Source organism: Comamonas granuli NBRC 101663 (assembly GCF_000739995.1).
Classification (GTDB): domain Bacteria; phylum Pseudomonadota; class Gammaproteobacteria; order Burkholderiales; family Burkholderiaceae_C; genus Simplicispira; species Simplicispira granuli.
Map to the genome: position 1 here is coordinate 1 of NZ_BBJX01000020.1, position 43,784 is coordinate 43,784.

Below are 43,784 nucleotides of genomic sequence, written 5' to 3' on the forward strand. Positions count from 1 at the left end.
CAGGGGCTGCATCGCCCCCGCCGCTCAAGCCTTCACTTCGACCACCTGTTCGAAGCCGCCGAAGATCATGCGTTTGCCGTCGAAGGGCATGGGAGGGTTGCCGGGTGTGCCCGGATCCATGCGCGGGTCTTCCATCATTTTCTTCATGCCTGCGTCGCGCGTGGCCTTGTCCGGCCATTCGACCCACGAAAAGGCCACCGTCTCCTCGGCCGTGGCCTGGACTGCGCGGCGGAAGTCGGTGACTTTGCCGTCGGGGACGTCGTCGCCCCAACCTTCGATCACACGGAGTGCGCCCAGCTCGATAAACATCGCGTCGAAATGGCGCGCGTGCTCGATGAACTTCTGCTTGTTGGCAATGGGGACCGCAATGACAAAACCATCGATGTACGACATGTCTTCACTCCTGTTAAGTTGACCGGTCGGCGCGCCCGCCTGGGTGCGCCGCGTGCCCCAGCAGCGAACGACGGGAAACCAAGTCGACACGGCATGCCTGGCAGAATGCCCGCCCGGTTCAGCCGCCGCGGCGCCCTTAGCGTAGACGCTTTGGCCTCACAGGTCACGCGGGAGCAACCAGGGCGGCTCCTTTACAACAGTGCCCGCTCCGAGCCGGCAGCATGCGCCGAAATGCCGACCATGGAACATGGAGGCGTGTGCGGGCCTACATGCCTGACCAGCAACTGCGATAGCGTGCGTTCGACCCTGCGAGGCGCGGACAGCCGCCACGAGGTTGACGGAGGCGACCTGCCGCCCACCAGGCAGGATGACCGCAGCGCCCTCGACACCGGTCATTGCATCTGCCGAGTTACCAGGTGAGCCGATGCCTGTTTCAAGCCACGCTCCGTGAACCCGGCTCCGGCCTGCGAACGACGGGACCCGCTGCAAATCAGCCATGGTGGCTGGCTGCACGAACTGCGGCAACGGATCGAAACCAGCCCAAAGTCACCGCACTATGGGCACTCAAGTTGAACCGGCGCTGCGCTCCCCGTCCCGCCGCAGGTCATCAAGCCGTCATCCCACCCTGCTGCAATGCCGTGCAGGAAACCTCCCCCCTGCCCCATGATGCTGTTCAAGACCGACAAAGCCCGCCTCGAACTGCAGCCCGGCATGCGCACGCTGAGCCTGCGCGAACGTTCGCTGCTGCTGCTGGCAGATGGCAAGCCCCTGCACGAGCTGCAGGCCATGTACCACGGCCAGGGCCGGCAGATCGTCGATGAACTGGTGCACGCGGGCTACCTCAGCCTGCCGGAGCCCCAGGCGCATGGCGCTGGCTGGCGCGCCACCGCGTCGCCCATGGTGCCGGCGCCGCATGATCCGCTGCGCTCGCTGGCGGGTGCACGCATGTACCTGTTCGACATGTGCGAGCACATGCTCGCGCGGCGCAACCCGCAGCTGGCCGAGCAGTACCGTGCGGCGCTGCGCGGCGCGCGCGACCGCTGGAGCATGCTGGACGTGGGCGAGGCGCTGCTGGAGGAAGTGGGCTACCTGGCCGGCGCACAGCAGGCGGCGGCCATCCGCGAGCGCCTGGCGCAGTTGCTGCCCGAAGAAGCTGCGCCCGCTGCGCCCGGCCCGCGCTCTGCGCGCGTCACGCCGCAGCCAGCCGCCACAGCGATGTGACCTCGGCCGCGCGCGCGGCGTGCAGCGCGTCGCTGGCGTCCTGCGCCTTGCCATGGCGCGGGCGCATGTCTTCGCGGCCCAGCACGCGCAGCCCGGCCGCAGCGATCCAACCCAGCAGTTCGTCGCGCGTGCGCAGGCCCAGGTGTTCTGCCAGGTCGGACAGCAGCAGCCAGCCTTCGCCGCCGGGCTCCAGGTGCTCGCGCAGCCCGGCCAGAAAGCCCTTGAGCATGCGGCTGCCCTCGTCGTACACGGCCTGCTCGACGGCCGAGCTGGGCCGCGCGGGCAGCCAGGGCGGATTGCAGACCACGAGCGGCGCGCGGCCGGGGGGGAACAGGTCGGCCTCCAGCAGTTCGACCCGGCCCTGCAGGCCCAGGCGCTGGAAATTGTCCTGCGCGCAGGCCAGGGCACGCGGCGCCAGTTCGGTGGCGACCACGCGGCGCACGCCGCGGCGCGCCAACACGGCGGCGAGCACGCCGGTGCCGGTGCCGATATCGAAGGCCAGCTCCTTGGACGGCAGCGGCGCCTGCGCCACGAGGTCGATGTATTCGCCGCGCACGGGCGAGAACACGCCGTAGTGCGGGTGGATGCGGTGGTGCGGGCCTGCGCCCAGGGCGGGGATTTCCACGCCCTTCTTGCGCCACTCGTGCGCGCCGACGATGCCCAGCAGCTCGCGCAGCGACACCACGCTGGCCTCGCCCGTCGCCGGGCCCCAGGCCTCGGTGCAGGCGGCGCGCCAGTCGGGCGCGCGGCGCAGGGCGATGCTGTAGTCGCCTTCCACCGGAATCAGCAGCGCCCCCAGGGTGCGCGCGCGCTGTGCCTGCGCCTGGCGGTGCAGGTGGAACTGCTCGGCCGGGGTGGCGGCGGCGCGCTTTTGCGCGGCCTTGGCCGCCGCCTTGGCGGGCTTGCGGTCGGCGCGGCGCATGAGGGCCTGCAGCAGGTGGCGCGCGTTCTGGAAGTCGCCGCGCCACAGCAGGCCCGTGCCTTCGCAGGCCAGGCGGTAGGCGGTGTCGGCCGCCAGGGTGTCGTCGGCCAGCACCACGCGGCGCGGCGCCGCGGCGCCGTTCTCGGAACGCCAGCGCGCGCTGCGCGGCCCGCCCGGTTCGCTCCACTCGATCATGGCCGTCATTTCAGTTCCCCTTGGCGCCACACGCCACCCGCGACGCAGGAATTGGCACGGCCCCAGCCAGCAGCCGCCGTGCAAGGGCCGCCCCGCCGCGCTGGCGGCGTCCCCCTGCCCGCAGCGCACAGCGCTGCGAAAGCGGGGGAAAGGAGCGTAGCGACATAGGGGGGGTGTTTCTCAGTTCAACGGCCGCTGCAGGCGCACTTCCTCGATCTTCACGCCGCCGATCACCGCGGTCTTGGCCGTGGTCATCTCGCGCTTGAAGCCGGCGAGCTCGTGAAAGCGCAGTGCGCGCTCGTTGCGCAGCGGCACCCAGGCGGTGACGTTGGTGCAGCCTTCTTCCTGCAGGCCATCGCGCGCCGCGTCCCACAGGGCCAGGCCCACCCCTTTGCTCCAGTGGGTCGGGGCAGCGTAGATGGCCCAGATTTCGCCGGTGGTGGGGCGGGACTTTTCGTCGCGCGAGCGGTCGAAGCCGACGAAGCCGACGATCTTGTCGTCCTCGACGGCGACCTGGACCTGCGGTTCGCAGTACTCGATGGCTTCGCGCCAGTAGGCCTGGCGCTTTTCGACGGAAAAGGACTTCAACTGCTCGTCGGGCACCAGGCCTTTGTAGGCGGCCTGTGCGGCTGCGGTGTGGATCTGGGCGATGGCTTTGGCATCGCGGAGCGTGGCGGGACGAACCTGAATACTGGACATGGGGAAACCGGCCGGTGACGGCCTGCGAAAACGAACAACGAAAACGAAGGGGAGCGGCATTTTCGCCGAAACCGGCAATACCCCTGCAGCAGGGTCTTGCCGCGCGGGCTGCACAAGGGGCAGCGGCCGCGCGCACGGTCGGCTCACAGCCAGCGGCGCAGCAGGCCCATCACCTGGTCAAAGCGCGCGCCGTAGGGCGGGTAGAACAACGAGCCCATGGCCCAGCGCGACTGCACGAGCACGGACTTCTGGTGGCAAAAGCGCAGAAAGCCGTGCTCGCCATGGTAGGCGCCCCAGCCGCTGTCGCCCACGCCGCCAAAGGGCAGGCCGTCGTGCGCGATGTGCATGAGCGTGTCGTTCACCGTCACGCCGCCGCTGACGGTGCGCGCCAGCACGCTGTCGCGCACGCCGTTGTCGGTGCCGAACCAGTAGAGCGCCAGCGGACGCAGCCCGGCGTTGATATGGGCGATGGCATCGTCGAGCCGCTCGTAGGTAACCACGGGCAGCACGGGGCCGAAGATTTCCTCCTGCATCAGCTGCATGGCCGAGGTGGCGCCGAACACCAACACGGGCGCCATCTGGCGGCTGGTGGCGCCGTCCTGCACGGCGGCGCCAGGGGCGGGCACGGCACCGGGGGCCGGGTCCATGCTTTGCACCTCGGCGCCCAGGGTCTGGGCCTGCTGCAGCATGGTGCGCAGGCGCGCCAGGTGGCGCGGGCTGATGATGGAGGCGTAGTCGGGGTTGCCCGCGATGCGCGGGAACAGGCGCGCCACGGCGGCGCGGAAGGTCTCGGCGAACGCCGCCTCCTGGCCGCGCGGCAGCAGCACGTAGTCGGGGGCGATGCAGGTCTGGCCGGCGTTGAGCAGCTTGCCGTGCGCGATCTTGAGCGCGGCGTCCTGCAGGTCGCAACTGGCGTCGATGATGCAGGGCGACTTGCCGCCCAGCTCCAGCGTGGTAGGCGTGAGGTTGGCGGCGGCCGCCTGCGCCACCTTGCGCCCCACGGCGGTGGAGCCGGTGAACACCAGGTGGTCGAAGGGCAGCGCGCAGAAGGCGCTGGCCACGGCCGCGTCGCCCTGCACCACGCAGACTTCCTCGGGGCTGAAGAACTGGGCCAGCAGCTGCGCCAGCTGCGCGGCGGTGTGCGGCGTGAGCTCGCTGGGCTTGATCATCACGCGGTTACCGGCGGCCAGTGCCGTGATGGCGGGCGCCAGGGCGAGCTGCACGGGGTAGTTCCAGGGCGAGACCACGCCCACCACGCCCAGGGGCTGGCGCTGGATCATGGCGCTGGCGGGCTGCAGGTAGATGGGCGTGCGCACTTTCTGCGGCCGCATCCAGCGCGCCAGGTGGCGCAACGTGTGGCCGATGAGCGTGCGCAGCACGAACATGTCCGCCACCTCGGTCAGGCGCTGCGAGCGCACGCCGAAGTCGGCCTGCACGGCCGCCGCCAGCGTGGGCCCGTGCTCGTCCAGGAGCTTGCGCATGCGCAGGAGGCGCTCGCGGCGCACCAGCAGGGGCACATCCACCTGGGCGCGGCTGGCCTGGTACTGTGCGTCGAACAGGGCTTGGAGGTCGGCGTGGTTCATGCGCGCATCATAGGGCGGCGGCTCCGGCCCGTCGCGGGATTAGAGACCTCCATCTACCGGGCCGTGGCCTGCCACAAGCCGCCCGCGGCGGCTAACATGCGGCCAGCACACACCCTCGCCCATGCCCGTACCACCCGCCCCCGAACTATTGGAGCTTCTGCAACTGGCATTCCATGTCGCGCCGGTGGGCATGTGCGTGACGCGCAACCGCGCCATCGAGCTGTGCAACGAGGAGTTCGCGCGCATGTTCGGGCACGAGCTGCACGCGCTGATCGGGCAGTCGCTGGCGCTGCTCTACCCCAGCGAGGAGGAATACCACCACACCGGCGAGGCGGGCCTGCCGGCCATGCGCAGCACCGGCATGTACAGCGACCAGCGCATCATGCGCCGGCGCGATGGCAGCCTGTTCTGGTGTCATGTCAGCGGACGCACGCTGGACCGGGACGACCCCTATGCCCGCGCGGTGTGGATGTTCGAGGACCTGTCGAGCCAGCGCCCGCTGACCACGCCGCTGACCCCGCGCGAGCGCGAGATCGCCCGGCAACTGCTGGGCGGCGGCACGAGCAAGCAGATTGCGCGGGTGCTGGGCATCAGCCCGCGCACCGTCGAGGCCCACCGTGCGCGGCTGATGCGCAAGATCGGGGCGGCCACGCAGGGTGAGCTGGTAGCGCGGCTGGTGGGGGCGCTGTAGACCACGGCCTGCCGCAGGCCAGGGCAGGCGCTGTGGCGGGTGTGTACCTGCACTGCCGACGCTGCAGGCGGCCAGGGGTGTCTGCGCTCGCAGAACGGCCCCAAGGGTTGGTCCGCTGGTGTTTTTACGCTATGGCCGGCGCGCGAAGGCAGCGCTATCTTTCGGGTTCTCCCTGAACAGACGGAGCACCCCTTGTCGCCGCAGCACCCCCACATCATTGGCTGGAGCCACCTGCCCTTCGGCAAATTCGACGACCTGAGCCTGGAGGCCATGGTGGGCCGCGCCACCAGCGAGGCATTGCAGCACGCCGGCATCGAGGCCAGCGAGGTCGATGCCGTGTTCATCGGCTTTGGCGGCATGGGCTTTGTGCCCGAGAACTTCATCAGTTCCTACCCGCTGCAGGCCGAACCCGGCCTGCGCTGGGCCCCGGCCACGCGCGTGGAGAACGCCTGCGCCACCGGCACCGCCGCGCTCTACCAGGGCATGGCCGCCATCGAGAGCGGGCGCGCGCGCACGGTGCTGGTCGTCGGCGCCGAGAAGATGACCGGCGTGAGCGGCGAGGCCGTGACCCAGGCACTGGCCAACGCCAGCTACGTGCCCGAAGAGGCCAGTGCGGGCCTGACCTTCCCGGGTATCTTCGCGCGCTTTGCGCAGGCCTACTTCGAGCGCCATGGCGACCACAGCGCCACGCTGGCGCGCATTGCCGCCAAGAACCACGCCAACGGCGCACGCAACCCGCTGGCCCACCTGCGCCGCGACTTCGGCTTCGAGTTCTGCAACACGGTGTCGGACAAGAACCCGATGGTGGCCGCGCCGCTGCGCAAGACCGACTGCTCGCTGGTGTCCGACGGGGCCGCTGCGCTGGTGCTGCGCGCTGCCGACCAGACCGGCAGCGCCCGCCAGGCCGTGCGTTTTCGCGCCACGGCGCAGGTCAACGACTACCTGCCGATAGCGCGCCGCAACTTCCTGGAGTTTGAAGGCCCGCGCCGTGCCTGGCAGCAGGCGTTGCAGCGCGCCGGCGCGGCGCTGTCCGACCTGAGCCTGGCCGAAGTGCACGACTGCTTCACCATTGCCGAGCTGCTGACCTACGAGGCCATGGGCCTGGCCGCCCCTGGCCAGGGCGCGCGCCTGCTGGAGGACGGCACCGTGATGGCCGACGGCCGTCTGCCGATCAACCCCTCGGGCGGGCTCAAGGCCAAGGGCCACCCGATTGGCGCCACCGGCGTGTCGATGCACGTGATGGCCTGCATGCAGCTGACCCACACCGCCGGCGGCATCCAGGTGCCCGGCGCCGATCTGGTGGGCGTGTTCAACATGGGCGGATCGGCCGTGGTCAGCTGCGTGTCCATCCTGGAGGCTGCGCGATGAACCTGGCTTGTGCGCTGCAGCGCGTCGCGCTGAAAGACCCGGCGCGCCCTGCCCTGTTCCACGGCAAGGCCCTGCTGTACGACTACGGCACGCTGGCCGAGCGCGTGGCCTGCCTGGCTGGCGGCCTGCGCGCCGGTGGTCTGCAGCCGGGCGAGCGGGTGGTGCTGTTCCTGCGCAACCACCCGGCCTACGTGGAGCTGCTCTACGCCTGCTGGTGGGCCGGGCTGGTGGTGGTGCCCATCAACGCCAAGCTGCATGTGCGCGAGGCGCAGTGGATCGTCGAGCACTCGGGCGCGCGCCAGGCCTTTGTGAGCGCCGATGTGGGTGCCGACCTGCGCGCCCCGGATGGCACGGTCGATGTGGACCAGGCCGCCTACGCCGGCCTGCTGCAGGCCGCGCCGCTGCCGCTGACCGAACGCGCCGCCACCGATGGCGCCTGGCTGTTCTACACCAGCGGCACCACTGGCCGGCCCAAGGGTGTGGTGCTGACGCACCGCAACCTGCAGACCATGGCACTGTGCTACTTCACCGATGTGGACGCCGTCAGCCCCGACGACACCCTCGCCTACGCCGCGCCCATGTCGCACGGCGGCGGGCTGTACTGCATTCCCTACGTGATCGCCGGGGCGCGCCATGTGGTGCCGGCCTCGGGCGGCTTCGATGCGCCCGAGCTGTTTGCGCTGTCGCACAGCCTGGGGCGGCTGTGCCTGTTTGCCGCGCCCACCATGGTCAAGCGCCTGGTGGACCATGCCGAGGCCAGCGGCGCCAGCGCCGCTGGCTTTCGCACCATCGTCTACGGCGGCGCGCCCATGTACGCCGCCGACATCCAGCGCGCGCTGCGCGCCATGGGCCCCTGCTTTGCGCAGATTTACGGCCAGGGCGAGAGCCCGATGACCATCACCGCGCTGGGCCGTGCCGACCTGGCCGACACCGGCCACCCGCGCCACGCGGAGCGCCTGGTCTCGGTCGGCGTGCGCCAGACCGCCGTAGAGGTGCGCGTGGCCGGCCCCGACGGCGCGCCGCTGCCGCCCGGCGCGGTCGGCGAGGTGCTGGTGCGCGGCGACACCGTGATGGCCGGCTACTGGCAGGACGAAGCCGCCACCGCCGCCGCGCTGCGCGATGGCTGGCTGTGGACCGGCGACATGGGCACGCTGGACGCCGACGGCTACCTCACGCTCAAGGACCGCAGCAAGGACGTGGTCATCAGCGGTGGCTCCAACATCTACCCGCGCGAGGTCGAGGAGGTGCTGCTGCTGCACCCGGCCGTGGCCGAGGTCTCGGTCATCGGCGCGCCCGACCCCGAGTGGGGCGAGGTGGTGGTGGCCTTCGTGGCGCCGCGCCCCGGACAGAGCGTGGACAGCGCCGCCCTCGATGCCCTGTGCCTGGACCACATCGCCCGCTTCAAGCGGCCCAAGCGCTATTGCTTTGTGCCCGCTCTGCCCAAAAACCACTACGGCAAGGTGCTCAAGACCGTCTTGCGCGAACAACTCAAGGCGCACCCATGACGGACATACGCCCCTCGCCGAGCGCCCGCGTGCTGGAGCGGCCTGGCCTGGGCCGGGCAGCGCCGCAGACGCAAGGCTTTTTCAGCCTTCAGGGCCCCTCTGCGGCGGTTTGATCTGCACGTCGGTGACGTCCTCTGCGCCGGGCAGCGGGCGCAGGTGGGCCGGCGTATCGGAGCGGGCTTCGGCGTCCGCCCCGGGGCGGCGCGCGCCGCTCCAGCGGCTGCTGGAACGGTACACCGTGGTCCACGCCGTGCGCGGATCGATGCGTGCCGACCAGGGCGCGGCCGGGCGCCCGGTCAGACGCGCCCACAGCCGGCGCAGCCCCCACACCAGGGCCAGCACCAGGGCTGCCGCAAGCAGGCTCAGGAAGAACACCAGGCCCGCAGCCAGCAGCAGGAGCCGCACCAAAAAGCGGATCAAACCCGCAAGCACATCGTTCAAGCAACCTCCAATTTCTGAATAAAAAAGACTTCCAGCGCTTATCCATCAAGCGCTGGAAGCTATTTTATTCATAGCAAAATCACACCGTGGGCGCCGCGTGGAAGCGGAACACCCCGGGTTCGAGCACCGGGTCCACGCCCACCGCGATGGTGCTCTTGGGCGGAAAGCGCCCTTCGAGCAGCAGCTTGGACAGCGGGTTCTCGATGCGCTGCTGGATGGCGCGCTTGAGCGGGCGTGCGCCAAACACCGGGTCGAAGCCAACCTTGGCCAGCTCGGCCAGCGCGGCGGGCGAGACGTCCAGCGTCAGGTCCATCTTCGCCAGGCGCGACTGCAGCAACTGGAGCTGGATGCGCGCGATGGCCTCGATGTGTGCCGCGTCGAGCGCGTGGAACACCACGGTCTCGTCGATGCGGTTGAGGAACTCGGGGCGGAAGTGGTTCTTCAGCTCGCCCCACACGGCCTCCTTGATGTCGTCCGAGTCCTGCCCCACCATGGCCTGGATCAGGTGCGAGCCGATGTTGCTCGTCATCACGATCACGGTGTTCTTGAAGTCCACGGTGCGGCCCTGGCCGTCGGTCAGGCGGCCATCGTCCAGCACCTGCAAGAGCACGTTGAACACGTCCGGGTGGGCCTTCTCCACCTCGTCGAGCAGCAGCACGGAATACGGCTTGCGGCGCACGGCTTCCGTCAGGTAGCCGCCCTCTTCGTAGCCCACGTAGCCGGGTGGCGCGCCGATGAGGCGGGCCACGGAATGCTTCTCCATGAACTCGCTCATGTCGATGCGGATCAGGTGCTCCTCGCTGTCGAACAAAAAGCCCGCCAGCGCCTTGCACAGCTCGGTCTTGCCCACGCCCGTGGGGCCGAGGAACAGGAACGAGCCCGTGGGGCGGTTCGGGTCCGACAGGCCCGAGCGCGAGCGCCGGATGGCGTTGGCCACGGCGGCGATCGCCTCGTTCTGGCCCACCACGCGCTCGTGCAGCTTGCCTTCCATCTGCAAGAGCTTGTCCTTCTCGCCCTGCATCATCTTGGCCACGGGGATGCCCGTGGCGCGGCTCACCACCTCGGCGATTTCCTCGGCGCCGACCTGCGTGCGCAGCAGGCGGTTGGGCGTGCCATTCTGGCCCTCTTCCTGGGCCTGGGCTTCCTTGAGCTGGCGCTCCAACTCGGGCAGCTTGCCGTATTGCAGCTCGGCCACCTTGTTGAAGTCGCCCTTGCGCTTCCATTCCTCGATCTGCAGCTTGACCTGCTCGACCTGCTCGCGCACCTGCTGGCTGCCCTGGGCCTGGGCCTTCTCGGCGGTCCAGATGTCCTCCAGGTCGGCGATTTCCTTCTGCAGCGAGGTGATTTCCTCCTCGATCAGCGCCAGGCGCTTCTGCGAGGCCTCGTCCTTTTCCTTCTTCACGGCCTCGCGCTCGATCTGCAACTGGATCAGGCGGCGGTCGAGCTTGTCCATGACCTCGGGCTTGGAGTCGATCTCGATCTTGATCTTGGACGCGGCCTCGTCGATCAGGTCGATGGCCTTGTCGGGCAGGAAGCGGTCGGTGATGTAGCGGTGGGAGAGCTCGGCCGCGGCCACGATGGCCGGGTCGGTGATCTCCACGCCGTGGTGCACCTCGTACTTTTCCTGCAGGCCGCGCAGGATGGCGATGGTCGCCTCCACCGTGGGCTCGCCCACGAGGATCTTCTGGAAGCGGCGCTCCAGCGCGGCGTCCTTCTCGATGTACTTGCGGTATTCGTCGAGCGTGGTCGCGCCCACGCAGTGCAGCTCGCCGCGCGCCAGGGCGGGCTTGAGCATGTTGCCGGCGTCCATGGCGCCCTCGGCCTTGCCCGCGCCCACCATGGTGTGCAACTCGTCGATGAAGACGATGGTCTGGCCCTCGTCCTTGGCCAGCTCGTTGAGCACGGTCTTGAGGCGTTCCTCGAACTCGCCCCGGAACTTGGCGCCGGCCAGCAGCGCCGCCATGTCGAGCGAGAGCACGCGCTTGCCCTTGAGCGATTCGGGCACCTCGCCGGCCACGATGCGTTGGGCCAGCCCTTCGACGATGGCGGTCTTGCCCACGCCGGGTTCGCCGATGAGCACGGGGTTGTTCTTGGTGCGGCGCTGCAGCACCTGGATGGCGCGGCGGATCTCGTCGTCGCGGCCGATCACCGGGTCGAGCTTGCCCAGGCGCGCGCGCTCGGTCAGGTCGATGCAGTATTTCTTCAGCGCCTCGCGCTGGCCCTCGCCCTCGGCGCTGTCCATCTTGGCGCCGCCGCGCACGGCCTCGATGGCCGCCTCCAGGCTCTTGCGCGTGAGGCCGTTCTCCTTGGCGATGCGCGCGGCCTCGCCCTTGCTGTCGGTCAGCGCCAGCAGGAACAGCTCACTGGCGATGAACTGGTCGCCGCGCTTGATGGCTTCCTTCTCGGTGGCCTGCAGCACGCGGGCCAACTCCGGCCCGCCCTGCACCTGCTCGTGGCCCTGCACCTGCGGCAGGCGCTTGACGGCCGCCTCGGCCGCGGCCAGCAGGCCCGGCACGTTGGCGCCGGCGCGCTCGAGCAGCGCGCGCGGGCCGTCCTCCTGGCGCAGCATGGCCACCAGCAGGTGGACGGGTTCGATGTAGGCGTGGTCATTGCCCAGCGCGAGCGACTGGGCGTCGCCCAGGGCTTCCTGGAACTTGGTGGTGAATTTGTCGAGACGCATGGGTGTGGTTCTCCTGTTGCCCCACAGCTTAGGCCCAGGCCGTATTTTTCAACCGCCGCGCCGCGATGGAAAGACAGTACGCCCTCAATTCCGCTTGACCTTGGAGTTTCTTCAAGGTTTTCAATGGCGGCATGCACACCATCAACACCCCCACCCTGCTGCGCCAGACCGCCATCCTCGACCACACGCACCCGCGCATCCAGGCGCTGGTCGCGCAGCGCGGCTGGCGCGAGCTGCCCGAGCGCGCGCGCATCGCCGCCCTCTACGGCTTCGTGCGCGACGAAATCGCCTTCGGCTACAACCTGGCGGACGACCTGCCCGCCTCGCGCGTGCTGGCCGACGGCATGGGGCAATGCAATACCAAGGGCGCGCTGTTCATGGCGCTGCTGCGCGCCTGCGGCATCCCCTGCCGCCTGCACGGCTTCACCATCGACAAGGCGCTGCAAAAAGGTGCCATCACCGGCATCGCCTACCAGCTCGCGCCGCGCAGCATCGTGCACAGCTGGGTGGAGGTGTGGTTCGAGGGCCGCTGGCTGGAGCTGGAGGGCTTCATCCTCGACGGCGCCTACCTGCGCGCCCTGCAGCGGCGCTTTGCCAAGCACCAGGGGCCGTTCTGCGGCTACGGCGCAGCCACGCCCGACCTGCAGCGCCCGGCCGTGGACTGGGAGGGCGGCAACACCTACATCCAGAAGGAGGGCATCAACCACGACTTTGGCGTGTTCGACGACCCCGACGCCTTCTACGCGCGCCACGGCGCCAACCTGTCCGGGCTCAAGCGCTGGCTGTTCCAGGCCGTGGTGCGCCGCTGGATGAACCGCAACGTGGCGCGCATCCGCGCGGGCCGCGGCTGAGGGCCCCCGGCCGCAGGGGCTGCGGGCTTCAGGTGTTGGGCGCTGCCGTGATGCCCCAGCGCGCGAGCGCGGCGTCGTCGCTGGCGCGCGCATCCACCCAGCGCGCGCCCTGCGGCGTCGCCTCCTTCTTCCAGAACGGCGCCTGGGTCTTGAGGTAGTCCATGAGGAATTCACAGGCCTGGAAGCTCTCGCCGCGGTGCGCCGAGGTCACGGCGACGAGCACGATCTGGTCCGTGGGCGCGAGCAGGCCCACGCGGTGGATGACGCGCACCCCGCGGATGTCGAAGCGCCGCCGGGCCTCCTCGATCATGGCGGCGATGGACTTCTCCGTCATGCCGGGGTAATGCTCCAGCTCCATGGAGGCCACCGCCTCGCCCGCGCTGTGCTCGCGCACCGTGCCCACGAAGCAGCACACGGCGCCCACGCCCGGATCGCCCGCACGCAGGGCGGCAATTTCCGCGGAGACGTCGAAGTCCGCAGTCTGTATGGACACGGCGTGAAGCGCATTCATGGTGGCAGGCCTTTGCAGAGCAGAATCATGGGAACCGGCAGCGGCACCCGGCCGCGGATTGCCGCTACGATTCGCCCGCACTGTACCCGCTCTGCTCCCCGCACGCCCATGGCCACCATCCACACCCCGCTCTACCAGCTCTACCCGTCGCCGCGCAACCAGCACCGCGAGGTGTTCGCGCACCAGGTCTTCGTGCCCTATCCCTACGCCCTCATCGACCTGGCGGCCATGGACCTGGCGGGCCGCAGCACGCTGTTTGCCGCCTGCCGCCATGCGGACATGAAGATGGGCCAGGTGGTCAGCTTCGAGCTGGAGGCCGACCGGGCCCGCTTCGAGCGCCTGTTCACACCCGACTGAGGCACCGCCCCCCATGGACCACGACGACAACCAGATCCAGGTGCCGCCCTCCTTCGTCGCGCTGTACAGCGACGCGCGCCAGCGCCTGCGCGAGCCGCCTGCCGTGGTGCGCGCGCGCTACGAGCTGAGCGAAGACCTGGCCAACCACCTGGTGGAGCAGGCGCAGGCGCAGTACCACGGGCCGACGCCGTCCGAGACCGAGGTGCTGCGCCGCATCCATGCGGGCCTGTGCAGCGCCGGCTCGGGCGTGAACGCGGCCGAGGCGGCCTGGATCACCACGCGGCTGGCCGAGCTGCTGGCCTGGCCCTGCCCCGCGCTGCCGCCGCCTGCGGCCTGAGCCGCGGCGCCGCAGGCGGCGTCAACCGCCCGTGACGGGCGGGAAGAAAGCCACCTCGGCGCCCTCGCGCAGCGGCGCCGCGTCCTCGCTGAGCACCTGGTCCAGCGCCATGCGCACGGCGCGGCCGCGCTGCAGGGCGGCGGCGTGCGCGCCGCCGCGCGCGATGAGTTCGTCACGCAGCGCGCCCAGGGTGGCGGCATCGGTGTCCAGGCTCTCCTGGCCGGTGCCCAGGGCCTCGCGGATGGAGGCGAAATAACGCACAGAAACCTTCATGCGAACAACTCCGCAAAGGGGATGTAACGCACCACATCGCCGCGCGCGATGGGCTGGCCCGGGGGGGTATCGACCACGCCGTCGCCCCACACGGTGGAGGTGAGCACGCCCGAGCCCTGGTTGGCAAACAGGTCCAGGCCGCCCGCCGCGTTGCGCCGCACGCGCAGGAACTCGCGCCGCTTGTCGGCGCGCGGCCAGTCGAAGTCGGCGCGCAGGGCGATGGCGGCGGGCGCAGTATCGCGCACACCCTGCAGGCGCAGCACGAAGGGCCGCACCAGCAGCGCGCAGGTCAGCAGGCTGGCCACGGGGTTGCCCGGCAGGCCCAGGAAATGCGCCTGCCCCACGCGCCCGCAGGCAAAGGGCTTGCCCGGCTTGATGGCGATGCGCCAGAGGTCCAGGCTGCCGAGCTGCTGCACGGCGGGCTTGATGTGGTCTTCCTCGCCCACGGAGACGCCGCCGCTGGTGAGGATCAGGTCGTGCCCGGCGCTGGCGGCCTGCAGGACCTGCACGGTGGCCGCGCGCTCGTCGGGCACATTGCCCAGGTCGCTGACCTCGCAGCCCAGGCGCTGCAGCAGCGCGCGCAGGAAGAAGCGGTTGCTGTTGTAGATGGCGCCGGGCGGCAGTTGCGCGGGCGGCACGGTGCCGGGCATGACCAGCTCGTCGCCCGTGGAGAACAGCGCCACGCGCGGGCGGCGCGCCACGGCCAGCTCGGCAGCGCCCACGCTGGCCGCCAGGCCCAGCGCCGCGGGCGTGAGGCGCGCGCCCGCGGGCAGCACCACGCTGCCGCGGGTGATGTCCTCGCCCGCGCGGCGGATGTTCTGGCCCGGCACAGGCTGCACCTGCACGCGCACCTGGCCGGTGCCTTCGGCCACGCAGTCCTCCTGCATGACCACGGCGTCGGTGCCCGCGGGCAAGGGGGCGCCGGTGAAGATGCGCGCCGCCGTGCCCGGCTGCAGGGGCTGGCCGGTGCTGCCTGCCGCAATGCGCTGGGCCACGGGCAGCACGGTGCCGGCCTGCGGCACGTCGGCGCAGCGCAGGGCGTAGCCGTCCATGGCGCTGTTGTCGTGCGGGGGCACGTTCAGGCTGCAGACCAGGTCCTGCGCGAGCACGCGGCCGTCGGCCTCGGCCGTGGGCACGGTCTGCACGCCGGTGCCCGGCTGCGCGCGCGCCAGCAGCGCTGCCAGCGCTTCGTCCAGGGGCATGAGGCCCGGGGTCAGGTTCGTGTTCATGGCGTGCCTCCTGCCGGCGGAGCGTGGTAGGTGAAGCGCTCGCCCTGGGCCAGCAGCCACTGCGCCACCTGGGCCGGCTGGTTGAGGTCCAGCAGCGGCAGGCTGGTGGGTGCGGGCAGGCGCGAGGCGTCGTCGGTGGCAACGGCGACGATGGCGGCGTCGCCGGGGTAGCGCACGGGGCGCGGCGGCTCAGCCGCGGCGGGTTCGCGCCAGACCTCGACCTTGGGAATGCCGCTTTCCTTGAAGCCCTCGACCAGCACCCAGTCGGCGCCGGGGGAGAGCGCGGCGATCATCTGGTGCACGCTCACCTGCGTGGGCTGGTCGAACTCGCGCACCAGGGCCAGGCGCAGGTCCGAGGCAATGACCACCTCCTGCGCCCCGGCCTTGCGGTGGCGCCAGGAGTCCTTGCCCGGGTGGTCGATGTCGAAACGGTGGTGCGCATGCTTGACCACCGACACGCGCAGCCCCTGCGCACGCAGCAGCGGGATGATCTGCTCGACCAGTGTGGTCTTGCCGCTGCCGGAGTACCCGGCAAAGCCGATGACTTTCATCCGAAACTCCTGAAATCATAGCTGCCAGCGCTTTCCGGACGGGCGCTGGAGGCCAATTTGATGTTTAAGACCCGCTGCCCTCCGGGCGGTGCGCCGCCTCAGGCGCAATGGCGGGCGATGTAGGCCTTGACCTGCTCCGCATCGGCCGGCATGACCTGCACGCGCTTGGGCAGGTCCTCGATGCCCGCGAACTTGGGCGGGCGCTCGGGCGCGTGGCCCAGGGCCTCCTCGATGGTGGCGGCGAACTTGATGGGCAGCGCCGTCTCCAGCACGATCATGGGCACCGAGCCGTCGCCGCGGTGCTCGCGCGCCACCTTCACGCCGTCGGCCGTGTGCGTGTCTATGGTCACGCCATGCTGCTGCCAGGTGGAGCGGATGGTGGCCAGGCGGTCGGCATGCGTGCTCTTGCCGCTGGCAAAGCCGTACTTCGCGGCCACGTCGGCAAAGCAGGGGTCCTGGCTCAGGTCGAACCGGCCCGTGGTCTGCAGCGCCGTGCCGAACAGGGCCTGGGTGCGCGCGCCGTCGCGCCCGAGCAGGTCGAAGATGAAACGCTCGAAGTTGCTCGCCTTGGAGATGTCCATGGACGGGCTGGAGGTCTCGTGCGTGTCGGCACTGCCGCGCACGCGGTAGACGCCGGTGCGGAAGAACTCGTCGAGCACGTCGTTCTCGTTCGTCGCCACCACCAGCTGGGCGATGGGCAGGCCCATCATGCGCGCCACATGGCCGGCGCACACATTGCCGAAGTTGCCGCTGGGCACGGTGAAGCTGACCTTTTGCGCGTTCGACTCGGTGGCCTGGATGTAGCCCGCGAAGTAGTACACCACCTGCGCCAGCAGGCGCGCCCAGTTGATGGAGTTGACCGTGCCGATCTTGTACTTGCGCTTGAACGCCAGGTCGTTGGAGACGGCCTTGACGATGTCCTGGCAGTCGTCGAACACGCCCTCGATGGCGATGTTGTGGATGTTCTCGTCCTGCAGGGAGAACATCTGCGCCTGCTGGAAGGGGCTCATGCGCCCGTGCGGGCTGGTCATGAAGACGCGGATGCCCTTTTTGCCGCGCATGGCGTATTCGGCCGCGCTGCCGGTGTCGCCGCTGGTGGCGCCCAGGATGTTGAGCTCCTCGCCACGGCGCGCCAGCTCGTACTCGAACAGGTTGCCCAGGAGCTGCATGGCCATGTCCTTGAAGGCCAGCGTGGGGCCGTTGGACAGGGCTTCGAGCCACAGGCCGTCTTCCAGGTGGCGCAGCGGCACGATCTCGCCGGTGCCGAACACCTCGGCGGTGTAGGTCTTGGCGCACAGGGCGCGCAGGTCGGCGGCGGGAATGTCGTCGATGTAGAGCGAGAGGATCTGGAACGCCAGCTCGGCATAGCCCTGCTGGTGGTAGGCGGTGCGCAGCTCCTGCAGGCGCGCGTCGCTGATCTGCGGGTACGAGGCGGGCAGGTACAGCCCGCCGTCGGGCGCCAGGCCTTCGAGCAGGATGTCGCAGAACTTGCGGGGGGTGGCATCGCCACGGGTGGAGAGGTAATGCATGGTGGTTTCTCGTGCCCCGGGCGGGTCGCCCCGGGGGGTGGCGGGCACCGGGCCCCTGTCTTGGAAAGCGGACATCCTGCGGCCCGGGGCCGCCCTCAGTTGAGCTCTTCCTTGCGGATGCGCGTGATCGGCGCGAGCACGGTGGGCAGGGCCTGCATCTGGGCGATGGCCGCGTCCATCAGGCCTTCGCGCGTGTCGTGCGTGAGGATGATGAGGTCGGTCTGCGTGCTGCCCTCGCCGCCCACTTCGTCGGCCTCGCGCTGCAGCACGGCGTCGATGCTGATGCCGGCGCCGGCCAGGATGCCCGTCACCTGGGCCAGCACGCCGGCCTGGTCGGCCACGCGCAGGCGCAGGTAGTAGCTGGTGACGACCTCGCTCATGGGCAGCACGGGCAGCTCGTCCTTGGCCTGCGACAGCGTGTGCGGCTGGAAGGCCAGGTGCGGCACGCGGTGCTCGGGGTCGGCCGTGTGCAGGCGCGTGATGTCCACGAGGTCGGCGATCACGGCGCTGGCCGTGGGCTCGGCGCCCGCGCCCTTGCCGTAGTACAGCGTGGTGCCCACGGCGTCGCCGTGCACCACCACGGCATTCATGGCGCCCTCGACGTTGGCGATCAGGCGCTTGGCGGGCACCAGGCTGGGGTGCACGCGCAGCTCCACGCCCTTGTCCGCGCGCTTGGTGATGCCCAGCAGCTTGATGCGGTAGCCGAGCTGCTCGGCGTACTTGATGTCGGCCGCGGCCAGTTGGGTGATGCCTTCCACGTAGGCCTTGTCGAACTGCACCGGGATGCCGAAGGCCAGGGCGCTCATGATGGTGGCCTTGTGCGCGGCGTCCACACCCTCGATGTCGAAGGTCGGGTCGGCCTCGGCGTAGCCCAGGCGCTGCGCCTCCTTGAGCACCACGTCGAAGTCCAGCCCCTTGTCGCGCATCTCGGAGAGGATGAAGTTCGTCGTGCCGTTGATGATGCCCGCGATCCACTGGATGCGGTTGGCCGTGAGGCCTTCGCGCAGCGCCTTGATGATGGGAATGCCGCCGGCCACGGCGGCCTCGAAGGCCACCATCACGCCCCTGGCGGAGGCGGCAGCGAAGATCTCGCTGCCGTGCACGGCCAGCAGGGCCTTGTTGGCCGTGACCACGTGCTTGCCTGCCGCGATGGCTTCGAGCACCAGCGCCTTGGCGATGCCGTAGCCGCCGATGAGCTCGATGACGATGTCGATCTCGGGGTTGGCGATCACGGCGCGGGCGTCGTTGACGACCTGCACGCCCTCGCCCACGATGGAGCGGGCGCGCTCCACGTCGAGGTCGGCCACCATGGTGATGGCGATGCCGCGGCCCGCGCGGCGGCGGATCTCTTCCTCATTGCGGCGCAGCACCTGGAACACGCCGCTGCCCACAGTACCTATGCCCAGCAGGCCGACTTGGATGGGTTTCATCAGAGAACTCTCAATCAAAAATGCCTTTAGCGCCCGTGGATCAAGCGCCGCAAGCTACAAAAACAATAGTATCAAGCCTTTCCGTGGCGCTGCCGGTACTGGGCCAGAAAGCCCGCCAGGCGGCCAATGGCCTCGCGCAGATCGTCCTCGTGCGGCAGGAAGACGATGCGGAAATGCTGGTGGTCGGGGTAGTTGAAGCCCGAGCCCTGCACCAGCATCACACGCGTGGCGCGCAGCACCTCCATGAAGAACTGGCGGTCGTCCTCGATGGGGTACATCGCGGGGTCCAGGCGCGGGAACATGTACAGCGCCGCCCGCGGCTTGACGCAGGTGACGCCGGGAATCTGGGTGATGAGTTCGTAGGCCAGGTCGCGCTGGCGGCGCAGGCGCCCGCCTTCCTTGACGAGGTCGTTGATGCTCTGGTAGCCGCCCAGCGCCGTCTGGATGGCCCACTGCCCCGGCACGTTGGAGCCGAGCTTGAGGTTGGCCAGCATGTTCAGCCCCTCGATGTAGTCGCGCGCGGCGCGCTTGTCGCCCGAGACCACCATCCAGCCCGCGCGGTAGCCGCAGGAGCGGTAGGCCTTGGAGAGCGAGTTGAACGTGAGCGTGAGCACGTCGGTGGACAGGCTGGCCATGGCCGTGTGGCGCACGCCGTCGTACAGCACCTTGTCGTACACCTCGTCCACCAGCAGCACCAGGTCGTGCTCGCGCGCCAGTTGCACGATGCCGCGCAGCAGCTCGTCGGAATAGAGCGCGCCCGTGGGGTTGTTCGGGTTGATGACCACGATGCCGCGCGTGCGCGGCGTGATCTTGGCGCGCATGTCCTCCAGGCTGGGCATCCAGCCGTTGGATTCGTCACACACGTAGTGCACCGGCACGCCGCCCGAGAGGCTGGTGGCCGCCGTCCACAGCGGGTAGTCGGGCGCGGGCAGCAGCAGCTCGTCGCCGTCGTTGAGCAGGGCGTTCGTCGCCATGACGATGAGCTCGCTCGCGCCATTGCCCAGGTAGATGTCGTCCAGCGTCACGCCCGCAATGCCCTGCTGCTGCGTGTAGTGCATGACGGCCTTGCGCGCCGCGAAGATGCCCTTGCTGTCGGAGTAGCCGGCGGACTCGGGCAGGTTGCGCGCCATGTCCTGCACCACCTCCTCGGGCGGATCGAAGCCGAACGGCGCCATGTTGCCGATGTTGAGCTTGATGATCTTCTGCCCCTCGTCCTCCATCTGCCGGGCGGCGTCCACGATGGGGCCGCGGACATCGTAGAGAACATTGTTGAGCTTGGTGGATTTGAGTACGGTTTTCATGCGCGGTGGACAGCAGGTGGCATCACCCGCCCAGCCCCGGGGCTTGCGGCGGAACCTATAATTTGACCACAGTTCACACCTGCGGCCGCGCCCCTGCGGGCCCGCCGCCCAGCCCCTGCATGAAATTCCAGCCCGACCGCTTCGACGCCCACAGCATCACCGGCTATGGCCCCGGCTGGATCGCCGTAGGCGCCGAGAGGGTCAGCACCAGCCTGCTCCTGGGCGCCCGCGGCCTGCGCCAGCCCTGGGACTGCGCGCGCTTCGAGGACCTGGGCCCGCAGCATTTCGCCGCGCTCGCCCAGTTCGACGCCGAAGTCCTGCTGCTGGGCAGCGGCACGCGCCTGCGCTTTGTGCCGCCGGCCTGGCTGGCCCCGCTGATGCAGCGCGGCATCGGCGTCGAAACCATGGACACCGCCGCCGCCTGCCGCACCTACAACATCCTCGCGGGCGAGGGGCGCAACGTCATCGCGGCCCTGCTGCTGCCGCTCCCCGACTGAGCCCGCCGCTCCCCGAGTAACCGCGCAGGTGACTCTGCGGGGGTTTCAAGGTAAAATCCAAGGTTTCTGCCGGTGGCGGCCCTTACCTTTAAGAACCCCACACCCCACCGGTCTTTCAAGCACCCTTCCGGAGAGACAGAAGACATATGGCCATCGTTGTCAACAAACCCCTCCCTGAATTCGAAGCCAACGCGACCAGCGGGGTCAAGGTTTCCAACACCTCTCACCATGGCCAGATCCTGATCCTCTACTTCTACCCCAAGGACAATACCCCGGGCTGCACCACCGAGGCCATGCAGTTCCGCGACAAGTACAAGGATTTCGTCAAGGCCGGAGCCGCCGTGTTCGGCGTCTCGCGCGACAACATGAAGTCGCACGACGACTTCAAGGCCAAGCTCGAACTGCCGTTCGACCTGATCGCCGACACCGAAGAGAAAATGTGCCACATGTTCGGCGTGGTCAAGAACAAGATCATGTACGGCAAGAAGGTCAAGGGCATCGAGCGCAGCACCTTCCTCATCGGGCCGGACGGCCTGCTGCTGCAGGAATGGCGCGGCCTGAAGGTACCGGGCCACGTGGACGAGGTGCTCAAGGCCGTCAAGGCACTCAAGACGCAGCTCAAGAAGGCCGCCTGACGGGGCCCGCCGCGGCGGTGACGCAGTGCCGTCACCACGGCCATGCATAATGGGCCCATGCCGCTGCACCGCGAAGCGACCCACCACCAACGATCAGCCGCCTGGGCCTCCCGGCGGCTTTTTGCTTTCTGAACCCCGCCAGATCTCCCGCACGCACCATGCCCCTGCCCCCCCCACCGACCCGGCGCGCCTCCCGGCTCGATCCTGAAGCCTTCCTCGCTGCACCGGCGGCAGCCCGCACCGCCACCGCGGACGCCGCCGCCACGCCGCCCGAGGCCGCCCCGGGCAGCGCTGCGGCCCGCAGCGCACGCACGCCCACCAAGACCCGGCAGACTGTGGCCGCCCTGACAGCGCCGCCTCCCGCCGCACTCCCGCCTCCATCGGCAGCCCCGGCCCCGGCCGTGCGGGCGCAAGCCGCACCCGCGGCGGCCGCGGCCCCGCGCACCACCCCGGCGCCGCGGCGCACGCGCAAGGCGCGCGGCAGCTGCCCGGCCAAGCTGTTCGTGCTCGACACCAATGTGCTGCTGCACGACCCGAGCAGCCTGTTCCGCTTCGAAGAGCACGACATCTACCTGCCCATGATCGTGCTGGAGGAGCTGGACGCGCACAAGAAGGGCATGACCGAGGTGGCGCGCAACGGCCGCCAGGTGAGCCGCGCCCTCGACGCGCTGGCCGCCGCCCAGGGCGCGGACATCGGCAAGGGCCTGCGGCTGGACTCCACCGGCCAGCGCAGCGCCAGCGGCAGCCTGTTCTTCCAGACTGCGGCACTGGACATCCACCTGCCCGCCAGCCTGCCCCAGGGCAAGGCCGACAACCAGATCCTGGGCGTGGTCGAAGCCCTGCGCCGGCAGCACGCGCCGCGCGAGGTGGTGCTGGTGTCCAAGGACATCAACATGCGCGTGAAGGCGCGCGCGCTGGGCCTGCCCACCGAGGACTACCAGAACGACAAGGTGCTGGAGGACGACGACCTGCTCTACTCCGGCGCGCTGCAGTTGCCGCCGGACTTCTGGAGCCGCCACGGCAAATCCGTGGAGAGCTGGCAGAGCGGCGTGCACACCTACTACCGCATCGGCGGCCCCATCGTGGCGCAGCTGCTGATCAACCAGTTCGTCTACTTCGAGGCTCCCGGCGAGCCCAGCCTGTACGCGCGCGTGACCGAAATCCGCGACAAGACGGCGGTGCTGCGCACGCTCAAGGACCACGGTCACGCCAAGAATGCCCTCTGGGGCGTGACGGCGCGCAACCGCGAGCAGAACTTCGCCATGAACCTGCTCATGGACCCGGACGTCGACTTCGTCACGCTCACCGGCACCGCCGGCACGGGCAAGACCCTGATGGCGCTGGCCGCGGGCCTCACGCAAGTGCTCGACGAGCGCCGCTACACCGAGATCATCATGACCCGCGCCACGGTCAGCGTGGGCGAGGACATCGGCTTTCTGCCCGGCACCGAGGAAGAGAAGATGGGACCCTGGATGGGCGCCCTGGACGACAACCTGGAATTCCTGGCCAAGGGCGACGGCACGGGCGCGGGTGAATGGGGGCGCGCCGCCACCAACGAGCTGATCCGCAGCCGCATCAAGATCAAGAGCATGAACTTCATGCGCGGGCGCACGTTCATGAACAAGTACCTCATCATCGACGAGGCGCAGAACCTCACGCCCAAGCAGATGAAGACCCTGGTGACGCGCGCCGGCCCGGGCACCAAGATCATCTGCATGGGCAACCTGGCGCAGATCGACACGCCCTACCTCACCGAGGGCTCCTCGGGCCTGACCTTCGCGGTGGACCGCTTCAAGGGCTGGCCGCACAGCGGCCACATCACGCTGGCACGCGGCGAGCGCTCGCGCCTGGCGGACTTTGCCAGCGAAGTGCTTTGACGCTATATTTTTGATAGCTTCTGGCGCCCGCCCAGCGGGCGCCAGAGCCTCTATTCCTTAAAAATCGTCGCTGGAGCCCAGGGCCAGGCTCTCGAAGCGCGTCTGCGATTTCTGGAAGAACAGCTTGACCGTGCCCGTGGGGCCGTTGCGCTGCTTGCCGATGATGATCTCGGCGACGTTGGGCTCCTTGCTGTCCTTGTTGTAGTAGTCGTCGCGGTAGATGAACATGATGATGTCGGCATCCTGCTCGATGGCACCGGACTCACGCAGGTCGGACATCATGGGCCGCTTGTCGGTGCGCGTTTCCACCGAGCGGTTGAGCTGCGAGAGCGCGATCACCGGGCACTGCAGCTCCTTGGCCAGCATCTTGAGGCCGCGCGAGATCTCGCCCAGCTCGGTGGCGCGGTTCTCGCCCTGCGAGCCGCTGGAGCCGCTCATGAGCTGCAGGTAGTCCACCACGATCAGGCCGAGCTTGCCGCAACTGCGCGCCAGGCGGCGCGCGTTGGCGCGCAGCTCGCTGGGGGTCAGGCCCGGGGTTTCGTCGATGTGCAGCGAGACGTTGCGCAGGCGCTCGATGGCCTCGGTCAGGCGCGGCCATTCGTCGTCGGTGAGCTTGCCGGTGCGCAGATGGCCCTGGTCGATGCGGCCGATGGAGCCCACGATACGCACGGCCAGTTGCGCCGCGCCCATTTCCATGGAGAACACGGCCACGGGCAGGCCTTCGTTGAGCGCCACGTGTTCGGCAATGTTCACGGCAAAGGCCGTCTTGCCCATGGACGGGCGCGCCGCCAGCACCACCAGGTCGCCCGCCTGCAGGCCCGAGGTCATGCGGTCCAGGTCGATGAAGCCCGTGGGCACGCCGGTGATGTCGTTCGGGTTGTCCGCCATCTCCTGCACGCGGTCGAGCAGGTTGACCACCAGGTTCTCCATGGCCTGGAAGCCCTGCTTCATGCGCGAGCCTTCTTCACCGATGTTGAAGATCTTCTGCTCGGCCTCATCCAGGATGCGGTCCACCGGCTTGCCCTGGGGATTGAAGGCGTTGGTGGCGATCTCGTCGCTGGCGGTCACCAGCTTGCGCAGGATGGCGCGCTCGCGCACGATCTCGGCGTAGCGGCGGATATTGCTGGCGCTGGGCACGTACTGCGCCAGCGCATTGAGGTAGACCAGCCCGCCAATCTCCTCGGACTTGCCCAGACTCTGCAGTTGTTCGTAGACCGTGATCACATCCGCCGGCTTGTTGGCGTTGACCAGGCTGGCGATGGCGGTGTAGATGATCTGGTGCTCGTGGCGGTAGAAGTCGCTCTCCACGAGCAGATCGCCGACGCGGTCCCAGGCGTGGTTGTCCAGCAGCAGGCCGCCAAGCACGCTCGACTCGGCCTCGATGGAGTGTGGCGGCACGCGCAACTGCGCCACCTGGCGGTCTATGGGCTCGAATACATCGTCCACCAGGACGGGGTCGTCAAACATGGGGTTCCTCGGATCGGGCGGCCATGGTACCAACAGCCCGGCACGCCGTCATTGCACAGCCTGTGCGCCACCTGTGGACAAGGCGTGTATGGCCGGTGCACAGGTAGCGCGCGCACCATAAAAAAAAACCGCCCGAAGGCGGTTGGGAGCGAAGGGGGCCGAAACCCCGCGGTTCAGGCGGTTTCGCCGTAGACCGAGACGGTGATCTCGACGACCACGTCGGTGTGCAGCGCCACGCTCACGGTGCTGTCGCCCACCATCTTGATGGGGCCGTTGGGCATGCGCACCTGGGACTTCACGACCTTGTAGCCTTGCTTGTTGAGCTCTTCGGCGACGTCATGGTTGGTCACGGAGCCGAACAGACGGCCATCGACGCCGGCCTTCTGGGTCAGCTTGATGGTGGAGCCGGCGAGCTTCTCGCCCTGGGCCTGGGCGGCAGCCAGCTTCTCGGCAGCAGCCTTTTCGAGCTCGGCGCGCTTGGCCTCGAACTCGGCCTTGGCGGCAGCGGTGGCGCGGCGGGCGCGGCCCGTGGGGATCAGGAAGTTGCGGGCGTAGCCGTCCTTGACCTTGACGATTTCGCCGAGGTTGCCGAGGTTGACGACCTTGTCGAGCAGGATGATTTGCATGGGTCGTGCTCCTTAGATCTTGTGCTGGTCGCTGTAGGGCAACAGGGCCAGGAAGCGCGCGCGCTTGATGGCGGTGTTGAGCTGGCGCTGGTAGATGGCGCGCGTGCCGGTCAGGCGCGCGGGGATGATCTTGCCGTTCTCAGCGATGAAGTCGCGCAGGGTGTCGACGTCCTTGTAGTCGATTTCCTCGACGCCGGCGACCGTGAAGCGGCAGAAGCGCTTGCGCTTGAACAGCAGCGACTGGGTATTGCGCTTGGGGCGCTTGTCTTTGTTGAATTTCTTGAACGTGGCCATGTGAAGCCTCTCGAAAATTAATCTTGTTGAATATCCTGGATGTGGAGAACCACGGACTTGCTGTTGCGCGCCGAGGCCAGGAATCCGCTGAAGTGCCACTGGCTTCCCAGGGGCTGGCGGGCCAGCCGCTCGGCCATCGCACCAAAGGCCTGGGCCTTGATGAGCAACCGCACTTCGCGCATGTGTCCGGCTTCTACCTGCTGCGAGCCGTGCTCCAGGCGCAGCTCGATCGCGGGGACTCCAGCGGGCGTGAACCGCATGGGCTGGGCCTCGGCGATGCAGGCAGTCAGGACAACGTGGTTATCCACTCCTCGCTACAAGCCGCTGCTCAGCGCTCGCCGCCGGCAACTTCTGCCTGGCTGGCCTTGCGCGCTTCCTCGCGCTCGACGGTCTTCATCATGGACGAGGAACCGGTCTCGGCCTTCTTCTTCTGCACCGTCAGGTGGCGCAGCACGGCGTCGTTGAACTTGAAGGCGTGCTCCAGCTCGGCCATCACGGCCTGGTCGGCCTCGATGTTCAGGCACAGGTAGTGGGCCTTGGCGAGCTTGTTGATCAGGTACGCCAGCTGGCGGCGGCCCCAGTCTTCCACGCGGTGGATCTTGCCGCCGCCCTGGGTGATCATGCCCTTGTAACGCTCCAGCATGGCCGGAACCTGCTCGCTCTGATCCGGGTGGATCAACAAAATGATTTCATAGTGACGCATGCACACTCCTTGTGGTTAAAGCCGCCCGCTGCGTCAAGTAGCGGTGTGGCAAGGCAAAGCAGGCGATTATAACCGCCCGCCCCGCCCTTGTACACTTCGCCCTGGCGCCAGCGCCGGGTGCAGGCCACTCCGGCGCCTTTTTCCGCGCACCGCCTTGAAATCCGCGCCTGCGTCCCCAGGTGCCCGCGGTAGCGGTTTTTGTCCACGTCCCGAGTTTCATATTCATCACCTATGTCCGACTCCCAAGCCCAAGCTGCCGCCCCTTCGCCCGAAGAACTGGAAGCCGCCATGGCGGCCCATGCCAACGACGAGCTGACACGCCTGCAAAGCGAACTGGCCGAGCTCAAGGCCAAGAGCGCCGATCTGGCCGACCAGTTCCTGCGTGCCAAGGCCGAGGCCGAGAACGCCCGCCGCCGCGCGGAGGACGAAATCTCCAAGGCACGCAAGTTCGGCATCGAGAGCTTTGCCGAGAGCCTGCTGCCCGTGTGCGACAGCCTGGATGCGGCGCTGGCCATCGACAATGCCACGGCCGAGCAACTGCGCGAGGGCTCGGACGCCACGCGGCGCCAGCTCGTCTCAGCCCTGGAGCGCAACAAGGTGCTCGTGATCGCCCCGGCGCCGGGCGAGAAGTTCAACCCGCACCAGCACCAGGCCATCAGCGTGGTGCCGGCCGAGCAGGAGGCCAACACCGTCGTGTCCACGCTGCAGAAGGGCTACCTCATCGCCGAGCGCGTACTGCGCCCGGCGCTGGTCACGGTGGCGGCGCCCAAGTAGAAATTTCCGGCGGCCCGGCTTGAAGCCCGGCGAGTTATCCACACGTAACAAACATCCCTCTTTTTTCAGATACCACGGAGAACAACATGGGAAAGATCATCGGCATCGACCTGGGCACCACCAATAGCTGCGTGTCCATCATGGAAGGCAACACCACGCGCGTGATCGAGAACAGCGAAGGTGCGCGCACCACGCCTTCCATCATCGCGTACCAGGAAGACGGCGAGATTCTGGTCGGCGCCTCGGCCAAGCGCCAGGCCGTCACCAACCCCAAGAACACGATCTATGCCGCCAAGCGCCTGATCGGCCGCAAGTTCGAGGAAAAGGAAGTCCAGAAGGACATCGACCTGATGCCCTTCACCATCACCCGCGCCGACAACGGCGACGCCTGGGTGGAAGTGCGCGGCCAGAAGCTGGCCCCGCCGCAGATCAGCGCCGAGGTGCTGCGCAAGATGAAGAAGACCGCCGAGGACTACCTGGGCGAGCCCGTGACCGAGGCCGTGATCACGGTGCCGGCCTACTTCAACGACAGCCAGCGCCAGGCCACCAAGGACGCCGGCCGCATCGCCGGCCTGGACGTCAAGCGCATCATCAACGAGCCCACGGCTGCGGCCCTGGCCTTCGGCCTGGACAAGCAGGACAAGGGCGACCGCAAGATCGCCGTGTATGACCTGGGCGGCGGCACGTTCGACGTGTCCATCATCGAGATCGCCGACGTGGACGGCGAAAAGCAGTTCGAGGTCCTGGCCACCAACGGCGACACCTTCCTGGGCGGCGAGGACTTCGATCAGCGCATCATCGACTACATCATCGGCGAGTTCAAGAAGGACCAGGGCGTGGACCTGTCCAAGGACGTGCTCGCACTGCAGCGCCTGAAGGAAGCCGCCGAGAAGGCCAAGATCGAGCTCTCGAGCTCGGCCGCGACCGACATCAACCTGCCCTACATCACGGCCGACGCCTCGGGCCCCAAGCACCTGAACATCAAGCTCACGCGCGCCAAGCTCGAAAGCCTGGTGGAAGACCTGATCGAGCGCACCATCGCGCCCTGCCGCACGGCCATCAAGGACGCGGGCGTGTCCGTCTCCGACATCAACGACGTGATCCTGGTCGGCGGCATGACGCGCATGCCCAAGGTGCAGGACAAGGTCAAGGAGTTCTTCGGCAAGGAGCCGCGCAAGGACGTCAACCCCGATGAGGCCGTGGCCGTGGGCGCCGCCATCCAGGGCCAGGTGCTCTCGGGCGACCGCAAGGACGTGCTGCTGCTGGACGTCACCCCACTGTCCCTGGGCATCGAGACCCTGGGCGGCGTGATGACCAAGATGATCACCAAGAACACGACCATCCCGACCAAGTTCGCGCAGACCTTTTCCACCGCCGACGACAACCAGCCGGCCGTGACCATCAAGGTCTTCCAGGGCGAGCGCGAGATGGCCAGCGGCAATAAGCTGCTGGGCGAGTTCAACCTCGAGGGCATCCCGCCCGCACCGCGCGGCCTGCCCCAGATCGAGGTGACCTTCGACATCGACGCCAACGGCATCCTGCACGTCTCGGCCAAGGACAAGGGCACGGGCAAGGAGAACAAGATCACCATCAAGGCGAACTCCGGCCTGTCCGAGGACGAGATCCAGCGCATGGTCAAGGACGCCGAACTCAACGCGGCCGAAGACAAGAAGAAGCTCGAACTCGTGCAGGCGCGCAACCAGGGCGAGGCTGCCGTACACAGCGTGAACAAGAGCCTGTCCGAGCATGGCGACAAGCTCGACGCGGGTGAGAAGTCCGCCATCGAAGCCGCCGTCAAGGCCTTGGAGGAAGTGCTCAAGGGCGAGGACAAGGCTGCCATCGAGGACAAGACCAACGCCCTCATGGCCGCCAGCCAGAAGCTGGGCGAGAAGATGTACGCCGAAGCCCAGGCCGCCCAGGCGGCGGCGGGCGCCGGCGCCTCCGATGCGGGCAGCAGCGCATCGGCCAGCAAGCCGGCCGATGACGACAACGTGGTCGACGCCGAGGTGAAGGAGGTCAAGAAGGGCTGATGCGGCGCCTGCGCTGACTCCCCGCCGCGCTGGTACCCTGCCCTGATGCAGGAGGCCCGCGCGGCGTTGCCTCTTCAAAGCCACCGGATTTGCAAGCATGTCCAAGCGAGACTATTACGAAGTCCTCGGCGTTGCCAAGAACGCCTCCGAGGACGACATCAAGAAGGCCTATCGCAAGCTGGCGATGAAGTACCACCCTGACCGCAACCAGGGTGATGCGGCCAAGGGCGCCGAGGAGAAATTCAAGGAGGTCAAGGAGGCCTACGAGATGCTCTCGGACGCGCAAAAGCGCGCCGCCTACGACCAGTACGGCCACGCCGGCGTGGACCCGAACATGCGCGGCCCGGGAGGCCCGGGCGCCGAGGGCTTCGGCGGCTTTGCCGAGGCCTTTGGCGACATCTTCGGCGACATGTTCGGCCAGGGGCGCGGGCGCGGCGGCAACCGCGTGTACCGCGGCAGCGACCTGTCCTACGCCATGGAGATCACCCTCGAGGAGGCCGCCAAGGGCAAGGATGCGCAGATCCGCATCCCGAGCTGGGAGGCCTGCGACACCTGCCACGGCAGCGGCGCCAAGCCCGGAACCAGCGCCAAGACCTGCGGCACCTGCCAGGGCAGCGGCACGGTGCAGATGCGCCAGGGCTTCTTCAGCGTGCAGCAGACCTGTCCGCACTGCCGCGGCACGGGCAAGATCATTCCCGAGCCCTGCATGACCTGCCATGGCCAGGGCAAGGTCAAGCGCCAGAAGACGCTGGAGGTGAAGATCCCCGCCGGCATCGACGACGGCATGCGCATCCGCAGCACCGGCAATGGCGAGCCCGGCACCAATGGCGGGCCGCCCGGCGACCTGTACATCGAGATCCGCATCAAGAAGCACGACATCTTCGAGCGCGACGGCGACGATCTGCACTGCCAGGTGCCCGTGAGCTTCATCACGGCGGCGCTGGGTGGCGAGATCGAGGTGCCCACGCTCGCGGGCAAGGCGGCCATCGACATTCCCGAAGGCACGCAGGCGGGCAAGCAGTTCCGCCTGCGCGGCAAGGGCATCAAGGGCGTGCGCGCGAGCTACCCCGGCGACCTGTACTGCCATATCGTGGTCGAGACGCCGGTCAAGCTCACCGAGTACCAGAGGAAGCTCCTGCGCGAGCTCGAGGAATCGCTGAAGAAGGGCGGCGCCAAGCACTCGCCGTCGGCCGAGAGCTGGACGGACCGGCTCAAGAGCTTCTTCAGCTGACTGCCGTTACCATGGAGGCCATCCCCCCGTCAGGATGGCCCCCATGTCCGTCAGCATCACCTTTCTGGGCGGAGCCGGCACCGTCACCGGCTCCAAATACCTCGTTCGGCACAACAGCCACAGCCTGCTCGTCGATTGCGGGCTGTTCCAGGGCTACAAGCTGCTGCGTGAGCGCAACTGGCAGCGCCTGCCCCTGACGCCGCGCCAGATCGACGCCGTGGTCCTCACGCACGCGCACCTGGACCACAGCGGCTACCTGCCGCTGCTCGCGCGCGACGGCTACACCAAGCCCATCCATTGCACGCCGGGCACACGCGATCTCTGCGCCATCCTGCTGCCCGACAGCGGGCACCTGCAGGAGGAGGACGCCGCCTTCCTCAACCGCCACGCCCTCACCCGGCACCAGCCGGCGCTGCCGCTGTACACGCGGCTCGACGCCCTGCACTGCCTCAAGCAGTTCCGCACGCACGCCTTCCACAAGCCCTTCGAGCCCATTCCCGGCTGGCGCGTGCAATTCACGCACGCCGGGCACATCCTGGGCGCGGCCAGCGTACTGCTGGAAGTGGGCGGGCGGCGCATCCTGTTCTCGGGCGACCTGGGGCGCACCGACGACCTGCTCATGACCCCGCCCGAGGCACCGCCCGCGGCCGACACCGTGCTCGTCGAGTCCACCTACGGCGACCGCGAGCACCCGGCGCAGGACATGCTGCAGGAGCTGGGCCCGGCCCTGCAGCGTCTGGCGCAGCGCGGCGGCGTGGCCGTGGTGCCGGTCTTCGCCGTGGGCCGGGCGCAATCGGTGCTGCATGCCATCCAGCAGCTCAAGGGCCAGGGCGTGCTGCCCGCCTCGCTGCCGGTGTTCCTCGACAGCCCCATGGCCGTGAGCACCACCGGCCTGTTCGAGCGCTACCCCGGCGAGCACCGCCTGAACGCCCAGCAGGTGCACGCCCTCTCGCACTGCGCCACCATGGTGGAAACCACCGACCAATCGAAAGCCCTGGCGCGGCGCCATGGCCCCATGGTCATTCTCTCGGCCAGCGGCATGGCCACGGGCGGGCGTGTGCTGCACCACCTGGCCCTGTACGCGGGCGACCACCGCAACATGATCGTCATCACCGGCCACCAGGCACCCGGCACGCGCGGCGCACGCATTGCGGCCGGCGAGAAAAGCATACGCATCCATGGCCAGGACGTGGCCATCCGCGCCGAGGTGGTACAGCTGACCTCGGCCTCGGCGCACGCCGACGCCACCCAGACCCTGGCCTGGCTGCGCCGCATGGAGCATGCGCCGGAGCAGGTCTACGTGGTGCACGGCGAGATGCAGGCGGCCGACATGCTGCGCGAGCGCATCGCGCACGAGCTGCGCTGGCGCGCCGCAGTGCCCGAGCACGGCAGCACAGCCACTGTCTAGGGCGACTGGCAGGCAGCGAGGCTCTTGCTGACACCAAAAAGCATGTAAGGCATCGTATCTTGCGATGACAAACTGGTTTTGTTCAGTGGAAAATCAGCAGACTTCTCCAATCGAGACGCCTGATATTCCGTCATGGTACGCACCGAGCGCAGTTTTGCGCGCCGCATCGACCTCACTTCGCTGCAGCTTTTCGTTGCCGTGTGCGAGCACGGCAGCATTGCGCGCGCGGCGCAGCAGGAGTTCATTGCCGCCTCGGCCGTGAGCAAGCGCCTGGCGGAGCTGGAAGCCGCTGCCGAGACCCCCTTGCTGCAGCGCCACAGCCGCGGCGTGCTGCTCACCCCCGCGGGCGAAAGCCTGCTGCACCATGCACGCACCGTGCTGTTCGGCCTGGAGCGCATGCAGGGCGAGCTGGCGGAATACGCGGGCGGCGTGCGCGGCCATGTGCGCGTGCATGCCAACATCTCGGCCATCGTGCAGTTCCTGCCCGAGGACCTGGGCGCCTTTGCGCGCATGCACAGCCAGATCAAGATCGACCTGCAGGAGCATCTCTCGCCCGCCGTGCTGCACGCCGTGCAGGAGGGCGCGGCCGACCTGGGGCTGTGCAAGCTGCCCGCCACAGCCATGGACAAGGGCCTGCAAAGCCGCCCCTACCGTAGCGATCATCTGGTGCTGGTCGTGCCACAAGGGCATGCCCTGTCGGCGCGCGAAGCCATCCAGTTTGAAGAAGTGCTGGCCTGCGACATCGTCGGCCTGCACGCCGGCAGCAGCATCAGCCTGGCCATGCGGGCGGCCGCGGCGCAGGCCGGGCGGCCGCTGCGCCAACGCATCCAGGTCACCAGCCTGGACGCCATGTGCCGCATGATTGACAACGGCCTGGGCGTGGGCCTGCTGCCCGACCGCGCATTCGCGCTCATGCAGGGCGTGGGGCGCCTGGCCGCCGTGCCGCTGGCCGAGCCCTGGGCGCAGCGCGAGCTGAGCCTGGTGGCACGCGACTTCGCCGCCCTGCCCGCCACCGCACGGCTGCTGGCCGACCACCTCACGCCCGCCGCGCGCGCGGCCTAGAATTTCCAACCCCACCTGTCCAACGAAACGAGAACGCCATGGGACGCACCCTGTACGACAAGATCTTCGACGAGCACGTCGTCCACACCGAAGAGGACGGCACGGCCGTGCTCTACATCGACCGCCACCTGGTGCACGAAGTGACCAGCCCGCAGGCCTTCGAGGGCCTGCGCGAGGCCGGGCGCAAGGTCTGGCGCACGAGCTCCATCGTCGCCACGGCCGACCACAACACGCCCACCACGGGCTGGGAACTGGGCTACGACGGCATTGCCGACCCCATCAGCAAGGAGCAGATCGTCACGCTGGACAAGAACATTGCCGCGGTGGGCGCGGCGGCGTTCTTCCCCTTCATGAGCAAGCGCCAGGGCATCGTGCATGTCATCGGCCCCGAGAACGGCGCCACGCTGCCGGGCATGACGGTGGTCTGCGGCGACAGCCACACGAGCACGCACGGCGCCTTCGGCGCGCTGGCGCACGGCATCGGCACCAGCGAGGTCGAGCATGTGCTGGCCACGCAGACCCTGCTGGCCAAGAAGGCCAGGAACATGCTCATCCGCGTGGATGGCAAGGTGGCGCCGGGCATCACCGCCAAGGACATCGTGCTGGCCATCATCGGCAAGATCGGCACGGCGGGCGGCACGGGCTACACCATCGAGTTCGCGGGCGAGACCATCCGCGCCCTGTCCATGGAAGGCCGCATGACGGTGTGCAACATGGCCATCGAGGCCGGGGCGCGCGCCGGCCTGGTGGCCGTGGACGACAAGACCATCGACTACGTCAAGGGCCGCCCCATGGCGCCCACGGGCGTGGAATGGGAGCAGGCCGTGGCCTACTGGAAGACGCTGCACTCCGACGCCGACGCGCAGTTCGACGCCGTGGTCACGCTGCGCGGCGAGGACATCGCGCCGCAGGTCACCTGGGGCACCAGCCCCGAGATGGTGCTGGACGTGAACGCCAGCGTGCCCGACCCTGACAAGGAAAAGGACGCCAACAAGCGCCAGGCCATGGAGCGCGCCCTGACCTATATGGGCCTGACCCCCGGCAAGCCGCTGCAGGACATCTTCGTGGACAAGGTGTTCATCGGCTCGTGCACCAACAGCCGCATCGAGGACCTGCGCGCCGCCGCCGCCGTGGTCAAGAAGCTGGGCCAGAAGGTGGCCCGCAACATCAAGCTGGCCATGGTCGTGCCGGGCTCGGGCCTGGTGAAGGAGCAGGCCGAGGCCGAGGGCCTGCACGAGATCTTCCGCGCCGCAGGCTTCGAGTGGCGCGAGCCCGGCTGCTCCATGTGCCTGGCCATGAACGCCGACCGCCTGGAGAGCGGCGAGCGCTGCGCCTCGACCAGCAACCGCAACTTCGAGGGCCGCCAGGGTGCGGGCGGACGCACCCACCTGGTCAGCCCGGCCATGGCGGCCGCGGCGGCCATCCACGGCCATTTCGTCGACATCCGCCAATTCGCCTGAAGGAGTGCACCATGCAGAAGACCGCCGCTTTCATCACCCTGCTGCTCAGCCTGGCGCTGGCAGGCTGCAACACCGTCAAGGGCGTGGGCCAGGACGTGCAAAAGGCCGGCAACGCCATTGAGCGTGCCGCCAACAAATAAGGACCCGGCATGCAGAAATTCACCATCCACCAGGGCCTGGTCGCCCCCATGGACCGCGAGAACGTCGATACCGACGCCATCATTCCCAAGCAGTTCCTCAAGTCGATCAAGAAGACGGGCTTCGGCCCCAACCTGTTCGACGAGTGGCGCTACCTGGACCAGCCCGGCGAGCCCGGCGTGCCCGAGAGCGCGCGCAAGCCCAACCCGGACTTCGTGCTCAACCAGAGCCGCTACCAGGGGGCGAGCATCCTGCTGGCGCGCAGGAACTTCGGCTGCGGCTCCAGCCGCGAGCACGCGCCCTGGGCGCTGCAGCAGTACGGCTTTCGCGCCATCATCGCGCCCAGCTTTGCCGACATCTTCTTCAACAACTGCTTCAAGAACGGCCTGCTGCCCATCGTGCTGCCCGAGGCCACGGTGTCCCAGCTCTTTGACGAGGTGCACGCCTTCCCCGGCTACCAGCTCACCATCGATCTGGAGCGCCAGGTGGTCGTGCGCCCGCAGGGCGAGGAAATCGCCTTCGACGTGCTGCCGTTCCGCAAGTACTGCCTGCTGGGCGGCTACGACGACATCGGCCTGACGCTGCGCCACAAGGACAAGATCCAGGCCTTTGAAGCCCACCGCCTGGCCACCAAGCCCTGGCTGGCGCACACCATGGCGTCCTGAAGACGCCGAACATTTGTGCCAAATTGACCTCCAGCGCTTGCCAGTCAAGCGCTACCAGCTATCAAAATAGAAGTGAATCGACCATGAAAATCGCAGTGCTGCCGGGTGACGGCATCGGTACCGAAATCGTCGCCGAGGCCGTCAAGGTGCTCCAGGCCCTGGACTTGAAGTTCGCAATGGAAACCGCCCCCGTGGGCGGCGCCGCCTACGAAGCCGCGGGCCACCCGCTGCCCGAGTCCACCCTCCAGCTCGCGAAGGAAGCCGACGCCATCCTGTTCGGCGCCGTGGGCGACTGGAAATACGACACACTGGACCGCCCGCTGCGCCCCGAGCAGGCCATCCTGGGCCTGCGCAAGGCGCTGGGCCTGTTCGCCAACTTCCGCCCGGCCATCTGCTACGAGCAGCTCACGCACGCCTCCAGCCTCAAGCCCGAGCTGGTCGCGGGCCTGGACATCCTCATCATCCGCGAGCTCACGGGCGACATCTACTTCGGCCAGCCGCGCGGCCGCCGCACGGCCGTGGACGGGCACTTCCCCGGCGCCGAGGAAGCCTTCGACACCATGCGCTACAGCCGCCCCGAGATCGAGCGCATCGCCCGCGTGGCCTTCGAGGCGGCGCGCAAGCGCGGCAAGAAGGTCACCAGCGTGGACAAGGCCAACGTGCTCGAGACCTTCCAGTTCTGGAAGGACGTGGTCACCGAGGTGCACCAGGACTACCCCGACGTGCAGCTCGAACACATGTACGTGGACAACGCCGCCATGCAGCTCGTGAAGAAGCCCAAGGCCTTCGACGTGATCGTCACCGGCAACATGTTCGGCGACATCCTCTCGGACGAAGCCTCCATGCTCACCGGCTCCATCGGCATGCTGCCCTCCGCTTCGCTCAACGACAGGAAGCAAGGGCTGTACGAGCCCAGCCACGGCAGCGCGCCCGACATCGCGGGCAAGGGCGTGGCCAACCCGCTGGCCACCATCCTCTCGGCCGCCATGATGCTGCGCTTCAGCCTCAACCAGGCCGAAGCCGCCGACCGCATCGAGAAGGCCGTGCAAACCGTGCTGGCCCAGGGCCTGCGCACGCCCGACATCTACAGCGAGGGCACCACCAAGGTGGGCACGGTGCAGATGGGCGACGCGGTGGTCAAGGCACTGGGCTGAGTCCGGCCGCAGCGGGGCGGCCGCGGGCCGCCCTGCGCATCAGGGCGCGGGCGGCGGCGGATCGGGCAGCAGGCAGGCCTCGATCATCTGCAGGTCGTTGTCGCGCGCGAAGTTCATGACGAAGTCCCAGGCCATGGGCTCGTGATCGCGCAGCGCGCGGTGGACCACCACGCACTTGACACCATTGATGGCCGTGGGAATGCACCAGGGGGAATAGCTCAGGTGGCTGCCGGGCCGCGCCCCTCCGGGGCGAAAGCTGCTCATCACGCCCGCCAGGCGCTCGGCCCAGTCGCTGGGGCGGAAGGTCTTGCCGCTGCTCGTGATGCCTTGGATGAAGACTTCTTTGCTGGAAGGGGTGACCATCGGGTGGGTGGTGGGTGAAAGGACGAACAGGGCAGGATCGCTGCCGGCGGCGCCGCAACCGGGCATTCTAACTCTTATATAAGACCAGGCCGACACCGGGCTTACAAGCCCCCGGGTGCGTGCATGGGCATGCATCGCTGTGATGCGGCATCCTCATGCATCGCCGGCGGCCACACGCCCTAGAATCGACCTCTCTTTTCCCCGGAGCGCGCACCGCAGGCCGCCCGGGCTTTCGTTTCCCGTCTGGAGATAGTTGCATGACCGCTTTGATCGAGGCTGCCTCGCCCCACGTGATGAACACCTATGGCCGCGTGCCCATCGCACTGCAGCGCGGCCAGGGCTGCCGCGTGTGGGACGTGAACGGCAAGGAGTACCTCGACGCGCTGGGCGGCATCGCCGTCAACACCCTGGGCCACAACCACGCCAGGCTGGTGCCCGCGCTGCAGCACCAACTCACGCAGCTCATCCACACCTCCAACTACTACCACGTGCCGCTGCAGGAGCAACTGGCCGCCAAGCTCGTGGCGCTGTCGGGCATGCAGAACGTGTTCTTCTGCAACTCCGGCCTGGAGGCCAACGAGGCCGCGCTCAAGATTGCACGCAAGTTCGGCCACGACCAGGGCATCGAGAAGCCCGAAGTGGTGGTGTACGAGAAGGCCTTCCACGGCCGCTCCATCGCCACCCTGTCGGCCACGGGCAACCCCAAGGTCCAGGCCGGCTTCGGTCCGCTGGTGGAGGGCTTCATCCGCGTGCCGCAGAACGACATCGAGGCCCTGCGCCGCGCCACCGAGGGCAACCCCAATGTGGTGGCCGTATTCTTCGAGACCATCCAGGGCGAAGGCGGCGTCAACCCCATGCGCATCGAGTACCTGCAGCAGCTGCGCCAGCTCTGCGACGAGCGCGGCTGGCTCATGATGATCGACGAAGTGCAGTGCGGCATGGGCCGCACCGGCAAGTGGTTTGCCCACCAGTGGGCCGGCATCGTGCCCGACGTGATGCCGCTGGCCAAGGGCCTGGGTTCGGGCGTGCCCGTGGGCGCCGTGGTGGCCGGCCCCAAGGCCGCCAACGTGCTGCAGCCGGGCAACCACGGCACCACCTTCGGCGGCAACCCGCTGGCCATGCGCGCGGGGGTGGAAACCATCCGCATCATGGAAGAAGACGGCCTGCTGCAGAACGCCGCCCACGTGGGCGCACACCTGCAGGCCGCGCTGCGGTCGGCACTGGGCAGTTTGAGCGGCGTGAAGGAGGTGCGCGGCCAGGGCCTGATGATCGGCGTGGAGCTGGACAAGCCCTGCGGCGCCCTGGTGGGCCGCGCAGCCGATGCCGGCCTGCTCATCAGCGTGACGGCCGAGAGCGTGATCCGCATCGTGCCGCCGCTGATCCTCACCACCGCCGAGGCCGACGAGATCGTCGCCCGGCTCACCCCCCTGGTCCAGGCCTTGCTGGCCGAATGAGCCCCTGCGAGACAGCCATGAAACACTACCTGCAGTTCAACGACTTCAACGCCGACGAATACGCCTACCTGCTCGAACGCGCCGCCTTCATCAAGAAGAAGTTCAAGGCCTACGAAAAGTACCAGCCCCTGACGGACCGCACGCTGGCCATGATCTTCGAGAAGGCCAGCACGCGCACGCGCGTGAGCTTCGAGGCCGGCATGTACCAGATGGGCGGCAGCGTGGTGCACCTGACGACGGGCGACAGCCAGCTCGGCCGCGCCGAGCCCATCGAGGACTCGGCGCGCGTCATCAGCCGCATGACCGACCTGGTGATGATCCGCACCTTCGAGCAGACCAAGATCGAGCGCTTTGCGCAGTATTCGCGCGTGCCCGTCATCAACGGCCTGACCAACGAGTTCCACCCCTGCCAGATCCTGGCCGACATCTTCACCTTCATCGAGCACCGCGGCAGCATCGCGGGCAAGGTGGTCGCCTGGGTGGGCGACGGCAACAACATGGCCAACACCTGGCTGCAGGCAGCCGACCTGCTGGGCTTTACCGTGCACGTGAGCACGCCCGGCGGCTACGAGGTGGATGAAAAACTCGCCTTCGGCGCACGCACACCGCGTGCGGGCTGCTACCAGGTGTTTGCCAACCCGCTGGACGCCTGCCGCGGCGCCGACCTGGTGACCACCGACGTGTGGACCAGCATGGGCTACGAGGCCGAAAACGAGAAGCGCAAGAAGGCCTTTGCCGACTGGTGCGTGGACGAGGCCATGATGGCCGTGGCCAAGCCCGAGGCCCTGTTCATGCACTGCCTGCCCGCGCACCGCGGCGAAGAGGTGCAGGCCGAGGTCATCGACGGCCCGCAATCCGTGGTCTGGGACGAGGCGGAAAACCGGATGCACGTGCAAAAGGCGCTCATGGAGTACCTTTTGCTCGGCCGCATTGCCTGACACCCCCGCCGGCCGCCTGCGCGCCATGCCCCACCCCTGCCTGAGCTGCGGCGCCTGCTGCGCGAGTTTTCGCGTGGACTTTTCCGCCTGCGAAACCCAGGAACGGGGCGGCGACGTGCCCGACGGCCTGGCCGTGGAAGTGACCGACACCCTGCGCCGCATGCGCGGCACCGACCACAGCCCGCCGCGCTGCGCGGCACTCACGGGCCGCGTGGGCGTGCAAGCGTCCTGCGGCATTTACGAATGGCGCCCCTCGCCGTGCCGCGAGTTCGAACCCGGCAGCGCGGCCTGCGAGCGCGCCCGCCTGCGCCATGGGCTCGGGGCCTACCCCGATCATTGAACGCCGAATTGGCCTCCAGGGCTTTCCAGGCAAGCGCAAGTAGCTATATTTTCGATAGCATCCGCTAGTGCTGCACTAGGGCTTGGAGCGCATCCACACCGTCTGGCCCGCCTCGGCCGGCCGCGCGGCCGGCGCCGCCGGGGTGGCGCAGCCGCCACAGGTGCTGCAGGCGCCGCACGCCGGCGCCTGCGCCAGTTCGGGCCGCACGCGCCCCAGGCGCTGGCGCCAGGCCGCAGGCAGCCAGTACCACAGGGCGTAGAGCCCAGCCAGCGCCACGATGGCGCCCACGGCGATTTCCTGCCACATCGTTCAGCCCCCTCCCCAGGCCAGCGCCAGCCGGTACGTGAGCCAGCTCGCGCTGTAGGCCAGTGCAAACATGTAGGCGGCCATGAGCAGCGCCAGGCGCCAGGAGTTGGTCTCGCGCCGCACCGTGGCCAGCGTGGAGATGCACTGCGGCGCAAACACGAACCACGCCAGCAGCGACAGCGCCGTGGCTAGCGACCACTGCTGGGCGATCAGGCTGCCGAGCTGCGCGGCCGTCTCGTCGCCCGTGGCCGAGAGCGCGTACACCGTGCCCAGGGCGCTGACCACCACCTCGCGCGCCGCCATGCCGGGCACCAGGGCCACGGCGATCTGCCAGTTGAAACCCAGCGGCGCCAGCACCACCTCCAGGGCGCGGCCGAGCTGGCCCGCCAGGCTGTACTGGATGGCCGCGCCCGCCGCCCCCTCGGGCGGCGCCGGGAAGGACGAGAGGAACCACAGCAGCACCGACAGCGCCAGGATGATGCCGCCCACGCGCTTGACGAAGATGGCGGCGCGCTCATATAGGCCCTGCGCCAGGCTGCGCGCGCTGGGCAGGCGGTAGGACGGCAGCTCCATGAGGAGCGGCGTCGGCCGCAGCTTGCCGCGCCAGAGCTTGAGCACGGCGGCCACGGCCATGGCGCCCAGGATGCCACCCAGATAGAGCGCAAACATCACCAGCCCCTGCAGGTTGAACACGCCCGCCACCGTGCGCGCGGGGATGAAGGCCGCAATCAGCAGCGCATACACCGGCAGCCGTGCCGAGCAGGTCATGAGCGGCGCGATCATGATGGTGACCAGCCGCTCGCGCCAGTGCGTGATGCTGCGCGTGGCCATGATGCCGGGGATGGCGCAGGCAAAGCTCGACAGCAGCGGGATGAACGAGCGCCCCGACAGGCCCACGCTGCCCATGATGCGGTCGAGCAGAAAGGCCGCGCGCGGCAGGTAGCCCGAATCCTCCAGCGCGAGGATGAAGAAGAACAGGATCAGGATCTGCGGCAGGAACACCAGTACGCCGCCGGCCCCGGCGACGATGCCGTCGACCAGCAGGCTGCGCAGCACCCCCTCGGGCAGGTGGGCGTGCAGCCATCCCCCCAGGGCAGCCACCCCGGCATCGATGGCGTCCATGGGCACGGCGGCCCAACTGAACACGGCCTGGAACATCAGGAACATGGTGCCTGCCAGCAGCAGCATGCCCCACAGCGGGTGCAGCACGACGCGGTCGATGGCGTCGTCCCAGTGCGGCAGGTGTTCGGGCTCCTGCACGGCCAGGCGCATGATGCGGCGCGCCTCCTGCTGCGTCTGCAGCACCTGCGCCGGCCCCTGCGCCTGCCAGGGGCGGGGCTGCACGGCGCCCGAGGGGCGCCAGCCATCGAGCCATTGCACGAGTGCGCGTGCGCCGCCCTTGCGGATGCCTACGGTCTCCACCACCGGCATGCCCAGCTCGCGTTCGAGCACGGCGCAGTCGATGGCGATGCCCGCACGGCGCGCGGCGTCGCTCATGTTCAGCGCCAGCACCATGGGCAGGCCCATGGCCCGGGTTTCCAGCACCATGCGCAGGCCCAGTTGCAGGCGCGTGGCGTCGACCACGCACACCAGCAGCGCCGGCGTGCCCTCGCCCGCGCGCTGGCCGGTGATCACATCGCGCGTGACGGCTTCGTCGGAACTCAGTGCATTGAGGCTGTAGGCGCCGGGCAGGTCGAGCACGCGCAGCACCTGGCCCGAGGGCGTGGTGAGCTGGCCCTCCTTGCGCTCGACCGTCACGCCGGCGTAGTTGGCCACCTTCTGGCGGCTGCCGGTCAAGAGATTGAACAGCGCCGTCTTGCCGCTGTTGGGATGGCCCAGCAGCGCCAGGCGCCATGCCGCCGTGCTCATGCCGCACCCATCGGCGCGGGCGGTCTGGCGACGATGCGCACCAGCGCCGCCTCGCGCCGGCGCAGGGCGAAGGTCGAACGCCCCACGCGCACGGCGATCGGGTCGCCCGCGGGAAAGGCGCGCGCCAGCACCTGCACGCGCTCGCCCGGCAGAAAGCCGATTTCCAGCAGGCGCAGCAGCAGGTCGGCGTCTTCGGCCGCGGCCTCCATGTCCAGGCCCTGCACCCAGGCATCGGTGCGCAAGGGCCAGTGCACCAGGCCCGGCTCACCCGCGGCGGTGGGAGCAGGGGCGGTCAGGGGGAGGGCTGCGTCCATGATGATCTAAATAAAAACCATTCTTATTGTCTATTGTAGTACTTGGCGCTCGGGCACGGCAAGCAGGACGGCGCTGCAAGGCCTCACTGTTTGTGCTGGATCAACCGGATAATGCGCCATGCCTCGCCTCTGGGACATCTCCCCCGCCCTGGATGCCGCCACGCCGGTGTACCCCGGGGACAGCCCCCTGCACCTGGCGTGGAGCAGCACCCTGGGCCCGCACTGCGCGGTCAATGTGGGTACGCTCACGCTCACCACCCACCTGGGTGCGCACGCCGACGCCCCGCTGCACTACGACCCGCAGGGCGCCGCCGTGGGCAGCCTGGCGCTGGAGCCCTTCCTGGGCCCGTGCCGGGTGGTGCATGCGCTGGCTGGCAGGCCGCTGCTGCACTGGAACGACATCGCCCACGCCATGGACGCCAGCCTGCCGCCGCGCGTGCTGCTGCGCACCCGCCAGCACGCCGCACCGCAGGGCTGGAGCGCGCAGTTCAGCGCCCTCGCCCCCGAGGTGCTCGAACGCCTGGCCGACCGGGGCGTGCAGCTCGTGGGGGTGGACACCCCCAGCGTGGACCCCGCCGACAGCACCGCCCTGCCCAGCCACCAGGTATTGCGCCGGCGCGGCCTGCGCGTGCTGGAAAACCTGGAGCTCAGCGCCGTGCCCGCGGGCGACTATGAGCTCATTGCCCTGCCGCTCAAGCTGATGACGGCGGACGCCTCGCCCGTGCGCGCGGTGTTGCGCAGCCTGTGAGCCGCGCACGCCCGGCCGCCGTGGCCGCTCAGGCGCGGTAGAGCCAGGGCAGGTCCAGCAACCGCTGCCCGAACAGGCGCAAGGCCGCATCGCGCGCCCAGCGCAGTGGCCCCGTGGCGTGGAAGATGCGCCCATTGCGCTGCGAACGCGCCTGCACGCGCGCAGCGCGCTGCCAGCGGTTGAGCGCATAGCGGCGCAGGCGCAAGGGCACCTCCACGTCGTGCATGGCCAGCGCAGCCTGCAACTGCATGGCGTCCTCGATGGCCATGCCCGCCCCCTGGGCCAGGTACGGGGGCATGGGGTGGGCGGCATCGCCGAGCAGGGCCACCAGGCCGCGCGCCATGTCGTCGGCGCGCGCCAGGGGCGCGCGGTCGCACAGGGGCCACAGGCGCCACTGGCCGCCCGCAGCGGCCACGCTGCGCACCACCTCCTGCAGCTCCGGGTGCGTGCCACACAGCGCCTGTTCCAGGCCGGCGGCGTTGGCGGCGTGGTCCCAGTGCTCCAGGTCCTGCGGCGCGGGCCCGTGGACGATGACCACGAGGTTGACCCATGCGCCGCTGCGCACCGGGTAGTGCACGGCGTGCAGGCGCGGCCCCAGCCAGGCCGTGACCTGCGATGCGCGCCAGGGCGCGGGCAGCGCCTGGAGCGGCACGAGCGCGCGGTAGGCCAGGTGGCCGGTAAAGCGCGGCGGCCCGTCGCCCAGCAACTGGGCACGCGTGCGGCTGTACAGCCCGTCGGCGCCGACGAGGACGTCGCCCTCGATGTCCTTGCCGCGCGCCAGGCGCACCAGCACGGCGCCGCCCGTGTCCTCGTGGCGCACGATGGGGCAGTCCAGGGTCTGCTGCACGGCGGGCAGTTCCTGCACGGCCTGGGCCAGCAGGCCATGCAGGTCGGCGCGGTGGATGGTGGCGTAGGGGGCGCCGTAGCGCCGCAGCGTGCTCGGGCCCAGCGGCAGGCTGGCGAGCACGCCGGCGGACAGGGCGCTGCGCACCTGCAACTGCGCGGGAAAGGCCGCCACGGCGCGCAGGGCGGCTTCCAGTCCCCAGGCCTGCAGGCAGCGCACAGCATTGGGGCCGAGTTGCACGCCGGCGCCCACCTCGGCAAATACGGGCGCGCGCTCGAACAGGCGCACCTCCCAGCCCGCACGAGCAGCCGCCAGCGCAGCGGCCATGCCGCCGATGCCCGCGCCAGCGATCAATAGCTGTTTGCTCATCCCCGCCATTGTGCCGGGGGCTTCAGGCCGGGTGCGAGAAATGCCCCGTCCGGTCGCCGCGCAGCTCGTGCTCGAAGACCTCGGCCGGCACGGGCCGCCCGAACAGATAGCCCTGGAACTGCTCGCAGCCGTGCAGGCGCAGAAAGCCCAG

46 protein-coding genes are annotated in these 43,784 nt (G+C 68.8%); 23 read left to right on the forward strand and 23 right to left on the reverse strand.

Features of this window, described 5'->3' with window-relative positions; all coding sequences use genetic code 11:
* Window positions 1-24: 24 nt before the first annotated feature.
* A complete protein-coding gene (locus CGR01S_RS15160) occupies window positions 25-393 on the reverse strand; it encodes a DUF1428 domain-containing protein (protein WP_042429189.1) in 369 nt (122 codons plus the stop codon).
* 663 nt (window positions 394-1,056) lie between these two features.
* On the opposite strand from CGR01S_RS15160, the gene CGR01S_RS15165 reads away from it, so the two are divergent.
* On the forward strand, window positions 1,057-1,614 hold the full coding sequence (locus CGR01S_RS15165; protein WP_042429192.1) for a hypothetical protein: 558 nt from the start codon (window positions 1,057-1,059) through the stop codon (window positions 1,612-1,614).
* Here the strand turns inward: CGR01S_RS15165 and CGR01S_RS15170 are convergent.
* The 3 genes from CGR01S_RS15170 to CGR01S_RS15180 all read right to left on the reverse strand — a co-directional run bounded on the left by CGR01S_RS15170 (window position 1,583) and on the right by CGR01S_RS15180 (window position 5,013).
* Entirely contained in the window at window positions 1,583-2,731 is a 1,149-nt protein-coding gene (locus CGR01S_RS15170; protein ID WP_042429308.1) for a methyltransferase, read from the reverse strand. The two genes, CGR01S_RS15165 and CGR01S_RS15170, sit on opposite strands and share 32 nt — an antisense overlap.
* Window positions 2,732-2,911: 180 nt before the next feature.
* A complete protein-coding gene (locus CGR01S_RS15175; RefSeq protein ID WP_042429194.1) occupies window positions 2,912-3,430 on the reverse strand; it encodes a GNAT family N-acetyltransferase in 519 nt (172 codons plus the stop codon).
* A gap of 143 nt (window positions 3,431-3,573) precedes the next feature.
* On the reverse strand, window positions 3,574-5,013 hold the full coding sequence (locus CGR01S_RS15180; protein ID WP_042429198.1) for a coniferyl aldehyde dehydrogenase: 1,440 nt from the start codon (window positions 5,011-5,013) through the stop codon (window positions 3,574-3,576).
* A gap of 121 nt (window positions 5,014-5,134) precedes the next feature.
* On the opposite strand from CGR01S_RS15180, the gene CGR01S_RS15185 reads away from it, so the two are divergent.
* The 3 genes from CGR01S_RS15185 (at window position 5,135) to CGR01S_RS15195 (ending at window position 8,577) form a co-directional block, all read left to right on the forward strand.
* A complete protein-coding gene (locus CGR01S_RS15185; protein ID WP_042429201.1) occupies window positions 5,135-5,704 on the forward strand; it encodes a PAS and helix-turn-helix domain-containing protein in 570 nt (189 codons plus the stop codon).
* Between the two features lie 192 nt (window positions 5,705-5,896).
* Window positions 5,897-7,072: an acetyl-CoA acetyltransferase gene (locus tag CGR01S_RS15190; RefSeq protein WP_174435709.1), complete on the forward strand. Its 1,176-nt coding sequence runs from the start codon at window positions 5,897-5,899 to the stop codon at window positions 7,070-7,072.
* Window positions 7,069-8,577, forward strand: a complete 1,509-nt coding sequence (locus CGR01S_RS15195) for an AMP-binding protein (protein ID WP_042429204.1) — start codon at window positions 7,069-7,071, stop codon at window positions 8,575-8,577. The genes CGR01S_RS15190 and CGR01S_RS15195 overlap by 4 nt, the downstream gene beginning before the upstream one ends.
* Before the next feature lie 81 nt (window positions 8,578-8,658).
* Here CGR01S_RS15195 and CGR01S_RS15200 read toward each other — a convergent pair whose 3' ends face one another.
* Together CGR01S_RS15200 and clpB are read right to left on the reverse strand one after the other, a co-directional pair.
* Window positions 8,659-9,018, reverse strand: a complete 360-nt coding sequence (locus CGR01S_RS15200; protein WP_042429207.1) for a hypothetical protein — start codon at window positions 9,016-9,018, stop codon at window positions 8,659-8,661.
* A gap of 79 nt (window positions 9,019-9,097) precedes the next feature.
* On the reverse strand, window positions 9,098-11,698 hold the full coding sequence (gene clpB, locus CGR01S_RS15205; protein ID WP_042429209.1) for an ATP-dependent chaperone ClpB: 2,601 nt from the start codon (window positions 11,696-11,698) through the stop codon (window positions 9,098-9,100).
* A gap of 131 nt (window positions 11,699-11,829) precedes the next feature.
* Here clpB and CGR01S_RS15210 point away from each other — a divergent pair, with 131 nt between their 5' ends.
* On the forward strand, window positions 11,830-12,549 hold the full coding sequence (locus tag CGR01S_RS15210) for a transglutaminase-like domain-containing protein (RefSeq protein WP_042429212.1): 720 nt from the start codon (window positions 11,830-11,832) through the stop codon (window positions 12,547-12,549).
* 28 nt (window positions 12,550-12,577) lie between these two features.
* Here CGR01S_RS15210 and moaE read toward each other — a convergent pair whose 3' ends face one another.
* Window positions 12,578-13,060: a molybdopterin synthase catalytic subunit MoaE gene (gene moaE, locus CGR01S_RS15215; RefSeq protein WP_042429215.1), complete on the reverse strand. Its 483-nt coding sequence runs from the start codon at window positions 13,058-13,060 to the stop codon at window positions 12,578-12,580.
* A 108-nt stretch (window positions 13,061-13,168) separates the two neighbouring features.
* On the opposite strand from moaE, the gene CGR01S_RS15220 reads away from it, so the two are divergent.
* Window positions 13,169-13,417: a hypothetical protein gene (locus CGR01S_RS15220; protein WP_042429219.1), complete on the forward strand. Its 249-nt coding sequence runs from the start codon at window positions 13,169-13,171 to the stop codon at window positions 13,415-13,417.
* A 13-nt stretch (window positions 13,418-13,430) separates the two neighbouring features.
* A complete protein-coding gene (locus CGR01S_RS15225; protein ID WP_042429222.1) occupies window positions 13,431-13,754 on the forward strand; it encodes a hypothetical protein in 324 nt (107 codons plus the stop codon).
* Window positions 13,755-13,775: 21 nt separating this feature from the next.
* On the opposite strand, the gene moaD is transcribed toward CGR01S_RS15225, so the two are convergent.
* From moaD to CGR01S_RS15255, 6 genes are all read right to left on the reverse strand, one after another.
* Window positions 13,776-14,027, reverse strand: a complete 252-nt coding sequence (moaD, locus tag CGR01S_RS15230; protein ID WP_042429226.1) for a molybdopterin converting factor subunit 1 — start codon at window positions 14,025-14,027, stop codon at window positions 13,776-13,778.
* A complete protein-coding gene (locus CGR01S_RS15235; protein ID WP_042429229.1) occupies window positions 14,024-15,256 on the reverse strand; it encodes a molybdopterin molybdotransferase MoeA in 1,233 nt (410 codons plus the stop codon). The genes moaD and CGR01S_RS15235 overlap by 4 nt, the downstream gene beginning before the upstream one ends.
* A complete protein-coding gene (gene mobB, locus CGR01S_RS15240; RefSeq protein WP_042429232.1) occupies window positions 15,253-15,807 on the reverse strand; it encodes a molybdopterin-guanine dinucleotide biosynthesis protein B in 555 nt (184 codons plus the stop codon). The genes CGR01S_RS15235 and mobB overlap by 4 nt, the downstream gene beginning before the upstream one ends.
* Before the next feature lie 98 nt (window positions 15,808-15,905).
* Window positions 15,906-17,336: a threonine synthase gene (thrC, locus tag CGR01S_RS15245; protein ID WP_042429314.1), complete on the reverse strand. Its 1,431-nt coding sequence runs from the start codon at window positions 17,334-17,336 to the stop codon at window positions 15,906-15,908.
* Between the two features lie 95 nt (window positions 17,337-17,431).
* Complete coding sequence (locus tag CGR01S_RS15250) at window positions 17,432-18,766, reverse strand: homoserine dehydrogenase (protein WP_042429235.1); 1,335 nt, start codon at window positions 18,764-18,766, stop codon at window positions 17,432-17,434.
* A 71-nt stretch (window positions 18,767-18,837) separates the two neighbouring features.
* Window positions 18,838-20,067: a pyridoxal phosphate-dependent aminotransferase gene (locus CGR01S_RS15255; protein WP_042429237.1), complete on the reverse strand. Its 1,230-nt coding sequence runs from the start codon at window positions 20,065-20,067 to the stop codon at window positions 18,838-18,840.
* Window positions 20,068-20,186: 119 nt separating this feature from the next.
* Between CGR01S_RS15255 and CGR01S_RS15260 the strand changes: the two genes are divergently transcribed.
* From CGR01S_RS15260 to CGR01S_RS15270, 3 genes are all read left to right on the forward strand, one after another.
* Complete coding sequence (locus tag CGR01S_RS15260) at window positions 20,187-20,564, forward strand: Mth938-like domain-containing protein (protein WP_042429240.1); 378 nt, start codon at window positions 20,187-20,189, stop codon at window positions 20,562-20,564.
* 146 nt (window positions 20,565-20,710) lie between these two features.
* Window positions 20,711-21,199: a peroxiredoxin gene (locus CGR01S_RS15265; RefSeq protein WP_042429242.1), complete on the forward strand. Its 489-nt coding sequence runs from the start codon at window positions 20,711-20,713 to the stop codon at window positions 21,197-21,199.
* A gap of 158 nt (window positions 21,200-21,357) precedes the next feature.
* Window positions 21,358-23,076: a PhoH family protein gene (locus CGR01S_RS15270; protein WP_042429248.1), complete on the forward strand. Its 1,719-nt coding sequence runs from the start codon at window positions 21,358-21,360 to the stop codon at window positions 23,074-23,076.
* A gap of 57 nt (window positions 23,077-23,133) precedes the next feature.
* Here the strand turns inward: CGR01S_RS15270 and dnaB are convergent, their stop codons facing one another.
* The 5 genes from dnaB to rpsF form a co-directional block, all read right to left on the reverse strand.
* Entirely contained in the window at window positions 23,134-24,543 is a 1,410-nt protein-coding gene (gene dnaB / locus CGR01S_RS15275; protein WP_042429251.1) for a replicative DNA helicase, read from the reverse strand.
* Window positions 24,544-24,716: 173 nt separating this feature from the next.
* Entirely contained in the window at window positions 24,717-25,169 is a 453-nt protein-coding gene (gene rplI, locus CGR01S_RS15280; RefSeq protein ID WP_042429255.1) for a 50S ribosomal protein L9, read from the reverse strand.
* 12 nt (window positions 25,170-25,181) lie between these two features.
* Window positions 25,182-25,463 carry a 30S ribosomal protein S18 gene (gene rpsR, locus CGR01S_RS15285; protein ID WP_011806335.1) on the reverse strand — a complete coding sequence of 94 codons (282 nt, stop codon included), beginning with the start codon at window positions 25,461-25,463 and terminating at the stop codon, window positions 25,182-25,184.
* A gap of 17 nt (window positions 25,464-25,480) precedes the next feature.
* Window positions 25,481-25,771 carry a primosomal replication protein N gene (gene priB, locus CGR01S_RS15290; RefSeq protein ID WP_042429260.1) on the reverse strand — a complete coding sequence of 97 codons (291 nt, stop codon included), beginning with the start codon at window positions 25,769-25,771 and terminating at the stop codon, window positions 25,481-25,483.
* Between the two features lie 20 nt (window positions 25,772-25,791).
* The gene (gene rpsF / locus CGR01S_RS15295) at window positions 25,792-26,166 is read right to left on the reverse strand and encodes a 30S ribosomal protein S6 (RefSeq protein WP_042429263.1); all 375 of its coding nucleotides are present in this window, start codon (window positions 26,164-26,166) and stop codon (window positions 25,792-25,794) included.
* A gap of 231 nt (window positions 26,167-26,397) precedes the next feature.
* On the opposite strand from rpsF, the gene grpE reads away from it, so the two are divergent.
* The 9 genes from grpE (at window position 26,398) to leuB (ending at window position 36,088) form a co-directional block, all read left to right on the forward strand.
* Complete coding sequence (gene grpE / locus CGR01S_RS15300; RefSeq protein ID WP_042429266.1) at window positions 26,398-26,940, forward strand: nucleotide exchange factor GrpE; 543 nt, start codon at window positions 26,398-26,400, stop codon at window positions 26,938-26,940.
* Window positions 26,941-27,026: 86 nt separating this feature from the next.
* Window positions 27,027-28,970, forward strand: coding sequence for a molecular chaperone DnaK (dnaK, locus tag CGR01S_RS15305; protein ID WP_042429269.1), 1,944 nt, complete (start codon window positions 27,027-27,029; stop codon window positions 28,968-28,970).
* A 97-nt stretch (window positions 28,971-29,067) separates the two neighbouring features.
* The gene (gene dnaJ, locus CGR01S_RS15310) at window positions 29,068-30,201 is read left to right on the forward strand and encodes a molecular chaperone DnaJ (protein WP_042429272.1); all 1,134 of its coding nucleotides are present in this window, start codon (window positions 29,068-29,070) and stop codon (window positions 30,199-30,201) included.
* Window positions 30,202-30,244: 43 nt separating this feature from the next.
* Window positions 30,245-31,609, forward strand: coding sequence for an MBL fold metallo-hydrolase (locus CGR01S_RS15315; protein ID WP_042429276.1), 1,365 nt, complete (start codon window positions 30,245-30,247; stop codon window positions 31,607-31,609).
* A 132-nt stretch (window positions 31,610-31,741) separates the two neighbouring features.
* Window positions 31,742-32,671: a LysR family transcriptional regulator gene (locus CGR01S_RS15320; protein WP_042429279.1), complete on the forward strand. Its 930-nt coding sequence runs from the start codon at window positions 31,742-31,744 to the stop codon at window positions 32,669-32,671.
* Window positions 32,672-32,709: 38 nt separating this feature from the next.
* The gene (gene leuC, locus CGR01S_RS15325) at window positions 32,710-34,131 is read left to right on the forward strand and encodes a 3-isopropylmalate dehydratase large subunit (RefSeq protein WP_042429282.1); all 1,422 of its coding nucleotides are present in this window, start codon (window positions 32,710-32,712) and stop codon (window positions 34,129-34,131) included.
* Window positions 34,132-34,142: 11 nt separating this feature from the next.
* Complete coding sequence (locus tag CGR01S_RS15330) at window positions 34,143-34,271, forward strand: entericidin A/B family lipoprotein (protein WP_042429284.1); 129 nt, start codon at window positions 34,143-34,145, stop codon at window positions 34,269-34,271.
* A 9-nt stretch (window positions 34,272-34,280) separates the two neighbouring features.
* Window positions 34,281-34,934 carry a 3-isopropylmalate dehydratase small subunit gene (gene leuD / locus CGR01S_RS15335; RefSeq protein WP_042429287.1) on the forward strand — a complete coding sequence of 218 codons (654 nt, stop codon included), beginning with the start codon at window positions 34,281-34,283 and terminating at the stop codon, window positions 34,932-34,934.
* An 83-nt stretch (window positions 34,935-35,017) separates the two neighbouring features.
* Window positions 35,018-36,088 (forward strand): 3-isopropylmalate dehydrogenase, encoded by a 1,071-nt coding sequence (leuB, locus tag CGR01S_RS15340; RefSeq protein WP_042429290.1) that lies wholly within the window; start codon window positions 35,018-35,020, stop codon window positions 36,086-36,088.
* A 39-nt stretch (window positions 36,089-36,127) separates the two neighbouring features.
* Here the strand turns inward: leuB and CGR01S_RS15345 are convergent, their stop codons facing one another.
* The gene (locus tag CGR01S_RS15345) at window positions 36,128-36,451 is read right to left on the reverse strand and encodes a DUF3579 domain-containing protein (RefSeq protein ID WP_042429291.1); all 324 of its coding nucleotides are present in this window, start codon (window positions 36,449-36,451) and stop codon (window positions 36,128-36,130) included.
* Between the two features lie 257 nt (window positions 36,452-36,708).
* On the opposite strand from CGR01S_RS15345, the gene CGR01S_RS15350 reads away from it, so the two are divergent.
* The 3 genes from CGR01S_RS15350 to CGR01S_RS15360 are packed head-to-tail and all read left to right on the forward strand — an operon-like array spanning window position 36,709 to window position 39,183.
* A complete protein-coding gene (locus CGR01S_RS15350) occupies window positions 36,709-37,905 on the forward strand; it encodes an aspartate aminotransferase family protein (protein ID WP_042429293.1) in 1,197 nt (398 codons plus the stop codon).
* A 17-nt stretch (window positions 37,906-37,922) separates the two neighbouring features.
* A complete protein-coding gene (gene argF / locus CGR01S_RS15355) occupies window positions 37,923-38,843 on the forward strand; it encodes an ornithine carbamoyltransferase (RefSeq protein ID WP_042429295.1) in 921 nt (306 codons plus the stop codon).
* A gap of 25 nt (window positions 38,844-38,868) precedes the next feature.
* Window positions 38,869-39,183, forward strand: a complete 315-nt coding sequence (locus CGR01S_RS15360; RefSeq protein WP_042429317.1) for a YkgJ family cysteine cluster protein — start codon at window positions 38,869-38,871, stop codon at window positions 39,181-39,183.
* Between the two features lie 75 nt (window positions 39,184-39,258).
* Here CGR01S_RS15360 and CGR01S_RS15365 read toward each other — a convergent pair whose 3' ends face one another.
* Genes CGR01S_RS15365 through CGR01S_RS15375 form a run of 3 tightly spaced genes read right to left on the reverse strand, consistent with a single transcriptional unit; the run spans window position 39,259 to window position 41,672 of the window.
* Window positions 39,259-39,489 (reverse strand): hypothetical protein, encoded by a 231-nt coding sequence (locus CGR01S_RS15365; RefSeq protein WP_042429297.1) that lies wholly within the window; start codon window positions 39,487-39,489, stop codon window positions 39,259-39,261.
* Between the two features lie 3 nt (window positions 39,490-39,492).
* Window positions 39,493-41,358, reverse strand: a complete 1,866-nt coding sequence (gene feoB, locus CGR01S_RS15370) for a ferrous iron transporter B (protein WP_042429299.1) — start codon at window positions 41,356-41,358, stop codon at window positions 39,493-39,495.
* Window positions 41,355-41,672, reverse strand: a complete 318-nt coding sequence (locus CGR01S_RS15375) for a FeoA family protein (protein WP_042429302.1) — start codon at window positions 41,670-41,672, stop codon at window positions 41,355-41,357. Before CGR01S_RS15375 ends, feoB begins: the two co-directional genes overlap by 4 nt.
* A gap of 118 nt (window positions 41,673-41,790) precedes the next feature.
* Here CGR01S_RS15375 and kynB point away from each other — a divergent pair, with 118 nt between their 5' ends.
* On the forward strand, window positions 41,791-42,420 hold the full coding sequence (kynB, locus tag CGR01S_RS15380; RefSeq protein WP_042429305.1) for an arylformamidase: 630 nt from the start codon (window positions 41,791-41,793) through the stop codon (window positions 42,418-42,420).
* Window positions 42,421-42,448: 28 nt separating this feature from the next.
* Here kynB and CGR01S_RS15385 read toward each other — a convergent pair whose 3' ends face one another.
* Window positions 42,449-43,633, reverse strand: a complete 1,185-nt coding sequence (locus CGR01S_RS15385; protein ID WP_042429320.1) for an FAD-dependent monooxygenase — start codon at window positions 43,631-43,633, stop codon at window positions 42,449-42,451.
* Window positions 43,634-43,784 lie beyond the last annotated feature (151 nt).

Coding starts and splice junctions, on each gene's coding strand:
- rpsR (WP_011806335.1), bottom strand. CDS start 25,463: ATGGCCACGTTCAAGAAATTCAACAAAGACAAGCGCCCCAAGCGCAAT.
- CGR01S_RS15265 (WP_042429242.1), top strand. CDS start 20,711: ATGGCCATCGTTGTCAACAAACCCCTCCCTGAATTCGAAGCCAACGCG.
- CGR01S_RS15250 (WP_042429235.1), bottom strand. CDS start 18,766: ATGAAACCCATCCAAGTCGGCCTGCTGGGCATAGGTACTGTGGGCAGC.
- moaD (WP_042429226.1), bottom strand. CDS start 14,027: ATGAAGGTTTCTGTGCGTTATTTCGCCTCCATCCGCGAGGCCCTGGGC.
- CGR01S_RS15350 (WP_042429293.1), top strand. CDS start 36,709: ATGACCGCTTTGATCGAGGCTGCCTCGCCCCACGTGATGAACACCTAT.
- dnaB (WP_042429251.1), bottom strand. CDS start 24,543: ATGTTTGACGACCCCGTCCTGGTGGACGATGTATTCGAGCCCATAGAC.
- CGR01S_RS15385 (WP_042429320.1), bottom strand. CDS start 43,633: ATGAGCAAACAGCTATTGATCGCTGGCGCGGGCATCGGCGGCATGGCC.
- CGR01S_RS15185 (WP_042429201.1), top strand. CDS start 5,135: ATGCCCGTACCACCCGCCCCCGAACTATTGGAGCTTCTGCAACTGGCA.
- CGR01S_RS15320 (WP_042429279.1), top strand. CDS start 31,742: ATGGTACGCACCGAGCGCAGTTTTGCGCGCCGCATCGACCTCACTTCG.
- CGR01S_RS15260 (WP_042429240.1), top strand. CDS start 20,187: ATGAAATTCCAGCCCGACCGCTTCGACGCCCACAGCATCACCGGCTAT.
- CGR01S_RS15165 (WP_042429192.1), top strand. CDS start 1,057: ATGATGCTGTTCAAGACCGACAAAGCCCGCCTCGAACTGCAGCCCGGC.
- CGR01S_RS15210 (WP_042429212.1), top strand. CDS start 11,830: ATGCACACCATCAACACCCCCACCCTGCTGCGCCAGACCGCCATCCTC.
- CGR01S_RS15375 (WP_042429302.1), bottom strand. CDS start 41,672: ATGGACGCAGCCCTCCCCCTGACCGCCCCTGCTCCCACCGCCGCGGGT.
- grpE (WP_042429266.1), top strand. CDS start 26,398: ATGTCCGACTCCCAAGCCCAAGCTGCCGCCCCTTCGCCCGAAGAACTG.
- argF (WP_042429295.1), top strand. CDS start 37,923: ATGAAACACTACCTGCAGTTCAACGACTTCAACGCCGACGAATACGCC.
- CGR01S_RS15255 (WP_042429237.1), bottom strand. CDS start 20,067: ATGAAAACCGTACTCAAATCCACCAAGCTCAACAATGTTCTCTACGAT.
- CGR01S_RS15180 (WP_042429198.1), bottom strand. CDS start 5,013: ATGAACCACGCCGACCTCCAAGCCCTGTTCGACGCACAGTACCAGGCC.
- leuB (WP_042429290.1), top strand. CDS start 35,018: ATGAAAATCGCAGTGCTGCCGGGTGACGGCATCGGTACCGAAATCGTC.
- CGR01S_RS15175 (WP_042429194.1), bottom strand. CDS start 3,430: ATGTCCAGTATTCAGGTTCGTCCCGCCACGCTCCGCGATGCCAAAGCC.
- CGR01S_RS15225 (WP_042429222.1), top strand. CDS start 13,431: ATGGACCACGACGACAACCAGATCCAGGTGCCGCCCTCCTTCGTCGCG.
- CGR01S_RS15170 (WP_042429308.1), bottom strand. CDS start 2,731: ATGATCGAGTGGAGCGAACCGGGCGGGCCGCGCAGCGCGCGCTGGCGT.
- CGR01S_RS15195 (WP_042429204.1), top strand. CDS start 7,069: ATGAACCTGGCTTGTGCGCTGCAGCGCGTCGCGCTGAAAGACCCGGCG.
- mobB (WP_042429232.1), bottom strand. CDS start 15,807: ATGAAAGTCATCGGCTTTGCCGGGTACTCCGGCAGCGGCAAGACCACA.
- CGR01S_RS15220 (WP_042429219.1), top strand. CDS start 13,169: ATGGCCACCATCCACACCCCGCTCTACCAGCTCTACCCGTCGCCGCGC.
- clpB (WP_042429209.1), bottom strand. CDS start 11,698: ATGCGTCTCGACAAATTCACCACCAAGTTCCAGGAAGCCCTGGGCGAC.
- feoB (WP_042429299.1), bottom strand. CDS start 41,358: ATGAGCACGGCGGCATGGCGCCTGGCGCTGCTGGGCCATCCCAACAGC.
- rpsF (WP_042429263.1), bottom strand. CDS start 26,166: ATGCGTCACTATGAAATCATTTTGTTGATCCACCCGGATCAGAGCGAG.
- rplI (WP_042429255.1), bottom strand. CDS start 25,169: ATGCAAATCATCCTGCTCGACAAGGTCGTCAACCTCGGCAACCTCGGC.
- CGR01S_RS15345 (WP_042429291.1), bottom strand. CDS start 36,451: ATGGTCACCCCTTCCAGCAAAGAAGTCTTCATCCAAGGCATCACGAGC.
- CGR01S_RS15315 (WP_042429276.1), top strand. CDS start 30,245: ATGTCCGTCAGCATCACCTTTCTGGGCGGAGCCGGCACCGTCACCGGC.
- CGR01S_RS15360 (WP_042429317.1), top strand. CDS start 38,869: ATGCCCCACCCCTGCCTGAGCTGCGGCGCCTGCTGCGCGAGTTTTCGC.
- kynB (WP_042429305.1), top strand. CDS start 41,791: ATGCCTCGCCTCTGGGACATCTCCCCCGCCCTGGATGCCGCCACGCCG.
- leuC (WP_042429282.1), top strand. CDS start 32,710: ATGGGACGCACCCTGTACGACAAGATCTTCGACGAGCACGTCGTCCAC.
- thrC (WP_042429314.1), bottom strand. CDS start 17,336: ATGCATTACCTCTCCACCCGTGGCGATGCCACCCCCCGCAAGTTCTGC.
- CGR01S_RS15235 (WP_042429229.1), bottom strand. CDS start 15,256: ATGAACACGAACCTGACCCCGGGCCTCATGCCCCTGGACGAAGCGCTG.
- CGR01S_RS15270 (WP_042429248.1), top strand. CDS start 21,358: ATGCCCCTGCCCCCCCCACCGACCCGGCGCGCCTCCCGGCTCGATCCT.
- CGR01S_RS15160 (WP_042429189.1), bottom strand. CDS start 393: ATGTCGTACATCGATGGTTTTGTCATTGCGGTCCCCATTGCCAACAAG.
- dnaJ (WP_042429272.1), top strand. CDS start 29,068: ATGTCCAAGCGAGACTATTACGAAGTCCTCGGCGTTGCCAAGAACGCC.
- leuD (WP_042429287.1), top strand. CDS start 34,281: ATGCAGAAATTCACCATCCACCAGGGCCTGGTCGCCCCCATGGACCGC.
- CGR01S_RS15330 (WP_042429284.1), top strand. CDS start 34,143: ATGCAGAAGACCGCCGCTTTCATCACCCTGCTGCTCAGCCTGGCGCTG.
- moaE (WP_042429215.1), bottom strand. CDS start 13,060: ATGAATGCGCTTCACGCCGTGTCCATACAGACTGCGGACTTCGACGTC.
- CGR01S_RS15365 (WP_042429297.1), bottom strand. CDS start 39,489: ATGTGGCAGGAAATCGCCGTGGGCGCCATCGTGGCGCTGGCTGGGCTC.
- dnaK (WP_042429269.1), top strand. CDS start 27,027: ATGGGAAAGATCATCGGCATCGACCTGGGCACCACCAATAGCTGCGTG.